This window comes from Flavobacterium sp. KACC 22763 (genome assembly GCF_028736155.1).
In the GTDB taxonomy this organism is placed as follows: Bacteria; Bacteroidota; Bacteroidia; order Flavobacteriales; family Flavobacteriaceae; genus Flavobacterium.
Genome location: NZ_CP117879.1, coordinates 4,440,707 through 4,498,377, shown reverse-complemented (window position 1 = coordinate 4,498,377; position 57,671 = coordinate 4,440,707). Strand labels below are relative to the sequence as shown.

Sequence of the window (57,671 nt, the reverse complement as noted above, 5' to 3'; positions counted from 1 at the left end):
AAAATGAAAAATTGGCTAACGAGAAATTCAATGCCAGCTTTAAAGAAGAATCAATTGAGAATGTGATGAGCTATTTTAATGATGTTCATGGCATTAATTACACGATAAAAAACAATCAAATACTAATTAAATAACCACTAAAACCAATACAATATATGATGAGATAACATTACGGGAATAAAAAAATCGGAAAGAGCTGCGAACAATTTCCGATTTACTAAGTGATTGAATATAACGAATTAACTACAATCAATTAACAAAATTATGAAAAAAAAATCTAAGAATAATGGGTTTCTATACTCATTGTTCCAAAATGACCTAAAATTGAAATTAACTACTCTACTTATTTTGGTCGCCATGTTTAATATCAAAGCAAGTACTTATGCTCAAAAAACTAAAGTTACTCTTGAATTGAACAATTCAACAATCGAAAAGGTTATTGAGACCATTGAACAAAAAACAGATTTCAGATTTATTTACAAAATGAATGATGTCGACTTAGATCGAACGGTTTCTATTTCTGTAAAAGAACAATCGATATATGTAGTTTTGGACAGAATTTTTAAAGGAACTCCAACAGAATTTAAAATTCGCGACACACAAATTATCCTTAAAAAGCCAGAATTAAAAACACAAAATATTGAGGACGAAAAGGAAACTATTTCTGGAATTGTTACTGACGAAAATGGTGCTCCGCTTCCTGGAGCTTCTATCATCGAAGAAGGCACAAAAAATAGTGTTGTAACCGATTTTGACGGTAAATTTAAACTTACTGTTGAAAGCAGTTCTTCTATTATTGCGGTAAGTTTTGTGGGTTATAAAACTAAAAAAGTTCCTGCTGGAAATGGCATTTTAAATATTCAATTGGAACCAGATGCTACTAACCTGCAAGAGGTAGTTTTAGTTGGTTATGGATCGGTTACTAAAAAAGATGTAACGGGTGCAGTTTCTACTATTAATGCTAAAGAGATGAATCAAGGTGCAATTGTAAATCCGTTGCAATTAATTTCTGGAAAAGCGGCGGGTGTCAATATTAACCAAATTGGTAGCGAACCTGGTTCTGGTCCAAGTGTACGTATTCGTGGAGTAAGTTCTTTAATTGGCGGAAGCGATCCTTTGGTTGTGGTAGATGGAATTCAGGGAAATTTAGATTTATTAAATTCGATTCCTCCAACAGAAATTGAATCGATCGATATTTTGAAAGATGCCTCGGCTACAGCCGTTTATGGATCTAGAGGAGCTGCTGGAGTAATTATCGTAAGAACTAAAACGAATAAAACAGGAAAAACAACTTTTGAATATGTAGGTTCTTCTTCTATCGATTTTATTCCAAAAAAATTAGATTTTCTAAATGCTGATCAATGGTGGACTGCAGCACAAAGTGTTGGAGTTCCTGCTTCTGCAAATCATGGCGCAAATACAGATTGGTACGGAATTTTAACACAAACAGGATTTACGCAAACGCATACACTTTCGTTTGGTGGAGGCAGTGAAAAATTTAGCAACCACGGATCTGTAAGTGCTATTTTGCAAGATGGTGTTGTGATTAACTCTAACAATAAAAAATACATTGCAAGATTACAAGCCACTCAAAAAGCGTTGGATGACAAATTAACTTTGACTTATAGTTTAACTAACGGAATTAGTAATACGGCCAGCAGTGTACAAAGTATTGGTAGAGTTAATCAGGTTTCAAACTTAATTTCTCAGGCTTATCAAATGCGTCCTACTGATCCTGTGTTTGAATCAGACGGAACAACTTATTATACAGATCCTAACCTATTTCAATATTTGAATCCTTATGCGGCTCAACAAGAAATTACTAATGAGGGAAAATATGATAATTTATTCGGAAGTCTTAAAGCTGATTTGGATATAGTTGATGGTTTACAAGCTGGCTGGTTTGGAAGCTGGAGAAAAGCAAATAATTCAATCGGTTTTTATAATCCAGCAAAATCTACTGATGCAAACGCAATTAACCAAAAAGGTTTTGGAAATATCAATAATACTCGTCAAGAAGAAAAATTAATGGATATTAGTTTGAATTACAAAAAAACATTTGGAGTTCACTCTATTAATGCTTTGGCCTTATACGAATGGCAGTACCAAAGCAAGCAAGAAAATTACTCTCAAGTAAGAGGTTTTATTAATGATTTAGCAACTTATAATAACCTTCAATTAGGTGACATTAGTAAAGCTCTTCCTGGTGATATTAAATCTTCTAAAGAAGATAGAACTCTAGCTTCTTTTTTGGCAAGAGTAAATTACTCTTTACTAGACCGTTATTTGGTTACAGCAAGTATCAGACGTGATGGATCTTCTGTCTTTGGAGAAAATAATAAATGGGGTAATTTTCCATCTGCTTCGGTCGCTTGGCAAATTGCAAAAGAATCATTTATGGCTAATCAATCTGTTGTTAATGATTTGAAACTACGTGTAGGTTATGGCGTTACCGGAAATCAGCAAGGGTTGAAACCTCTAAGTTCTCTTTCTTTGGTTGGTGCCTCTGGAACAACTTATTTTGGAGGTTCTCAAATTCCAAATTACAACATCACTCAAAATGGCAATCCAGATCTGAAATGGGAAACCAAAAAACAAACTAATATTGGTCTTGATTTTAGTTTAATTGACAGCCGATTGAGAGGTACAATTGATGTGTATACTGCAACAACAGATAATTTATTATTTGACTATACAGTACCTCAGCCTCCTTACCCACATGACAAAATTAAAGCCAACGTTGGTAGTATAAGAAACAAAGGTCTTGAGGTTGCTCTGGCGTATGATGTAATTCGTAATGAAAATACAACTTTTACTTTGGCAGGAAATGTTTCCTTTATGAGTAATGAGGTTCTTAACCTAAGCGGAAGTATCAATGGAGTAGCATTAAATACAGATTATGTAAGTTGGGGTGCACCGAATTCTTATTTGATAAAAGGACAACCAATTGGTACATTTAATATTTTACAACACCAAGGTAAAGATGCTGCTAACGCTGAAACGGTAGTAGACCAAAATGGTGATGGCGTTATTGACCAAGGCAGTATGAGTCTGGATCGTGTAATGCAAGGTTCTGCTTTACCAACTTATACTTTTGCTTTCAATCCAACTTTGAGATATAAAAAGTTTGACGCTTCTATATTACTAAGAGGATCAGGAGGGAATAAAGTTTATAACACTGTAAATCAACGTTCAAGTTATATGGAAAACATCGGAAAAAGCAATGTTTTACAAAGTGCTGTTGATTTAGGCATTTACACCTCGCAATATTCTTCAAATTTATGGTTGGAAGATGGTTCTTTTGTTCGTTTAGAAAACGTTACTGCAGGATACAATTTTAGCTTTAAAGATCGATTTATAGAGTCAATTAGACTTTCTCTTACTGGAAACAACCTATTCCTTATCACCAACTATTCGGGTATTGATCCTGAAATCAACTTAAGTGGTAGTGGTGACGTTAATGATTATTTTGGAGGAGACAGAGGAATTTATCCTCGTACCAGAAGCATTTCGTTTGGTGTAAACGTTAAATTTAAATAGTAAAAGAAATGAAAATAAAAAATATATTTTTAGCAGGAAGCATTTGTTTCTTTGCTCTGACAGGTTGCACCAATGTTGAAGAAAACGTGTACGATCAATACCCTGCGAAAGATTTTTATGGATCTCCTCAAGGAGCTGACATAGCCTTAGCAAGTGTATATGCACAAATTCCTGGTAATTGGAATGGCGTTGGTTATGCTGGTGCCGATATGGGTTGGTATGACTTAAATTCCATGTGTGCTGATGATCAAGTTATTCCTCACAGAAATACAGGTGACTGGTCAACTGAATTTGCAATTTTGTTCAAACACCAATGGTTGCCAACAGACGAAGTAGTTAAAAATACATGGAACTGGCTTTACAAATCAATTTTCAATGCCAACCTTGCAATACAACAATTGGAAGACTCTAAAGCGGATGCATCAAAAATTGCTGAAGCTAAAGTTTTAAGAGCTTTTTTCTATTATTTATTAATTGATGATTTTGGAAGTGTTCCTTTTTACACAGATAACAATATTACTGTTGACAAAATTCCACAAGCAAGTCGTCAGGTCGTATTTGATTTTGTAGTATCAGAATTAAAAGCCAATGTTGATTTACTGCCAGGTACTAAAGGTGGTGAATTTTACGGAAGATTCAACAAATGGGCTGGATACACTTTGCTTGCTAAAGTATACTTGAATGCAGGTGTTTTAACTGGAACTCCAAAATGGGAAGAATGTCTAGCAGCTTGTAATGTTGTAAATGGCGGAGGATTTTCATTGCACCCTGCACTTTCAGATGCTTCAAGTCCGCTAGGAAATAAATACTACGAATTGTTTGGAGATACAAGTCCTCAAGATGAAACGATTTTATCTATTTATACTACTGTAGATGTTGTAGGTCGTAATATTTTTACAGTACGCAGTTTGATTGGACCACATGCTAATGCTCTATTTGGTTACAGTGGCTGGAACGGATCTGTTGTTCCAAAAGATTTTTACCTAAAGTATGACGATAAAGATATTCGTAAAAAACAATTCCTGTTAGGGCCACAACCAGGTAACATAAATTATACATTAGACATCACTTCATTAGATAATCCTGGAGCGGGCGCTCAAGAAGGTGTTAGAAATGTTAAATTTTATCCTGCAGGTTCAATGAATGGTGGCGGAGCTTCAAATGATTTTCCAATTTATAGATATGCTGATGTTATATTAATGACAGCCGAATGTAATGTTCGTCTAGGCAATTCTGGAGCCGCTAAACCTTTGGTTGATGCTATTAGAACTCGTGCTGGTCTTGGTGCTTTAGCTTCAAACCCTACTCTTGATGATATTTTTGATGAAAGAGGACGTGAGTTAAACTGGGAAGGACATCGTAGAGAAGATATGATTCGTTTTGATAAGTTTTTGTTGCCAAATGAATTCAAAGGCACTTCAGAAGAATATAGAAAAATATTCCCTATTCCAACTTCAGCTTTAAATGCAAATCCAGGACTAAAACAAAATCCAGGTTACTAAAACAGCTCAATACTATGAAAAAATATATAAATAAATTAGCAGCATTACTGGCATTAGTAATCGTAGCTACTTCTTGTGAATCTGATGCGGAATTAACCGTTTTAAAATCGGTTAGTTTTCCCTCTGCAATTACATCCTCTGCAAGTAAAATTGTGCTTACAGAAGATACAGCCGACGATACTGCAACAACTATTTCTTGGCCAGCTGTTGTTTTCCCGATTGAAGCACCTGTTTTATACACAGTTCAATTTGATCTTCCAGCAAATACTTCTGGTAGTAAGGCTTGGTTAACTGCTAAAACATTTGAAGCAGGAAACGATGTTTTGAGTAAATCTTTTACAGTTCGTGATTTGAATAAAATTGCAACAGATCTAGGATTACAACCAAATGTAGACGGAAAACTAGCAGTAAGAGTCGTGGCTGCCATGGATAGAAATATTTATTCAGATCCAATTGAGATAACGGTCACTCCTTACGAAAAAGCAGTTGCTTTTGGCGAAATTTTTATGCCTGGTGATTATCAAGGTTGGGCAGTCGAAACTGCTGCGGCTTTAACAGCAATAGAAAAAGGAATCTATCAAGGATATATGACTGCTGAAGGTACTGCATTAGCATTCAAATTAAATACTGCCAGAACATGGGCTGAATTTTATGGTGCAGGTGCTACTAATGAAGATTTAGTTAGAATGGATGATGATAATTTATTTCTTCCAAGTGCAGGTTCATACCAAATTAAAGTAAATTTGAACACGCTAAAATGGTCTGCTACTCCTTATGCATGGGGAATTGTTGGAACTGCTCAATCTGGAGGATGGGACAATAGCACGCCAATGAGTTATGATCATCAAACTAAAACATGGAAAGTAACAGCAGACTTAGTTCCTGGAGCATTGAAATTCAGATTGAACAACAAATGGGACGTTAATTACGGACCTAAAGATGCTACAACAAATACCATCAATCGTGACGATCAAGGCTCTTATACCATTACTGAAGCTGGAACTTATGAAGTTACGTTCACTATTGAAGAAACAGATCCAAACACAAATGGCTATCCTGCAACAGCAACTTGCAGCATAGTTAAAAAATAATCTAACATCATTCATACTTGTTAGATTAGTTTTGAGTGAAACCTGCCTTTCTGAGCAAAAGGCAGGTTATCTAAAAAAAATAAAACTGCCCGCTCAAAATCTATCAATTTTAATTTTAAAATCATGAAGTCTAACACCAATATTTTTCTTGCTTTACTGCTTTCAATAGCTTTTGTATCGTGCAGTTCTTCTGAAGAAAATCCGAAACCAGAGCCAAAGCCTGAAAACGAATATCAGCAGTATGGATCAACATTTGATAAAGTTGCAGCCAACGAAGATGCCGTAATTTATCAGGTGAATGTGCGCTCTTTCAGTCCAGAAGGAAACTTAAAAGGCGTTCAGAAACGACTTGCAGATATACAGAAACTAGGTGCAAATGTCATTTATCTGATGCCGATTTATCCTGTTGGAAAAGTAAAAATGGCTGGAAAACTAGGTTCACCGTATTCTATTAAAGACTACAAAGCCGTTAATACCGATTATGGAACATTAGAAGATCTTCGAGCTTTGGTTACAGAAGCACATAGCAAAAATATGGCGGTGATTTTAGACTGGGTAGCCAATCATACTTCTTGGGATAATCAATGGATAACAGCCCATCCAGACTGGTACCAGAAAGACGCTAGCGGAAACATTACCATTCCGCCGGGAACAAACTGGCAAGATGTGGCGCAGTTAAATTATACCAATGCTGAAATGAAAAAAGCCATGATCGATGCCATGTCCTATTGGGTTTACAATGCCAATATTGATGGTTTTAGATGTGATGCTGCCGATTTTGTTCCGATGAATTTCTGGTCAGAAGCGATTACTGCAATCCGTAAAATAAAGAACCAAAGGATGATTTTGATGGCAGAAGGCACTAGAGTTAATCATTTTGATGCAGGATTTGATTATACTTTTGGTTTTGCCTATTTCGGCGCTTTAGAAAAAGTGTTTTCAGAAGCTCAGCCTGCAAGCTATCTTCAAACAGAAAGCTCTAAAGAATATGGGCAGTTAGATGCTTCAAAAAGAATTGTGCGTTACACCACAAATCACGACGTGAATCTTTCTGACGGAACTCCACTTGAACTTTTTGGAGGAAAAAAAGGATCGTTAGCCGCTTTTGTAATTGCGTCGAGTATGAAATCTGTTCCTATGATTTACAATGGTCAGGAAATTGGCTATAACAAACGCATTGATTATTTTGACAATGTGCCAATAGATTGGTCTACGGCAGATAACGATATGCTTTTGGAATATCAAAAAATAATTGCCTTTAGAAATTCTAGTGAAGCGCTTCGAAAAGGAAAACTAACTGGTTACAGCAGTAATGATGTGAGTGTTTTTACCATGGAAACCACAACCGATAAGGTTTTAATTGTTGCTAATATCAAAAATAAAAATGTAAAATATACTGCTCCAACTGCTTTGGCCAACACCAATTGGACAGATGCATTAACTGGAAATCAAATAGCAATTGGCACAGAAATCAATTTAGAAGCTTACCAATATTTAATCCTTAAAAAAACAATAACGCTTCTGATACAAATAGATTTGTAAAAACTAAAAAACATGAATTTTCAATCCCAAAAAATACTGTTCCAAATTCGTTTGGGCAGGAAAACTGCGCTTTTATTTTTCGTTTGCTTCTGCACTTTAGCGGTTAAAGCACAAGAAATAACTTCGCCAGACAAAAATCTTTCCTTAAAATTTGAATTGAAAGAAGACGGAATTCCGTCTTATCAATTATCATACAAACAAAAACCGGTTATTAAACCTAGTTCTTTAGGTTTAGAACTTCAAAATATGCCTTCGTTTTTGGATGGTTTTACCGTTACAAATACAGCACAATCTTCTGTTGATGAAAGTTGGAATCCGGTTTTAGGTGAAGAAAAAACAATTCGAAATCATTACAACGAATTGGTTGTCACTTTAGCGCAAGCGAAAAACAATAACAGATTTATTAGAATTCGTTTCCGTCTATTCAATGATGGATTAGGATTTAGATACGAATTTCCAAAACAAAATGACCTGAGCTATTTTGTAATTAAAGAAGAACGCTCGCAATTTAACTTAGCTGGAAATCATAAAATTTTCTGGATTCCGGGAGATTATGATACCAATGAATATGCGTATACCACTTCAAAAATTTCAGAGATTCCTTCACTGATGAAAAAAGCCACTATCGAAATCAATTCACAATGGCCAATCGCAGCATTATCAATACAAACGCCATCAATGATGAAATCTGATGATGGTTTATACATCAACATTCACGAAGCAGGATTAATCAATTATCCGGCCATGTATCTTGAAGTTGATCCTGTAAACAATAAAATGGTCAGTCATTTGGCTCCCGATGCCGTTGGTGCAAAAGGTTACATGCAAACCGATGCACAATCTCCTTGGAGAACTATTGTGGTAAGCGATAAAGCGACAGATATTCTAGCTTCCAAATTGATTTTAAACCTTAACGAGCCTACAAGCTATAAAGATGTTTCTTGGATAAAACCAGTAAAATACATCGGAATCTGGTGGGAATATTTCGTTGCAGGAAGAAGTACTTGGGCTTTTGGACAAGAAACAAACGTAAAATTAACTGATGATTTTACCAAACTTACACCAAACGGAAAACACGGAGCCACAACAGAACGCGCAAAAGAATATATTGATTTTGCCGCTAAAAATGGTTTTGATGCGATTCTTATTGAAGGTTGGAATATTGGTTGGGAAGACTGGATTAATAACTGGAAAGAAGAAGTTTTTGATTTTGTAACCGCTTATCCTGATTTTGATGTAAAAGCAGTTCATAAATATGCCGCTTCAAAAGGCGTAAAAATTATCATGCATCACGAAACTTCAGGATCGGCAACCAATTACGAACGCCGTTTGGATCGTGCTTTTCAATTTATGAATGATAATGGTTATGATGCTGTAAAAACAGGATATGTTGGAAAAATTATTCCGCGTGGAGAGCATCACGACGGACAATGGATGGTGAATCATTACATTAACGTTGTGAAACGTGCTGCCGATTATAAAATCATGATCAACAGCCATGAAGCCGTTCGTCCAACGGGATTAAACAGAACTTATCCAAACTGGATTGCTCAGGAATCAGCGCGCGGTACTGAGTTTGAATCTATGGGAGGATTAGCTCCAGATCACACCACCATTTTACCATTCACCCGTTTAATGGGTGGTCCAATGGATTATACGCCGGGAATTTTCCAAACCGATCTTTCGTATTACGGAACTGGAAGTTCACAACGAGTAAACACCACTTTAGTAAAACAATTGGCTTATTATGTGACCATGTACAGTCCGCTGCAAATGGCTGCTGATATTCCTGGAAATTATGAGCGTTTTCCAGATGCTTTTCAGTTCATTAAAGATGTAGCTGTAGATTGGGATAACAGCTATATTCTAGAAGCTGAACCAGGAGATTATATTACAATTGCAAGAAAAGCAAAAGGCAAAAATGAATGGTTTATTGGCGGAATTACAGATGAAAATGCAAGAACAGCCAACATTTCATTTGATTATTTACCTGCAGGAAAAAATTTCGTTGCCACTATTTATGCCGATGCTAAAGACGCTAATTGGAATAAAAATCCCCAAAAATATACGGTTACTAAAGTTATCGTAAACTCAAAAAGTAAACTGAAGCAATATTTAGCTCCAGGTGGTGGTGTTGCCATCAGCATCAAAGAAGGAACTGCTTCAGATTTAAAAGGATTGAAAAAATTATAATTTAGGTGCTATCCCAATAGCTATCGGAACTGAAACACTCAGTTTCTAAGTTTTTTGCCACGAATTACGCGAATTCCACAAATTAAAAAACCGCAAATGAAAATTTGTGCTAATTCGTGTAATTCGTGGCAAGAAACCTATGCTTATTTTTGAGCAAAATTAAAACTTACTATTTTGAAAACTATTAACCACAAAATGTTTGTCGAATTTAAAAACAATGCGAGTGAGAATGAATTTTAGTTATAAATGCCGACAAGCATGCAAAAAACTATTATTATGAAAATCAAAATTACCACTAGATTATTTCATATTACCAAAGCAATATTTTGCTTTCTATTATTGTTTGCAGGTTCAGTTTATGCACAAGATCCTGCTCAATACGGGACACCATTTGCTGGTGTTCCTGATACGAGAGATATCAATATGTATCAAGTGCATATTCGTCCGTTTAGTGCCAACGGAGATTTAGCCGGAGTAACCGCTAGATTAGACAATATAAAAGCACTTGGAACAAATGTTATTTATTTAATGCCTATTTTTCCCCACGGCACCGATTCCCGAAGTTCGGCTTCGCCCTATTGTATCAAAGATTTTAAAGCCGTTGGTTCTGAATATGGTTCTTTGGCTGATTTAAGAACTTTGGTTGATGGTGCACACAGCCGCGGAATGGCTGTGATTTTGGATATTGCCATCAATGGAACTTCTTGGGACAATGTCTGGACCGTTTCGCATCCTGAATATTATAAACGAACTGGAACTACAATTCAGCAATTAGGAAACTTCTCTGATATTGCTGCGCTTGATCTTAATAGTTCTGCTACACGAGCAGCCATAAAAGATGCCATGCGCTACTGGATTTTCGCTGCAAACGTTGACGGTTATCGTTGCGATTATGCAAACAATCCTCCTTTAGATTTCTGGTCAGAAGTTAATTCTAACCTTAGAGGAATTACATCTCATAAATTATTAATGTTAGCCGAAGGAGACAGACAAGAAAACTTTGAAGTTGGTTTTGACATGAATTATGGAGACCGATGGTTTCACGCTGGTTTATATGATATTGCTAGTGGAGGACCTGTTTCTCAAAGAATTCAAGATCAGACGACATATGAATATGCTAAAGCAACTGGAAATCAGCAAATCGTTAGATATACTGGAAATCACGATACTTACACCAATGATGATGGTGTGAGAAGACCATTTGTTGTATTTAAAAATCATAACGGAATAGTTGCCAATTTCTTAGTTTCAGCTTACATGAGAGGCGTTCCTTTTTTAATGAGCGGACAGGAAATAGATTACGAACCAAAAACCGATTGGCCTTGGACAAACTTCAAATTCAACTGGTCACAAAACCCTACCGCTGCAGCCGATTTTGCTAAGATTCTAAATTTTAGAACACAAAGTGCAGCTATACGTCGCGGTGATTTGACTACTTACGCAAATGATGACATCAGCATTTTCACTAAAACTTTAGGAACAGAAAAAGTAATCGTAATGTCGAATTTGAGAAATGCGGCTAAATCGTATGTTATTCCAGCAGCCTTAGCAGGAACTTATGTAAATCCGTATAACAATAATGCTTCGGTAACTTTAACTGCAGGTTCTACACGTAATTTTGCTGCGTATGAATATTTGGTTTTAACTAATACAAATGCTCCTGTTGTAGCGGTTACTGGCGTTTCTGTTAGTCCAACTACGGTAACTGTTGGTTTAGGATCAACACAGCAATTAAACCCTACAATTGCACCTGCAAATGCTACAAATCAGAATGTGAGCTGGTCTTCTAGCAATACGGCTGTAGCAACAGTAAACGCATCTGGGTTAGTTACGGCAGTTTCTGCTGGAACAACAACTATTACGGTTACAACTGCTGACGGAAACAAAACAGCAACTTCAGCTATAACTGTTTCTACGATTCCTGTTTCTTCGGTAGCGGTTTCACCAACTTCTGCAAGTTTATATGCAGGAAACACACAACAGCTTACAGCAACGATTTCGCCAACAAATGCAACAAACAAAAATGTAACTTGGTCATCAAACAATACAGCAGTTGCAACGGTAAATTCAAGCGGGCTTGTTACAGCTGTCGCAGCGGGAACTGCAACAATCATAGCAACAACACAAGACGGAAACAAAACGGCTTCGGCAACTATTACGGTTAATCCGAATACCAATTTTACTGTTTATTTCTATAAACCATCAAATTGGGGAACTGGAATTAAAATCTACTATTGGAATGCTTTACCAACAGGAGTTTTAGCAACTGTAAACTGGCCAGGAGTAAACATGACCGATGCTGGAAATGGATGGTACAGCTATACTTTTACCAATGTAACTTCGACCAATTTAATTTTCAATGATGGAACAAACCAAACAGCCGATTTAAGCAGAGATAAAAACGGATGGTACATGAACAGCACTTGGTACGATTCTAATCCAGGAACTGGTGTTGCTGTTACAAGTGTAAGTTTAAGTCCAACGACAGCTTCATTAAATGTTGGCGGAACACAGCAATTGACCCCAACAATTCTTCCTGCAAATGCAACTAACAAATCGGTAACATATAGCTCAAACAATACGGCTGTGGCGACCGTAAATTCTTCTGGTTTAATTACCGCTGTCGCGAATGGAACAGCGACAATTACCGTTACAACTGTTGACGGAAACAAAACTAGTACATGTTTAGTATCGGTTACAACAGCTTCTGGAGGAGGAAATTATTACACGATCAAAAACAGATGGACTGGCGCTTATTTATCTGATGCTGGAACAAACACAGGTTACGGAACAACCGTTTCTGGCAACAATTATAAATGGCAAAAAATCGCTATTGACGCCACATATTTTGTTCTTAAAAATGCAGCAACTGGTGAATTGATGAATATTGAAGGCCAAACAGGAACAGTTCAATGTAATATTACTGATACCACTTTCTGGAGCGCGCAATGGTCAAGCGATTACATTGACGGAACTTGGGTTCGTTTAAGAAACAGATGGCAGACAGGAAATATTATTCATATCGAAAACCAGACAGGTTCGGCACAATACGGAAATTCGCAAGACGGCTGGTACAGCGCGCAATGGCAATTGGAACCAACAACAGTTGGAACATCAAAAATGGCTTTAAATGCTGAAGAAGTTTCTGCAACGGAACCAGTAATCGGTATTTACCCAAATCCAGCGACAAACAATGTATTTAATATTTTAATGCCAGAATTAGCAATTGGAGATGCTGCAAAAATTTTCGTTTCTGATTTGAACGGAAGAACTCTTTTGACAGAAAGACTTTCTGCATCAGGACAAGTTAATCATCATTTATCTACAGGAGTTTATATAGTAAATATTATTTCTAAAGATTTTAATGTGACTAAAAAACTGATAGTTAAATAAGTTGATTTTTAGAATAAAATTAAAAGGCGTATAATTTCTTTATACGCCTTTTTCTAATAAAATTGTTTCACAGTTTCTATTTCACCTGTTGATTCGTTTACAAACAAATAAACCATTCCATCATCATGAAAAATATCACAATTTTTAATTTCAAATTGCCCTAAAAAGAAAAGTGGCTTTTCTTCTTTTATAATCCAATTTGGGTTTTGAATCCATTTTGGCGGTTTCGTTTGATATTTAAATAGGGTTGAAAATCGATCTTTCATCTCTTTTTTCAACTCTAATTTTGATTTATTTACTTCTGATGGCAAAATATACTTTTCAATAAAATCAAGATCTGCATCAATATATTTTGGTTGTGAGTCTAATATAAGACCGTAATCATCACTATATTTTTCATATTTTTTAAAACTAATTCCCTTCTTGGTCAAAAACAATTCTACAGCCCCTTGTGCATTCAATCGACCTCCTATACTTTGCATTTTTTGTTCAACTAAATATAAAAATATTGTTGAATTTCCTATATATGTATTTTGTAGCTTTAAAGTATCATCTAAAAGCAGTTCCTGTAATTTTGTGTTTTCAAACAATACTTTTTCAAAATCTTTAGAAGTTATAATTCCTTCTACAAAATCTTTTAATGTTTTTATCTCGTTTTCCATGTTACTATTAATCATTTACAATGCTGCAAATGTACATTTCTCTAAAAGTAAAAACTTCATTTAAAAGTCTTTAAAACAATAAATAAAGCCAATATCTTAAAAAGAAAAAAGCTTCCGATTTTTAAATCAAAAGCCTTTAAATAATAGTTACATGTTATCTTTTACTCCTCAAACAATTCCATTAACTCCAGCGCACATTTTATATATTTCACATTTTCGAAAGTCAATAGAAAACGGGCACAGATTACAAATCGAGACTATTGGACATTTTTTACTCATAATATTTATAAGTTTTGTTACTTGTAGATGAAGGAGTGGATGAACTCCCTTGATAAATAGAATGAATGATATTAATTGGAAAATTATCTTCATTATATGTCATCTGCCTTATAACAGAACTCGTAGGACTTTTTATTGAAATAATATTGTTAGGCGACATAGCAATTATTGAATTGGTATTGCTAAACATCCAATAGTAAAGACTTTCATTATAATATTTATAACTTAAATATTCAGGACTCTTTTTGTTATCATATTCATAATCAACAATTAAGCCCGGTGCTTGATTTGTATTTTCACGATTGATAACCTGTACAACGTTACCATTACTATCATATTTAAACTCCTTAATTAAATATTCATCAAAATTAGAAGGAGGAATTTGAATCGTTTTAATTATTCTTCCATTATTATCAATGTATACTTCAGAAATTAAATCTTTAGGTTTATTTAAAGCTGTTTCAATATGATTTTTTACAATAATTTTATCCGAAAAATATTCTAATACTGAATAATCAGCCGTACCTTCTTTAACTACTTTAATTAATCTATTCTGAGTATCATAGGAGTAAGAACTTTTAAGTTTTTCATTTGCTATTAAAGTTATTGAAGCTATAAGCTTTCCTTTATTATTATACTCATACCGATATTCCGTTATCATTATTCCAGGCGTATTAGGAATTACTTTCGTTAAATATCCGTTTTCATATTCAAATTCTTCTTTACCATCCTTTCCAGAATCTACAGATTTTAATAATCCCTTGTTTAAATTTGGATTATTTTCGGTAGAATTATCAGAACTACAGCTACAAACAATAACTAAAATCAAAAAATAAAATATTCTAATTTTTTTACTCATATATGGTAAGACTAATTTAACACAAAACAATTAACTCAAACTTTACTCTTCAAACAACTCCATCAATTCCAGCGCACGTTTTATAGACTTCACATTTTCAAATGTCAATAATAAACGTAAGCCGTTTACGGTTTGTTTTTCTTTCATTTTGCAGAGTGAAGCATGCTTTTGAACGAAGTTTAAAACGTTTCTGAACTTCACAGATTGATAATAATCAGACTGCTGATCTGAAACGAAATAACCAATCATTTTGCCTTGTTTCAAAACCAATTTCTCTATTCCAACTTTCGTGGCAATCCATTTTATTCTGATGCTATTTAGAAGTGCAATCGCAGGTTTTGGCAATGGTCCGAAACGGTCAATTAGTTTTTTCTCAAATTCCTGTAAACCAGCTTCGTCTTTTATGGCACCCAATTCGTTATATAAAACCAAACGTTCCGAAACGTTGTTGATATATTCATCTGGGAATAAAAGTTCAAAATCAGCATCAATTTGAATGTCTTTTACATACTCTTTGGTATCGATATCATTTTCTTCCGGGTATAAATCTTTGAATTCGTTTTCCTTCAATTCTTCAATCGCTTCATTCATGATTTTTTGATAAGTATCAAAACCAATTTCGTTGATGAAACCGCTTTGTTCTCCACCTAATAAATCTCCTGCTCCACGAATTTCAAGGTCTTTCATTGCAATATTGAAACCGCTTCCTAATTCGCTAAATTGCTCCAATGCCTGAATACGTTTTCTCGCATCTTCGGTCATTGATGAATACGGCGGACAGATGAAATAACAGAATGCTTTTTTATTGCTTCGCCCTACTCGACCGCGCATTTGATGCAAATCTGATAATCCGAAATTATTGGCGTTATTGATGAAAATCGTGTTGGCATTTGGGACGTCTAAACCACTTTCGATTATTGTCGTTGCTACCAAAACATCAAAATCTCCGTTCATGAAACCTAACATCAGTTCTTCGAGTTTGGCACCATCCATTTGTCCGTGACCAATTCCGACTCTTGCATTTGGAACCAAACGCTGAATCATTCCTGCCACTTCTTTTATATTTTCAATTCTATTATTGATAAAGAAAACTTGTCCGTTTCTCTGAATTTCATACGAAATAGCATCACGGATAATTTCTTCATTAAAACCAACCACATTAGTTTCAATAGGATATCGATTTGGCGGAGGCGTTGTAATTACCGATAAATCTCGTGCCGCCATTAACGAAAACTGTAAAGTTCTCGGAATTGGCGTTGCTGTCAAAGTCAGCGTATCAACATTCGCAGCAATAGTTTTCAGTTTATCTTTTACGTTTACGCCAAACTTTTGTTCCTCATCGACAATCAATAAACCAAGATCTTTAAAAACTACATTTTTGTTTACTAACTGATGTGTTCCAATTACGATGTCTAGTTTTCCTTCAGCTAAATCTTTTAAGGTTTGTGTTTTTTGTTTCGCCGTTCTGAATCGGTTCAAATAACCAATTGAAACCGGCATATCTTTCAAACGTTCAGAGAAAGTTCTATAATGCTGATACGCCAAAATGGTTGTCGGAACTAAAACCGCTACTTGTTTGCTATTATCAACGGCTTTAAAAGCAGCACGAATCGCTACTTCCGTTTTTCCAAAACCAACATCACCACAAACCAAACGATCCATTGGACGATCGCTTTCCATATCGGCTTTTACTTCTGCCGTCGATTTCATTTGGTCTGGTGTATCTTCGTAGATAAACGAACTTTCTAATTCGTTTTGTAAATAACTGTCTGGCGCAAACTGAAAACCTTTTTCTAAACGGCGTTTTGCATAAAGCTGAATCAAGTTGAATGCAATGTGTTTGACACGCGCTTTGGTTTTTTGTTTTAAAACCTTCCAAGCGTTCGATCCAAGTTTATAGATTTTCGGAGGCGTTCCGTCTTTTCCGTTGTATTTCGAGATTTTATGAAGCGAGTGAATACTCACATACACAATATCATTATCAGCATAAACCAATTTTATGGCTTCTTGCGTTTTGCCTTCAACCTGAATTTTCTGCAGTCCGCCAAACTTCCCGATTCCATGATCAATGTGCGTTACATAATCACCTACAGAAAGTGCGGTTAATTCTTTTAAAGTGATATTCTGCTTTTTAGAATATCCGTTTTTAATGTTGAATTTATGATAACGCTCAAAAATCTGATGATCGGTATAAGCTGTAATCTGATTTTCTTCATCAATAAAACCTTGATACAACGGCAATACAATCGTGTGATAATGTTTCCTGATATTTTCAGAATTCGCTTCGTCTAAGCTTTCAAAAATATCATGAAAACGTTTTGCTTGTGTATCATTCGAACAAAACAGATAATTGACATATCCGTTAAAATGATTGTCGCTCAGATTATTCAACAATAAATCAAATTGTTTATTGAAAGATGGCTGTGGCTGAATATGAAATTCGAATTTCTTAGTTGTTTTATAAACTGGTCTTGAAGCCAATTCTACAACTGAAAAATCTAAAGATCTTTTGATAAATGACGCCTGATTTAAAAATAATTGTTCTGGCGTAGCATGTTTTATTTCTTTCGAAAGTTTCTCAAAAGCTTCCTCTGCTCTTGCAAACTGTTTGTCCAACTGAGAAAAAAGTCCTTCAGTATTTTGAATAAAAAGAACTGTTTTTTCGGAAATATAATCTAAGAAACTCTCACGGTTTTCCTGAAAAAGTTTGTTCTCCACATTCGGGATAATCGTGATTTTTTTATGCGTTTCTACCGATAATTGCGTTTCAACATCAAAAGTTCTGATGCTATCTACTTCGTTTCCAAAAAACTCAATTCTGTACGGATGATCGTTTGAGAAAGAAAAGACATCGACAATTCCTCCACGAACTGAAAATTCTCCAGGTTCTGTAATAAAATCTACTCTTTTGAATTCGTATTCAAACAAAACTTCGTTGATAAAATCAATCGAAATTTTATCGTTCAAAGCTACTTTTAAAGTGTTTTTATCAAGTTCTCTTCTCGTAACTACTTTCTCAAAAAGTGCTTCTGGATACGTAACAATTACGGCTGGCTTTTTTCTAGAATTGATTCTATTTAAAACCTCTGCACGAAGCAAAACATTGGCATTATCGGTTTCATCAATTTGGTACGGACGGCGAAATGATGCGGGATAAAACAATACATCTTGTTCTCCAATCATCTGTTCGAGATCGTTTAGATAATACGCCGCTTCTTCTTTATTGTATAAAACAATCAGAAAAGGCAGTTCGGTTTTCTTGAAAACGGAACGGATAATAAATGAAACAGCAGATCCTAACAATCCGCTGATGTTCATTTTTACCTGATTTCCTTCTAGTAAATTTTTAGCAATCTGCTCTGCTTTTGGCAGATTGTCGTATGTAGTATATAAGGCGTTTTTACTCAACTCTTGGTATATTTGGATCTACTGGCGGTGCCGAATTTGGAATCGCGCGTGTTGTGTCTAACATTCTAAGGAAATCTTCTTCTCCTTGTTCTTTAGGAATTTTGGCTTTCTCGACAATTTTATCCATTTGTCTCTCCAGTGAAATCAGTTCTTTATTGATTTCCTGTATTAAAAAAACCACTTTATCATCTGGAATTTTACTTAAATGAATAAATAAATCCAGCATTTTAATTTTTGTTATTAAAATAGAAATACGGCTTTTGATTTGAGGCTGGTTAAACTGAGCTGGAATATTATTGTTTAAAGCCATTGCTTTTTTAGAAATAGCCGCCGATTTTTTCTGAAACGCGCCAATGGTCTTTCGAGGCTTTTCTCCAATTTCTTTCATGAATTCACGCCATTCTGTCCAAGAATTCAATTGTGATTCTGAGATCTCGTTAATGGGTTCGTCTAGAAAAGTCCAGCCCTTATTTATATTATTAAAAATAACTTCTTTCTTCTTCGCTTCTTTTGCATTTTCTGCAAGGCGCTTTTCATTTTCATTTTGGCAAGAAAATAATAGAGTTGTTAAAAGCAAAAAAAGAGATATTTGATATTTCATTGATAAAAATAGTTTGACCGCAAAGTTACGAAGTAAATTTACAATTATGAATTCTGTTTTTTGCTAAAGATTCTATAAATCAAGGTTATTTTTTTGTCTTTTTATGGCTATCGGCATTATAATTTGAAATGTGATTTTTCCAATAAAACAGGGCATTTTTAACTGATTTTAAAAAAGGCACAAAGACACACTTTTAAAAGAGAATAATATAACAAACAAACTTTTTAATTATTGAATTTATAATTTATTCTCCAAAAAAGTGCGCGTAATTGCGAAAACGTTATATTTGTATCTCTAAAAAATTATCAAAAAATGAATCCTAAAATATTGATCATTGGCGCCTGCGGTCAGATTGGAACAGAGCTGACGCAAAAACTGCGTAAATTATACGGAACCGAGAATGTTATCGCTTCTGATATTAGAAAATTAAATACTGATGTTGTGAATTCAGGCCCTTTTGAAGTGGTCAATGCTTTAGATTTTAATCAGATCGAACATTTGGTCGAAGTGCATAAGATTACAGATATCTATCTGATGGCGGCACTTTTATCTGCAACTGCTGAAAAAAATCCAGCTTTTGCTTGGGATTTGAATATGAATTCTCTTTTTCATGTTTTGAATTTAGCGAAAGCTAAAAAGATTCAGAAGATTTTCTGGCCTTCAAGTATCGCTGTTTTTGGACCAACAACTCCAAAAGAAAATACGCCGCAGTATACTGTAATGGAACCTTCAACAGTTTACGGAATCAGTAAACAAGCAGGCGAAAGATGGTGCGAATACTATCATAATATTTATGGTGTTGATGTTCGCAGTATTCGTTATCCTGGCTTAATCAGCTGGTCTACTCCTCCAGGCGGCGGAACTACAGATTATGCAGTTGATATTTTCTACAAAGCTATTGCAGATAAAAAATACGAGTGCTTCTTATCATCTGAAACCAAAATGCCAATGATGTATATGGATGATGCAATTGATGCGACTATTAACATCATGAAAGCTCCGGCTGAAGAAATCAAAATTCATTCTTCATACAATTTGGCTGCGATGAGTTTTACTCCAACAGAAATTGCTACAGAAATCAAAAAACATATTCCTGAATTTGAAATTACTTATAATCCAGATTTCCGCCAAAAAATTGCAGACAGCTGGCCAGCAAGTATTGACGACAGTTCTGCAAGAGAAGACTGGGGATGGAATCATAAATTTGATTTGGAAACTATGACAAAAGATATGATTGAACATTTGAGTTAAATTCTTTTTCAGCACAATTTGTTTACTATCATTATAAAGCAAATAATCAATTGCCTCCAGCTAAAGCTGGAGGTTTTTTGTTATAAAAATGAAAGGCTTTAGCCAAACCATCAAAATTTGGCTAAAGCCTTTCTTATTCTCATTTTTGTTCCTCCAGCTAAAGCTGGAGGCTATTCAAAAAAATGTTATGCCTTAAAAAAAAAGTCCCTTTTATCAATTTATATAGTGCTTTTTCTTTTCTATTTACTTCAAAAAAACATCCTTTCATTTATGGTATAATTCTTTGCTGACGCAATTGATCAAAAAGACTAAAAAACATTTCTTCTGTATCTATAAACTCGTAAAACCCTAAACGTCTAGCTTTTGTTCCATCAGCAAAAAAATCATAGTCCCAAGAAAAGACAAAATCTCCGAAGTTCCAACTGGCTAATTTTTCATAATCGTGTTTTTCTAAATTGTGTTTTTCCTGAATATTTTCCCATAAAATCTTTTTGTCAGCCATTACTGTTTTTAATTCCATTTGAAGTGGCGGCGCAACAGGAATATCAAAATAAGAAGCAATTTTAGGCCAAAGTTCTGTCCATCGAAACAGATCACCATTATTAATATTAAAAGCCTGATTTGCACATTCTGGATTTGTAGCTGCCCAAACTGTAGCTTTGGCTAAAAGACCCGCATCTGTCATTTCCATAAGTTTATCATACGCCCCTGCTTTTCCTGGAAATCGAAGCGGAACATTTAATTCTTTAGAAATTGAAGCATAAACAGCAATCAAAAGTGCCAGATTCATTGGGTTTCCTATTGCTGTACCACCAACAACCGATGGACGGATTGCACTCCAATTCCACTTTTTTCCTTCTTTCTTTTTTTCTAAATATTGCTGTTGGTCAATGTTAAATTCTGGAGGCATGTGTCCTGCATCTGTTTCTTTGGCTGGAGTTTTAAACGGTCCTAAATGAGCTCCATACACTTTATATCCTTGCATCAGACTAATATGCTGTAAGTCTTTAGCTATTGGCTCAATTACCTCCACTACATTTTTGAGCATGTTCAGATTAGGCTCAACAAGCTCAGCCCATGATGGACGATCTTGATAAGCGGCATAAAATATATGAGTAATATTTGTGAGCTCCGATAACTGATTTTTACTGTTTTCAGTATCCAGTAAATCAACTGAAATGTATTTCAGATTAGGTGCATTTGTGCCTCCTTTTCGAGACAATCCAATAACATCCCAGTTGCTCGTTGATAAAAGATATTCTATAAGATTTGCACCGATAACACCATTTGCGCCAACAACCAGTGCTGTGTTTTTATTTGCTGTCATTTTCTTTGTATTTAAAATTGTTTTACAAAGTTCAGACAAGCTAAAGTGCTATAAAATGAAGTGGATTATGAAATAAGGTTGAACTAGTTCAAGTTTATTTTTTCAGTTTATTATTTTTTATTTTCGAAAGAAATTCTGTTGTCATTCCTAAATAAGACGCCAATGCATATTGAGGTACTCGATTTGCGATTAAAGGAAATTGGTTTATAAATTTGTCATAACGCTCTTCTGCCGAAGATGTGAGATTTGTAATAATTCTTCGTTGAAAAAATGCGGCAGTACGTTCTGCTGTAATTCGAAAAAAAGTTTCAAATTTCGGATTCGCCATTTTCAATTTCGCTTCTGTTTCGAAATCTATTTGAAGCAAAACAGCATCTTCTAAAGCCATAACAAACATTGTGGCCGGCTGCTGATAAATGTAGCTATTATAGTCAGAAATCCACCAATCTTCAATAGCAAAGGCAATCGTGTGTTCCTGACCTTCATCATTTACAACATATGCTCTTAAAGCGCCTTCTACCACATAATTTCTATACTTAGCCACAAAATCTGGCTGCACTATAAATTGTCGTTTCTTGATCTTTTTTATTTTAAAATTAGAAACAAATAGATTGGCTTCTTCCTCAGAAAGTTCTACTCGATCTTGTATATGTTTTATTAAAGTTTCATAATGTTCCATTCTTTTGGGTTTTAAAATTTCAATTTACAAGACTTCTATTCTTTCAAAATTACAACTCTTTTAAATTTATCAGGCAAAAAAAAATCCAAAGCCAGAAACCTGCTTTGGATTTTTTTATGTTTGAGATTGAGAATCTTTATTTCACTTCAAAAACATTATTTGCTTGTTTTACGTCAGCCATTAATCCGCTTGGATCGATCGTGATTTTTTTGATTGACGTTTTGTTTTTGTCAATTGTAAAACTATAGTTTTGCTGTGCCCAAGCCCAGTCTTCTAAAACTGTTCTCTTTTCGTTTGGATTTGGGTTTGGTTTGATGAAATTCATCATTCTTAACGGAATGTAGAATGTTTCAGATGTTCCGTCTGTATAATCTACTTTCAAATCGATTGGCATTGGCATTCTTCCAATTCTTTCTAAAGAAACAGTTGTTTTTCCTGCATTGTCAGCTACATCCTTAATTCCGTAATCGATCGTATTTAAGGTTTGTGTCCAATCTATTAAATACCAATCTAACTCCGCTCCAGAAACTCTTTCAGCTGTTCTTTTGATATCGTTTGGAGTTGGGTGTTTGAATTTGAAATCGTTGAAATATCTTTTTAAAGTCGCATCAACGTTCTCTTTTCCGATTACATATTCTAATTGAGAAAGGAAAAGACTTCCTTTTACATAAGAAGAAATACTGTACGGACGGTTCTCATCATAACGATCTCCATGAGTTGTTTGTGGCTGTTCTTTACCAGAATTTACTAAACTATAGTAAGCTTTGTAATTTCCTATAAAAGGATTTACTTCTTTTTTGTCTCCTTTTAATTCGTTCAAAGCACTGTCTTCGATATACGTTGTAAAACCTTCGTCCATCCAAGGGTGTTTTGATTCGTTTGAAGCTAAAATATGTTGGAACCAAGAATGTCCTAATTCGTGAGTAGCTGTTCCCAAAATTCCTTCAAGAGTTCCGTTTCCTAGCATTAAAGTACACATTGCATACTCCATTCCACCGTCTCCACCTTGAATAAATGAATATTGTTTGTATGGATAAGCTCCTACTCTTTGGTTGTAATAATCCATTACTTTAACCATTAAAGGCTCTAACTGTTTCCAGTTTGCAGTCGTTTTTTCGTTGTTTTTGTAGAAGAAATGCAAATCAACATCGTTTGGTCCTTTTACAATATCATGCGTATATTCTTTATCAGCAGCCCATGTAAAATCGTGAACATTTGGCGCAATAAAATGCCATGTCAACGTTTTTGCTTTTTTAGGATAGGTAACCGTTACGCCTGCATCTTGGTAACCGTGACCGATAGAATTTTTGTCTTGCAAATATCCAGAACCACCAATAGTGTAATCTTTATCGATAGTAATTTTTACATCAAAATTACCCCAAACACCGTGAAATTCTCTTGCGATGTAAGGATCTGCATGCCATCCTTCAAAATCAAATTCGGCTAATTTTGGATACCATTGTGACATAGAAAGTTCTACTCCTTCAGAATTGTTTCTTCCTGAACGACGAATTTGAACTGGAACTTGTCCGTCAAAATCTAAAGTAAAAGTTGTTTTAGAATTTGGAAGGATTGGTTTTGCCAAAGTCACCTCTAAGATTGTTCCTGAAACTCTTGTTTGAGCAGTAACTCCATCTTGTTTGAAATTTGCAATTTTTAAATATCCAATTTCGTTAGGTTTTAAAGTTTCAATACGGCTTTGTTTTACTTCTTTTCCGTCAGCTTGTTTTACTTTGTTTACCATTCTTCCGTCTGGATCTTTAATAAAATGAAGACGTGCATCCATTTCGCTTCCTGGTTGAAATGCGTTTGGAAACAAATGATAGAATACTTTTTTTAGAGTATCAGAAGAGTTGTTGGTATAAACCAATTCTTGTTTTCCTTTGTACTGATAGTTTTTTACATCCATCGAAACCTCCATTTTATAGTCAGCGTGCTGCTGCCAATATGGGGCGCTTTGTGCAAACGCCGAATTAAAACCTAAGCTTAGGAAAGAAAGTAAAATAATTTTTCGCATGTTAATATGTAATAGAAAATGGAAGAGCGCGAACTCTTCCATTGGATTAATAGTGTATTATTGTTTATTTTTTAGACATCTTTTCAGCCATCAATAAAGCGTTGTAAGCATTTACCATCTTAGCAGTTTTTGATGATTCTACAGAAGAAACCGCTTTTGGTTTTTCGTCTGGATTTTCACTTTCACCCAAAACAACCATTGAAGGAAGCGCCACTCCAGAGTCCATTAAAATCTTTTTAACCTGAGCTGCTTTTAATTTTGGATAGTAAGAACGAATCAAAGCGGCAACACCTGCCGCATTTGGAGATGCCATTGATGTTCCTTGCAGGTATTTGTATTTATTATTTGGCACTGTTGCATAGATTTCTTCTCCTGGAGCAAAAACGTCTACGTTTATTTTCCCGAAGTTAGAGAATGGCGCCACTACAGTTTCTCCGTAAGATTTATTAATAGCCCCAATTGTAATTAAATTATCCGCAAATTCTTTTACGTTGTCTTCAGAGTCGTTTGGATAATTAATGTTTTTAGCTTCATCAATATTATAACCATCGTTACCCGCTGCGTGAACAATTAAAACGTCTTTTTTAGCCGCATATTTAATAGCATCATAAACCCATTGTTTGTGAGGAGAAAAACTTTTTCCAAAACTTCCGTTGATTACTTTTGCTCCATTGTCTACTGCATAACGAATTCCCAAAGCAATGTCTTTATCATATTCGTCTCCATCTGGAACGGCTCTAACAGTTAAAATTTCAACGTTTTCCGCTACTCCGTCTCCGCCTAAATTATTCCCACGAACTTGAGCAATAATTCCAGCAACGTGAGTTCCGTGAAGTGCTTTTTCCTTATCTGGACCAAAAACAACATTGTTACCATAATGATTGTTTTTAATGTCTTCTGGATTGTCGCCTACAATTTTTCTTCCGTCATAATCTTTATTCAAATTGTAATCCAACTGATCGTAAACTTGTTCTTTATATTCTCCAAAATCTGCTTCTGGATCAAAAGTTGAACCTGCGTTTGTAAAAATCTGAGTCATAATCATTTTACTTCTTGCCACTTTTGGGTCTGTTGAAGTAATAGCGCTTAAGTCTTCGATTTTATATGTTGTTTTATTAAGCTCTTTTTTAATGGTATTGTGAACATCAAGTAAAAAATCTACTTGCTGTTTGTCCTTTAACGCTTTTTCATATTTCTCTGTGTATTGTGCCAAAGCAGCTTTATATTGAGCAGAACCATCGTCACCTTTTTTAACGATACGGGTCATTTCTAGGTTTTCATGAACCGAATTTCCTAAGAAATTCCATCCATGAACATCATCTATAAATCCGTTTTTATCATCGTCGATTCCATTTCCTGGAATTTCTTTAGGATTTGTCCAGATCATTCCTTGCAGATCTTCATGCTCTATATCAACACCAGAATCTACAATTCCTACAATTACTTTCTGCCCTTTTTTACCTTGCAGTAATTCAGCATAAGCTCTGTCAACGCTCATTCCTGGAATAGAATCTTTGATTAAATCCAGATGACTCCATCTTTTTAATTCATTCTCGCTAAGAGGCGCTTTTTTTACAACTGCAGCTGGTGCTGTAATAAATGCTTTTGAAGTTGAAACCTGCGCTTGAACTGTAGCGCTGCAACCTGCTAAAACAAGTAATGCAAAAGCAGATAATTTAAGAGGTTTTATATGACTCATGTATCTATAAATATTTAAGTAAAGTTAAAAGATGGGTCTAAATTATGCTTTTTTGTTACAAAAAACTAACTGTTAACAATGTGTTATGAAATTTTGACGAAAGATACTGAAAACCACAGCATTCACAAACCTTTATCTACCAAATAATTACACGATAATTCTATCAAACTAAAAATATACCCACTAGCAATTATTTGCTTTCTAATTGTAAAAAAATAAACAAATAATACAGTCTTTACGGCTTCACGTAAGGTTTGTCCGTTTAAATCTTCTATACTTGCGCGACCTAATCCTAAATTTATTCTATGAAGACAAAACTACTCTTATTGCTGTTACTGGCAAGTTTTTCTATTAATGCACAAACCAATCTAGTTCCAAATGGAAACTTTGAAACTTGGACTTCATCATCACAGCCAGATAATTGGTACCGTTATTTTAGCGGATTTGTTTCTCAAAGTTCAATTGTACAAAATGGCACTTCCAGTACCAATATGATGGTTGCCAGCGGAACATTCAATTACATTAACAGTGAATACTTTCCGGTTGTAGCAGGCAAAACTTACCGAGTAACTTTATACCACAAATTGGCTAAAGGAACTTTTTCTTCTATAGATTTTAGTTTGCAACATAAACCAGGTACTTTTAAGGAAGAAATAATTAAAAAATCGGATGTTACTTTTTCTACTACAGAGTGGAGAAAAATAGAATTTGAATATACTCCAACTGTATCTGAAAATATCGAAGTTGATATCTGGACTACTGGTTCTCTTAATTCTGAAATTTTAGTCGACAATGTTTCTATGGTTGATATTAACGAAGAGCAATATACTAAGATCCCTGATGCAGAGTTTGAAAAATTTTTAAGTTATATAGGAGTTGACAAAGATGGGATAAATGGAAAAGTAGTTACAAGCAAAATCTCATCAATAAAAACTTTGGATGTTTCATACGAAGCACTGAACATCAAAGATTTAACTGGAATTGAAGATTTTGCCGCTCTTGAAAGTTTAGTTTTTAGAGGAAACACGGGTAAAATTTCTACTTTGAATGTTTCTAAAAACACTAAGCTAAAAAACTTAGATGTTAGTTCAAATTCATTAACAGCTTTAGACCTTTCTAATAATCTTGAACTGGAAAATCTAAATTTTGGAACCAATAAATTAACCACAATAGATGTTTCTAAAAACACTAAACTAAAAACGCTCAAATTTGAGTCTAATCAATTAACTTCTATTACTATTTCAAACAACAAAGAGCTTGTTGATTTTAATTGTTATAACAACAAAATTACTAGTCTAGATGTAACTCAAAATCCGCTTCTTACAGATTTAAACTTTGCATATAGTGCAATTACATCAATAGATTTATCTAAAAATACACTTTTAAAGAATTTAAACTGTCAGGGGTCTAAACTGACAGAATTAAATATCTCTAAAAATACTTCATTAGAACTTGTTAGAGCATACACTAATAGTATAACGACTTTAGACGTTACTAATCAGCCAAATTTAAAGACGCTTGAATGTAGTGAAAACAAATTAACCTTTTTAGATTTATCAAAAAATACTTTACTAACTGGGCTAGCCTGTTCTAGAAATGAGCTAAAAGAGCTAAATCTTTCTAATAACAAGGAACTTGTTGCTTTAGATTGTCTTTCAAATAGAATTACAACTATAGATGTAGCTCAAAACACAAAATTAACCAGATTGGCTGTTCATTATAATTATTTAACCAAACTGGATGTAACTAAAAATTTATTGCTTGAACAGTTAACGATTGATAATAATCAAATAACAGAAATTGATCTTAGCAATAACCCAAAGCTTCAGTTATTAGTTTCTAGAAATGTTCCATTAAGAAATCTTGATCTTTCTAAAAACACGGCCTTAACTTCTCTATATTTTGGAGAAAGTAAGATTGAAAGCTTAGACTTGTCTAAAAACACAAAACTGACATACGCAAGCATTACATCTAACAAACTGCTTTATGATCTTAATCTTAAAAATGGTAACAATGCTGCTTTGGATGTCTCTTTGCTAAAAAATTTAAGTCTAACTTGTATTTCTGTTGACAATAAAGCTAATGCAGATCAAAAATGGAGCACTAAAAAAGATGAATGGGCCAATTTTTCTGAAGATTGCAGACCATATACACTTATTCCTGATTCAAAATTTGAAGATCAATTAATTGCTTTAAAAATTGATATTGACGGTAAAAATGGTCAAGTATTAACCGCAAGCATTGCTCAGATAAAAGCTCTTGATGTTTCTGGAGTTGGCATTTCTGACTTAACTGGAATTCAAGACTTTACTAGTTTAGAAACATTAAACTGTAAAGACAATCAACTATTATTTCTAGACTTATCTAAAAATGCTTCTCTAACTTCTTTGAATGCTTCAAACAATAAGCTTGTTAGTTTAGATTTGAAAAATGGCAAAAACACTTTGCTTAACAAAACGACTTCTTCATTTCTAAACAATACTGCGTTAAAATGTATTCAAGTAGATGATGAAAGCTATGCCAACACAAATTGGTCAGCTTTAAAAGATGCTACAGTAAACTACAATACACTTTGCAACTCTTTTGTCGCAATTCCTGATTCTAATTTCGAAAATAAGTTAATTGCTTTAGGTATTGATATTGATGGAAAAAATGGAAAAGTATTAGCTTCTAGTGTTTCATCAATTACAGCTTTAGATGTATCTGCAAGTTCTATCTCAAATCTTGCTGGAATCGAAGGATTCGTTGCTTTAAAACAGCTGAACACTTCTTCTAACAACCTAAAAACGATTGATTTGACAAAAAATGTTTCAATCACAACATTAAACGTTAAATCGAATCAATTATTAAATTTAGATCTTTCAAAAAATATTGCATTAACAGAAGTAGATTGTTCTTCAAATAAATTATTCAGCTTAAATCTGAAAAACGGAAACAATTCAAAAATGCAAAACATTACTGCAGGAAACTTTAAAAGCAATCCAAATTTAACTTGTATCCAAGTTGACGACAAAGCTTTTTCTGATACTAATTGGGCAAATGCAAAAGAAACTACCGCTTCTTACTCGACAGTTTGTGATGCAAATAATTTCACAATGTTACCTGATGCTAATTTTGAAACTAAATTAATTGCACTTGGCATTGATAAAGATGGTGTTAACGGAGGTGTTTTAACATCTAGTATTTCTTCTATAAAAGAACTAAATCTTACTGGGTCTTCAAATGTACAAAACACTCCAATAAAAGATTTAACAGGAATACAAGATTTTAAAGCACTAGAAAAACTATATGTTGGATATAATTATTTAACTGTATTAGATCTTTCAAAAAACACCGCTTTGACAGATGTAAATTGTGCAGGGAATAGTCTTCGTACAATTGATATTTCTAAAAATGCTTTATTAACAAAATTCGATTGTGGATACAATGATGTATTGGCTCAAGTTGATTTTTCTAAAAATCCCGAGCTTACAACTGTCAACTGTCAAGGTAATAGATTGACCTCTTTAGATTTTTCTAAAAATCCAAAATTTAATTATTTATATGCTGACAGCAATAAACTTACCAGTGTAAATCTAACGGCAAACCCAAATTTAAATTATCTAAATTGCGTCAACAATTCATTGGAAAGCATAGATTTGTCAAACAACAAGTATATTAATTATCTTTTCCTTGCTAATAACCGATTAAAGACTTTAGATATTTCTAAAGTGACTTCTGTAACACAGTTTGGATGCGACAACAATCTATTGACAACTCTAAATGTGTCTGCAAACACAAACTTATCACAGTTTACATGTAGTGAAAATCAACTAACTGCTTTAGATTTATCTAATAACACCAATTTATGGACATTATATTGTCCTAAGAATAAATTGACGTCTTTAAATCTTTCAAAAAACAAAAAACTTGCAGCAGTAAATTGTAGTTCAAATAATTTAATTTCCTTAAATATTAAGAATGGTAATAATGCGGCTTTCAGCCAATACTATGAAAGTGATTTTTACCTAAACTTTACGAACAATCCAAATTTAACTTGTATTCAGGTTGACGATGCAACTGTTGCTAATACAAAAATGGCAAACAAAAAAGATGCAACAGCTTCTTATAATACTAATTGTGGGACTGCTCTTGTATTACCAAGTGACAACTTTACCGTTGAAACAAAAGGAGAATCTTGCCAAGGTGAAAATAATGGAGAAATTAGCATTAATGCAAAAGGATCTTATGCCTATGTAGCAACTATAGGTGGAAAAACATATCCATTCACCAACAACAGCGTGAAAATAGCAAATTTAGCTCCTGGCACTTATACCGTCTCTATTACCATTTCTGAAGAAAACTTTGAACAAAATTTCAATTTTACAATTCAAAAAGCTGCAACTACGACAGGAAGATCTGATGTAAGCGCTAAAACAGTAAATGTTGAAATTACCGAAGGAACGGCTCCTTTTACAATATTTGTTAATGGTGAAGAACAATTCCAGACAACAGACAACAATTTTACAGTTTCTCTAGATAAAGCTGGTTTAGTTGAAGTTGCAACTGCTAAAGCTTGTGAAGGTATTTTTGCTAAAAAAGTTACTTCTTATGAATTAGGAACGATGCTTTCGGCTTATCCAAACCCTACTTCTAGCAGTATCGAAATCGAAATTCCTAGCTCAAAAACTGAAGTTGTTATTGATTTATACAATTTTAGCGGTCAGTTAGTTTCTCACGGAACTTATAATATTGAAAGCGGAAGAGCGCTTTTAAATCTTGAAAAATTACCTTCAGGAATTTATGCCGCTAAAATCAATTTAGAAACTCCGGAATACATTAAAATTATAAAAAATTAAAAAATGAAGAATTCTATATATTTATCAATAATCGGTTTAGTAGTTGCAGCCTGCGGAAGCGGGGGCGGAGACGATCCTGTTAATCCACCAGCAGAAAATACAGCTCCGTCAGCACCTGTATTGACAACTCCAGCTGACAATAAATTATGCCAAGATAATAATGTTTCTTTTCAGTGGAGCGCTTCAACTGACGAGCAAAAAGATGTTATCGTATATCAGATTCAAATTGCAAAAGATAACGGATTTACTCAAATCGTTAATACCCTTGACAATTCATCTCTTTCTACAAGTGCATTAGCACTAGAGAAAAACACAGCTTACTACTGGAGAGTAAAAGCGACTGACAGCAAAGGTTTATCTAGCTCATATTCTTCAACCTTTAAATTTTATACTGCTGGTACAGCAGTTGTAAATCATTTGCCATTTGCGCCAGAATTGATTGCTCCTGCAATAAATGCAGCCTTGAGCACTTCAACTGCAAATCTAACTTGGAATGCTTCTGATGTTGACACTGCAGATATTTTGACTTATGATGTCTATTTTGGAACTGCAAATCCGCCAACGGCAAAAGTGAGTGAGAATACAAGTTCAAAATCATTTGAGGTTACACTTCAGCCAACAACACAGTATTACTGGAGAATTGTGGTTAAAGACAATAAAGGTGGTGAAACCGTAGGACAGGTTTGGAAATTTAAAACCAACTAAGCCTTAAAAATTACAATTAGTTAAATCAAAAAATCCCATTTTCAATAATTAGAAAATGGGATTTTTTTATATCTAATTTATTATGTTTAAAGAATCTCTTCGCAAGTAAAAACCTCTTTCAATCGAACACCTTTTTCGGTATGTTCAACTGTTATAATCTGATTATGTGCATCGTGTTCTAAAAACAAATAATGATTCTGATCTGCTGCCAAATTCAAAAATTTCGATTTCTCAGGCATTGTTAACAAAGGTCTTGTGTCATAACCCATTACATAAGGAAGCGGAATATGTCCCGCTGTTGCCAATAAATCGGCGCAAAAAACAATCGTTTTATCTTGGTATTTTATATACGGAATCATCTGTTTTTCGGTATGCCCATCAACATAGTAAATTTCAAAACCAAGTGCTGCCGAAAAGCCAAAATCAGTTTCTGGTCTTTCAATAAAATTCAATTGTCCGCTTTCTTGCATTGGCAAAATATTTTCAGACAAGAAAGAAGCTTTTTCTCGAGCATTAGGTTTTGTTGCCCATTCCCAATGATTTTGGTTTGTCCAAAATTTGGCATTTTTAAAAGCTGGCTCGTACCCTGTTTTATCAGCATTCCATTGCACACTTCCTCCGCAATGATCAAAATGAAGATGTGTCATAAAAACATCTGTAATATCATCTCGATTAAAACCATATTTTGCTAAAGATTTGTCTAAAGAATGTGATCCCCAAAGCGAGTAATATCCAAAAAACTTTTCTGATTGTTTGTCGCCCATTCCAGTATCAATCAAAATAAGACGATTTCCGTCTTCAATCAATAAACAGCGTGCAGCAATATCGATAAGATTATTGGCATCGGCAGGATTGGTTTTATTCCAAATGGTTTTAGGAACAACGCCAAACATAGCGCCTCCATCTAACTTAAAATTTCCAGATTCTATAGGGTAAAGTTTCATGAGAGTGATTTTCTAAAACAACAAAGCTAGAAAATTCAAACTCCTTTTGCTAAATTTTAAAGTCAAAAAAACTTTTATTCTAATGTTACCGAAGTACTTCCCATTATTTCCTGCTTATCAAAGTAATTCACAAAATAAGTTCCTTTCTTAAACTGGTCAGCATTTAAAATTCCGTAAGCATTTACCGATTTACCCTGAAAATCTGTGCTTACTATAAAACTGTAAACAAGCGCTTTATCATTGCCAAATTCAATCAGTTTATTATCGCCTAAAACGGTGTTTTTCTGATCTAAAACCTGAACATAAAAAACTTTTCTTCCTGTCTTTGCAACAGCATTTCCGTTAACAGTAAAGCTAATTTTAAGTTTTTTTGTATTCTTTGCTTTTGTCGTTTCCAATTCAGCTCCAGAATTTTTTTCACGAAGTGCAATGGCTTTAAAGTTGCTTAAATACAATTTTGAAGCATCCTTTAAAGTCGATTCTAACTTTTTTTGTTTAGAAAGCAAAGTGTCATTTTCTACTTTTTGATTGTACATGACAACATTCTGGCTTTCTATTTCTGTCAATAAATTTTTATTCTGAGATTTCAGTTTTTTAATTTCCTGAACTCTGTTTTCTAATGATGTATTCAAATCTGAAAGCTGATTTCGATAAACTCTAATCTGCTCCGCCGATGGATTATTAGAAGCTTTAATAATAGCTACTAAATTTTCAACATTTTTACGCTCTAATTCTAATTCTTTAGACAAAGCTGTTTTTTCTAAAATAGCCTGATCATATGCTTTTTTTAATGCATTTAAAGAATCCAAAATATTCTTCTGCTCACTTGTTTCTTTACTTTCAAATGAGATTATATTGGCAATACTTTCCTCTTTAGCTTCACTATTATTCTTATCAGGTTCACTGCTAAAAACCAAGACTACAGCACCTACTCCTAAAACAAAAATTATAGCAAACAAGGGTTTAAACCACTTTATTTCATTTTGTTTTTTCATAATTACTCCTAATTTTCTGCAAAATTATTGAATAAAAAATGGTTGTAATCAGTAGAAATACTTGTTTTTTAACATTTAGGAGCGATATTTGCAGCTTAATTCTAAAAAGGAGTTCCTTTTGAAATTTTAGAACTATTTCAAAGTCGATTTTATCAAAATAAGTATTATCTATTTTCACATTTGTTATAATAATGTGAACCGCTATGGAAAAAGGTTTTTAAGTCGTATCTTTGCCGATAATTTCTATTTAACATTGAAAATTAGCGTTTTAAATCTGTACTAAATTCATTACAGATCAAAAATGTTCATTAAAAACAAACATCTAAGAACAATGATAAAAGTTTCTGATACTGCCAAAAAGAAAATCATCGATTTGATGACTGATGATGGTTTTGACGCCGCACACGACTACGTAAGAGTAGGTGTAAAGAGCGGTGGATGCTCTGGTTTGTCTTACGATTTAAAATTTGACAAAACCAAAGGAGAAGACGACAAAATATTCGTTGACAACGACATACAAATTGCTGTTGAAAAAAAATCATTCCTTTATTTAGCTGGAACAATTTTAGAATTTTCTGGCGGATTAAACGGAAAAGGTTTCGTTTTCAATAATCCAAATGCAAGCAGAACTTGCGGTTGCGGAGAATCATTCTCTCTTTAGTCAAAAGCTGAAAGTTGTAAAGTCATAAAGACTTCAATTGACTTTCGAACTTTAGACTCCAAAACTTTAGACAATAACAAAAATAATGAGCAAATACACCGAAGACGATTTAAAGATCGAACTGGAAACTAAAGAATATGAGTACGGATTTTATACCAATATAGAATCTGAGACTTTCCCTATTGGCTTAAACGAAGAAATTGTAAGAGCTATTTCTCTTAAAAAAGAAGAACCTGAATGGATGACCGAATGGCGTATCGAAGCTTTCCGTGCATGGAAAGAAATGATCGAGCCGGAATGGGCAAACGTACGTTATGAAAAACCAGATTTTCAGGCAATTTCATATTATTCAGCTCCAAAACAAGTAGATCCTAATAAAACTCTAGACGATGTTGATCCAGAATTATTAGAGATGTACAAAAAACTTGGAATTTCTATCGACGAACAAAAAAAGATGAACAATGTCGCTATGGATATTGTTGTCGACTCTGTTTCGGTAGCTACGACTTTCAAGAAAACTTTGGCAGAAAAAGGAATTATTTTCTGTCCGATTTCTGAAGCAATTAAAGAACACCCTGAATTAGTAAAAAAATATTTAGGGACTGTTGTACCTCAAAAAGACAACTTCTATGCAGCATTAAACTCAGCTGTTTTCTCTGACGGAAGTTTCTGTTATATTCCAAAAGGTGTAAAATGCCCAATGGAACTTTCAACATACTTTAGAATCAATCAAGCAGGAACTGGGCAATTCGAAAGAACTCTAGTTATTGCTGATGAAGGAAGTTACGTTTCTTACCTTGAAGGATGTACTGCTCCAAGCCGTGACGAAAACCAATTACACGCTGCTGTAGTTGAGTTAATCGCTTTGGACGATGCTGAAATTAAATATTCTACAGTTCAAAACTGGTTCCCTGGAAACAAAGAAGGAAAAGGTGGAGTTTACAACTTCGTTACAAAAAGAGGTTTATGCGAAACAAACGCTAAAATTTCTTGGACACAAGTTGAAACAGGTTCTGCTGTAACTTGGAAATATCCTTCTTGCGTACTTAAAGGAGATAATTCAGTAGGAGAATTTTATTCTATTGCTGTAACAAATAATTTCCAACAAGCTGATACTGGAACAAAAATGATCCATTTAGGAAAAAATACTAAATCGACTATTATTTCTAAAGGTATCTCGGCTGGAAAATCACAAAATAGCTACCGTGGTTTAGTGCAAATCTCTCCAAGAGCAGAGAATGCCAGAAACTTTTCTCAATGTGACTCATTGTTAATGGGTAACAATTGCGGTGCGCATACTTTCCCATACATCGAAAGTAAAAATCCATCTGCAAAAATTGAGCACGAAGCAACTACAAGTAAAATTGGAGAAGATCAAGTTTTCTATTGCAACCAAAGAGGTATTCCGACTGAAAAAGCGATTGCCTTAATTGTAAATGGTTTTAGTAAAGACGTCTTGAACAAACTTCCGATGGAATTTGCTGTTGAAGCTCAAAAATTATTAGAGATTTCTTTAGAAGGATCTGTAGGTTAATTTGAAGATGCAAAATAAAAAAGTCATCATTTTAGGTTCTTCTAGAAAAAACGGAAATACAACAAAAATTGTAGATGCGCTTTCAAAAGAACATAATATTGATGTAGTTAATTTAAGTGATTATAATATTTCGTATTATGATTACGAAAGCAAAAATATAGGCGATGATTTTTTGCCTCTGATAAGAGGAATTATCGAAAAGTATGATACTTTAATTTTTGCAACGCCCATTTATTGGTATAATATGAGCGGAATTATGAAGGTCTTTTTTGACAGGATTTCAGATTTAATCCGAATTGAAAAAGAGACCGGAAGAAAACTAAGAGGAAAAAAAATCGGAGTGATATCAAATTCTCACGACGATGAGACTGACGAAAGTTTTTACATTCCGTTTCAAAAATCTGCCGATTATTTAGGCATGGAATATTTAGGACACGCGCATTTTAATGCTAATGTTCTAAACCAAACAACAAAAATAAAATTGACATTTATATAAAATAAAGAACAATGTTATCAATAAAAAACCTTCACGCCGCGATTGGTGATAAAGAAATCCTTAAGGGAATTAATATAGAAGTTAAAGCTGGAGAAGTTCACGCGATAATGGGACCAAACGGTTCTGGAAAAAGTACTCTTTCTGCTGTTATTGCAGGAAACGAAAATTATGAAGTTACAGATGGAGAGGTTATTCTTGACGGAGAAGATCTTGCTGATTTGGCTCCAGAAGAGAGAGCACATAAAGGTGTTTTCCTTTCTTTTCAATATCCGGTAGAAATTCCTGGAGTTAGCGTTACTAACTTCATGAAAACGGCGATCAACGAAACTCGTAAAGCAAACGGACAAGAGGAAATGCCAGCAAACGAAATGCTGAAAGTAATTCGTGAGAAATCTGAATTGTTAGAAATCGACCGTAAATTTCTTTCTCGTTCTCTTAATGAAGGTTTTTCTGGAGGAGAGAAAAAAAGAAACGAAATTTTCCAAATGGCAATGTTAGAGCCAAAATTAGCTATCCTTGACGAAACCGATTCTGGTCTTGATATCGACGCATTAAGAATTGTTGCAAATGGTGTAAACAAATTAAAAAGCGACAAAAACGCAATTATCGTCATTACACACTACCAACGTTTGCTAGATTATATCGTTCCTGATTTCGTTCACGTTCTTTACAACGGAAGAATCGTAAAATCTGGTGGAAAAGAATTGGCTTACGAACTTGAGGAAAAAGGATACGACTGGATCAAAGCAGAAAACTAGTTTACAGTTACAGTTTACAGTTTGCAAAAACTCATAACTCATAACTCATAACTTACAACTAAGAAAATGGATTTAAAAGAAAAATTAGTATCGTCTTTTATGGCTTTTGAAGAGCGTGTCGATGTACATTCAGATTTACATGACATACGCACAAATGCTTTAAAAAACTTCGAAAATAAAGGTTTCCCAACCAAAAAAGAAGAAGCTTGGAAATATACATCGCTAAATGCCATCTTAAAAAATGACTTTACGGTTTTTCCAAAGGAAGAAAATGCAATCGAATTTAACCAAGTAAAAAAATACTTTTTGCACGAAATTGATACGTACAAATTAGTATTTATCGATGGCGTTTTCAGTTCGCATTTATCTTCTACAACGCATGATGGAATAGATGTTTGCTTGATGTCATCGGCATTAACCAAACCAAAATATAAAATGATTATTGATACCTACTTTAATCAAATTGCAAGTAAAGATGATAGTTTGACTTCATTGAATACTGCTTTTGCAATTGAAGGTGCTTTTATCAATATTCCGAAGAAAAAAGTAGCAGATAAACCAATTGAGATTATGTATTTCTCAACAGGAAATGAAGCCGCTTTAATGGTTCAGCCAAGAAATTTGGTTATTGTGGGCGAAAATTCACATGTACAAATTATTGAGCGTCACCAAAGTTTAAACGAAAATCCAGTTTTAACAAACTCTGTTACTGAGATTTTTGCTCAAAAACGTGCGATTGTTGATTATTACAAAATCCAAAACGATAATAGTGAAGCCAATTTAATTGACAACACTTATGTTTCTCAACAACAGGAAAGTCATGCTTATGTGCACACTTTCTCTTTTGGTGGAAATTTAACTCGTAACAACTTAAACTTTTACCATTTCGGAGAAAGATTAACAAGTACATTAAACGGAATTTCGATTTTAAACGACAAACAACACGTTGACCATTATACTTTGGTAAACCATGCACAGCCAAACTGCGAAAGTTTCCAAGATTATAAAGGAATTTTTTCTGATCGCTCAACAGGAGTTTTCAACGGAAAAGTTTTGGTAGAAAAAGAAGCTCAAAAAACAAATGCTTTCCAAAAAAGCAACAATATTTTATTGAGTGATAAAGCGACTATCAACGCAAAACCACAATTAGAGATTTTTGCAGATGACGTAAAATGTTCTCACGGTTGTACAGTTGGACAACTTGATGAAACAGCAATGTTCTACATGCAGTCTCGTGGAATCCCGAAAAAAGAAGCAAAAGCTTTATTGATGTACGCATTCTCAAATGCCGTTATCGAAAGCATTAAAATACCAGAATTAAAACAAAGAATTACTAAAATCATTGCCATGAAATTAGGCGTGAATTTAGGATTTGATTTGTAAAAAATTCTTTTTACTAAAAATGAAAAACCGATAAGCTTTTAAAGTTTATCGGTTTTTTTGTGCTATCCTGCAAGGTTTCCAAAACCTTGTAGGTATTATATTTACGTTTCTATACCTACAAGGTTTTAGAAACCTTGCAGGAAGAAAACATCTCTATTTCTTCACACTCTCAATAATCCCCTTCAAAAACCCATTAAAATCAAATCCAGGCTCTTCTTCCCTTACTCCCATTCTCACAATCACCATGTCTTTTGATGGAATAATTGCGACCATTTGGCCTTGATATCCACTGCAATAAAACATATCACGAGGAACATCAGGGAATTTTCCTCCGGCGTTTAGCCAAAATTGCGCTCCATATTTTCCTTCCGAAGTATTGGTTGGTGTTGCTGTATATTTTACCCAGCTTTCATCTAGAATTTGTTCGCCGTTCCAGTTTCCTTTTCTTAGATATAGTAATCCAAATTTTGACCAATCACGAGGTGTTGCCCATCCGTAAGAAGAACCTACGAAAGTTCCGCTCATATCTTGCTCGACAATCATCGAGTTCATTCCGATTTTGTCGATTACGGCGCTGTACCAAAAATCAAGATATTCTTGTTGGGTTTTAAATTGGCTTCTTAAAATTCTCGATAATAAATTGGTCGTTCCAGAAGAATAATACCAATGCGTGTTTGGTTTGTACTTCGCTGGTTTGTCCATTTGAACTTTTCCCATATCTTCAGATTGGAAAAGCATTTGTGTCGCATCGCAAATCGTGCTATAATTCTCTTCCCATTCCAAACCAGAATTCATGTGAAGCAAATCATTTATGGTAATATTTTTACGCTCATCATTTTGCCATTCTGCAACTAGAGCAGGTTTATAAATATCAATCTTTCCTTGTTTTGCCAAAACTCCAAAAGCAGAACTTGTGATACTTTTTGTCATTGACCAACCCAAAATTTTACTGTCTTTATTAAAACCTGTATCGTATTTTTCGCCGATTAATTTGTCTTTATATAAAACTACAACAGCGCGCGTACGTTTTGCTTTTCCCCCATTTTTATCGAATGAATCATCAATTGCTTTTTTCAATTTTGCGTAATCCACATTCGCGAAAGCGGTATCTTTTGGTTCATTATTTCCGTATGGAAAAGGAAGATTGTTGGCTAATTTTGTTCTTTTTGGAAGCAAATATGGTTTCGAAACATCATAATCATCATTAATTAATAAAGCGCCTAAACCGTCTCTGTATATCGCTTTCCTTTCTTTCAAACCATAAACTGCTGATGTTGCAAATTTTCCTGCATCATTAATTGTGTTTGTTGCAAGATCTAATAAATGAATATCATTATCGGTTTTTTGAATTAAATCCAATGGACGATTATCTATAAAATGTCCCGATGCAACACTTTTGGCTGAGAAACCAGAAATCAAATCAAGCTTCGGATAAGTGGTAAATCCGAAATACAAAAAAGCAAGAACTAAAGCGAGTACAAGTACTTTTAGAAATTTTTTCATAGCGATGTTAGATATTTTTAATGCAATATAAATAATTTATGTTCACGATTTTAGAACTCAAATTACAAATCTGATTCGGATAATGCAGAAAACGGAATGTTTTTTTATGGAATCGGCATTAGCGCCTCGTAGCAATGGCGCCATAAAAGGAAATTATAGAATTAATGTATAAACAAATTTAGTTTTAGTACTTTTGTAAATAGATTTTTTCTAAATAAGACATGCTAGATATTCAAAAAATAAGAGCTGATTTCCCGATACTTTCTCAAACTGTAAACGGAAAGCCATTAGTATATTTCGACAACGGAGCTACTTCGCAAAAACCACAAGTTGTTATTGATGCTGAAGTAAAATATTATAACGAAATCAATGCCAACATTCATCGTGGCGTTCACACTTTAAGCCAGTTAGCAACTGACGCTTATGAGATTTCTCGCGGAAAAGTAAAAGATCACATCAACGCAAAACATGCGCATGAAGTTCTTTTTACTTCAGGAACTACGCACGGAATTAATTTAGTTGCAAACGGTTTTGCTTCGATTTTAAAACCTGGAGACGAAGTGGTTGTTTCTTCATTGGAACATCATAGTAACATCGTGCCTTGGCAAATGTTATGCGAAAAAACTGGTGCTGTTTTAAAAGTTATTCCAATCGATTACAATGGAGAATTAATCATTGCCGAATTTGACAAACTGCTTTCAGATAAAACGAAAATTGTTACCGTAAATCATATTTCAAATGCATTGGGTGTAATTAATCCAATCAAATACATTATTGATAAAGCGCATTCATTTGGCGCTGCAGTTTTGATTGACGGTGCGCAGGCCGTTCCGCATTTAAAACCAAATGTTCAGGAATTAGATTGCGATTTTTATGCTTTTTCAGGACATAAAATGTGCGGTCCAACTGGAACTGGAATTCTTTACGGAAAAGAAGAATGGTTAAATAAACTTCCTCCTTATCAAGGTGGAGGCGAAATGATCAAAGAGGTTACTTTCGAGAAAACTACTTACGCAGATCTTCCTCATAAATTTGAAGCTGGAACTCCAAATATCGCTGGTGGAATTGTTTTAGGAACTGCAATTGATTATCTAAACGAGATCGGTTTTGATAAAATTCATGAATATGAAAATGAATTGTTAGAACACGCTACAAAACGTCTTAACGAAATTGAAGGTATCCGAATTTATGGAAACACCAAAAATAAGGCGTCTGTAATTTCGTTTAATATTGATGGAATTCATCCGTATGATGTTGGTTCTATTATAGATAAACTTGGAATTGCAGTTAGAACAGGACATCATTGTGCACAGCCAATCATGAATTTCTTCTGTATTCCGGGAACAATTCGCGCTTCTTTTTCTTTCTATAATACAAAAGAAGAAATTGATCAAATGGTTGAGGCGGTTAAGAAAGCACAAGCTATGTTAAGCTAAAAAAACTAAATATGCGAATAGTATCATTATTGCTCCTGACACTTTTTATTGCTACGGGATGCTGCAGTCAAAAAAAAGCAGACATGAAATCTACACAAATTGAATATTCTGCACTTTCAAGAGGCTATTATAAAGTAATAACTGTACAAGACAAATCGGTTTCGGTTGTTAAGGAACGTAACGCTGAAGCTGTTAAAAGCAAGATTAATGATGCGAAATGGAACGAGATTGTTTCAGCATATTCAAAAGTTAATTTAGACAATCTTTCTACCTTAAAAGCACCGACAGACAAACGCACTTATGATGGCGCTGCAATAGGAAATTTAAAAATAACTAAAGAAGGAAAAACATACGAAACACCAGGTTTTGACAATGGTTTTCCTCCAAAAGAAATCGAAAAACTAGTAAACTTATTAGTTGATTTTTCTAAAGAATAATTATGACAATAAAAGAGATACAAGACGAAATAATCGATGAATTTTCAATGTTCGATGATTGGATGCAGCGTTATGAATACATTATCGAATTAGGAAAAAGTCTTCCTTTAATTAAAGAAGAATACAAAACCGACGATAATTTAATCAAAGGCTGCCAGTCAAAAGTTTGGCTACAAGGTGAACAAAACGATGATAAAATTGTTTTTACCGCTGATAGCGATGCGATTTTGACAAAGGGAATAATTGCGATTTTAATTCGTGCTTTTTCCAATCAAAAAGCAAAAGATATTCTTGAAGCAGACACCGATTTTATAGACGAAATTGGCTTAAAAGAACATTTATCTGCAACCCGTGCCAACGGTTTGGTTTCGATGATAAAAAACATCAAAATGTACGCTTTGGCTTTTGATGCTAAAAACAAAAATTAAAAAAATTTAAACCATTAAGGCATTAAGATTCATAAAGTACTAAGCTTAATTTTCTAAGTATTAGAAGAGAATTAAGCGTACTGCAAAACTTAATTTTCTTAATATCTTAATGGTAAAAACAAAAAATAAAAATGGAACAAGAAATAGACACAAACGAATTAGGAGAATCAATCGTAAGAGTTTTAAAAGGCATTTACGATCCTGAGATTCCTGTAGATATTTATGAATTAGGATTAATTTACGATGTAATGGTAAATACAGATTACGAAGTAAAAATCCTTATGACACTTACTTCACCAAACTGCCCAGTTGCAGAAAGTCTACCGAGAGAAGTAGAAGAAAAAGTAAAAGCCATTGAAAACATTAAAGATGTTGACGTTGAAATTACTTTTGATCCGCCTTGGAGCAAAGACTTAATGAGCGAAGAAGCTAAATTAGAATTAGGAATGCTTTAATAAAAAGTGTTCAGTATTTAGTTTTTTAGTGTTCAGAAATTACTGAATACTAAAAAACTGAACACTGTTTACTAGAAAAATCATGGAAGAAATCATCAATAAAGTTGCCAATAGTGCTTTAGAAGTTTTTGATCTTGAGGATTATTATCCAAAAGGAATGCGAGTGCAAATTGACATTTCGCAATGGCTTTTGGAAGGATTTTTATTGAAAGAAAAAGACTTTAGAGAACATCTTAAAAATCATGATTGGTCACAATATCAAGATCAATACGTAGCTGTACACTGCAGTACAGATGCTATAATTCCCGCTTGGGCATTAATTTTGGTTGGTGTTCATTTGGCGCCTTTTGCAAAAAAAGTTGTGAACGGAACTATAGAAGACCTTGATGCAAGCCTTTATGAAGAGCTTTTAAGCAAAATAGATTACTCTGTTTACAAAGGTAAACCAGTCATTGTAAAAGGCTGTTCAAGAAAACCAGTTCCAATGCGTGCGTATATTTTGGCTACAAATTATTTACAGCCATTTGCCCGCAGTATTATGTACGGTGAAGCATGTTCTGCAGTGCCTCTATACAAAGAATCTAAGAAATAACCTGCAATAACACTGCTGTAAACCTTAACTTTCCATTGGTTTTTAGTATATTTGATTATACACTCTAAACTAAAAACCATGAGAAAGATAACCTTATTACTTTTCATTTTAGTAAATTTCACATTTTTACAAGCCCAAAACACCGAAAAAGAACTAGCACAAAACACCGAAAAAGCTGTCAAAAAAATCAATGATACAATTGAAAAAGAAGGCTGGAAGGCAAAAGGAACCGTATCCCTTTTATTAAACCAATCCAGTTTCAACAATTGGATTGCTGGAGGTGAAGATAGTTTTTCTGGAACGCTAGGAATCAATTACGACTTCAATTACAAAAAAGACGATTTAACTTGGGATAATAAAGTTCTTGCGTACTATGGTTTACTTCAAACCAAAAATGCCGATTTTGAAAAGAAAACAGACGATAGATTCGAATTCAATTCCATTGTCGGAAAAAGAGCATTCGGAGAATGGTATTACTCTTATTTCTTAAACTTTAGAACACAATTTACAACTGGATATATTTACGGACAGGATCCAAACGGAAAAGAAATCAGAACTGAAAACACCAAATTCATGTCTCCAGGTTATCTAACTACCGGCCCAGGTATTTATTGGTCTAAAGATGAGAATCTTAAAATAAATTTTGCACCGCTAACCTCAAAATTCACATTTGTAGATAAAGCGTATACAACAGCCATTGATCCTGCCACAGGTTTGCCTTATCCTGATGGATATTATTTTGGTGTTGATGCTAACAAAAGCATGCGTTATGAACTCGGATTTTATGCTTCTGTCTATTACAAATTGGCCATTATGACCAATGTAACTGCCGAAAACACTCTAAATCTATATTCAAATTATTTAGAAGACCCACAAAACGTTGATATTAATTATTCCTTAAACATTGTCATGAAAGTAAATAAATTTCTATCGGCAAACTTTTCTTTCCAAACTATCTACGATGACAATGCTTTTCAGGGTTTCCAAACAAGAGAAGTATTTGGTCTAGGAGTTAATTTTGGGTTTTAATCTGAAAATTAAAAACGCTAATATTTTACCGCAAAGGGCGCTAAGATCTTCATAAGTTACGCTTTTATATAAAACAAAAGTTCGCAAAGCTAAATTTAGATTTAGCTTTGCGAACTTTTGTTTTTTGAAAATCCTTTAAATAATCTTAGCGCTCTTTGCGGTTAATTACTATTCCTGATCTTCATCCTTTTCAACTGCATCCTTATAATCAGGATATAAGAAATTGTTGTAAGGAAAACGTGTGATATGAATTTGGCGAACCGCTTCGTATACTGTCTCTCTGAACTCTTCGAAATTCTCTTTATTTCTGGCAGAAATAAACAACGCTTTATCCTGACCTACATTACTCATCCAAGTTTGTTTCCACTCGTCAAGCGTCCAATATTTTCTTGTTCTTTCGGTGATCAAATCATCTTCGTCAATAATAAGATGTTTGTAAGCATCGATTTTATTAAAAACCATAATTGTTGGTTTATCGTTGCTTTTTATTTCTTGCAAAGTCTTATTTACAGATTCAATATGATCTTCAAAATCAGGATGCGAAATATCAACTACATGAAGCAATAAATCGGCTTCACGAACCTCATCTAGAGTACTTTTAAAAGAATCGACCAATTGCGTTGGCAGTTTTCGAATAAATCCAACTGTATCAGAAAGTAAGAAAGGAAGGTTTTTTATCACCACTTTTCTAACTGTTGTATCTAAGGTTGCAAACAATTTATTCTCAACAAAAACATCACTTTTACCAACTGCATTCATCAAAGTCGATTTTCCCACATTGGTATATCCAACCAAAGCTACTCGAACCATTGCACCGCGATTGCTTCGCTGAATGCTCATTTGTTTGTCGATCGTTTTGATTTTATCTTTCAATAACGAAATTCTGTCACGCACAATACGTCTATCGGTTTCAATCTCTGTTTCTCCCGGTCCACGCATACCAATACCTCCTTTTTGACGCTCAAGGTGTGTCCATAAACCAGAAAGTCTCGGAAGCAAATACTGGCATTGTGCCAATTCTACCTGAGTTCTTGCATAAGAAGTTTCAGCTCTCTGCGCAAAAATATCTAGAATTAAGTTGGTTCTATCTAGAATTTTGCAGTCAATAATTCTTGAGATGTTTTTCTGCTGTGAAGGCGTTAATTCATCATCAAAAATTACAGTCGATATTTTGTTTTCTTTTACAAAAAGATTAATGTCATCAATTTTTCCCGTACCCACAAAAGTCTTCGGATTAGGGCGTTCCATTTTTTGCGAAAAGCGTTTAATAACTTCACCTCCTGCGGTAAAAGTCAAAAACTCCAATTCGTCTAAATATTCATTTAGTTTTTCTTCACTTTGATTCTGAGTAACAATACCAACAATTACTGTTCTCTCAAAATTTATAACTTCTTTTTCTAACATAGTCTTGAATAAGGTGCAAATTTAATCATTTGTCGGCTACAATCAATTATACAATTTTGTTTTTACATTTATATTTAGAAGAATACACTCCAAAAAAAAAATGGAACCCGTCAAGATAAACTCAACAAGGTTCCACTTAGTCAATAAATGGTCTAAGTTTAAAACTTTTATTCGTAAATAAAGGTTTTTTCCGTTTTCACAATTCCGTTTTCTTCTATCTGAGAACAAGAAATCGGGTAATTTAATTTATTGTATTTGTATTTTCTGCTCACCGCAACTAAAGCTGTTGATGATGGGCTGAAATTCATTTCGTTATTATAAGAAATCGATTCAAATTCAAATTCTTCTTCATGATATGAAATCATTGGTACAATTACTTTGTAATTATCTCCAAAAAGACTTTGAACGATTAACTGATCAACCGATTTTTTATCATCGTACGTATATGTTTTTGAGATTTTATCTCCAACCAAACCTTTGTGTCTTGACACATTGTCGTTTACATAAACATATTCTAATTTTCCAATAATTGTCTTGTTTCTATCGCGAGAAGTACGTCTTACAATAATTCCGTTTTCAACAAGATATTCAATATCGTCAACTAGATTCTGATGATTGGTGCTCTTTTTTGTTGTTACTTTTACTCTTGCTCCTTCATAAACAAACGAAACAACTTTTGTAATATAATTAGGTCCTTCCTGATATTTTTTTACAAATTTGGTGATGTTGTTATCAGCATCGTACGTATAGTTTATTACTTCTTTCCAGTCGCTTCCTACTTTATCTTTTACAGTCATATCCAGCAATCCATTTTTGTTGTAATAGAAATGCTGCACAACATCTGAAGTAGTTATCGTTTGGAGCTTACCCTCTTTAAAAACCATTGTTTTGTTAACAATTTCGCCGTCTTTAGAGTTTTGGTAATTTGTTTTTACAATGTTAATCTGCTTTAGTTTAACGTTGTCTTGACTGTGCATCAAGAAAGGAAACACCATCATTAAGATGGCAATAAAGTAGGTTTTCATGTGGTATTTGTATTGATTTGGGATGACCAAAGTACAAAATTCAATTAGATTTTAACACTTTGAAGTACAAAAACTACAAACTTTTCAATAATACTCTAAAATTCAGCCTATTAATTTCCTTTTTACAAAATACCGCTTACTTTTCTCCAAATATTTTAATATCATCAACCATAAATGCACCATTTAATGTTTTGTCTTTTCCTGAGCCAATATACTTAAAGGCAATATTTATGTTCCCAGAATAAGAAGAAAGATCAATTCCGCCCGAGCTGATAAACTCACGGGAAGGAGTTGAGAGTGTTGGGACTTTTGCTTCCAATTTTGTCCATTTTGCTTTAGTCACACTTGCACCATCAAAATTAGTTGAAACATATACTTCTAAAGTATTTAATGGAGAATCAATCTTCAAATCGTGTTGCGCGCTTCTAAAAGAAAGTACTGCATTTTTATATTCTGATAAATTTATTTTAGGCGACACAAGCCAAGCCACATTCTCGGCTGCCGTTGTGCTTGTTGTATTAAATTCAGCATAGCCATTTCCAGAATATACCATGCTTTTCCAGAGTTTTGTAGCTTTTTCTACAATATTACTCCAACCTGGAAGCACAAAATTGACGTTATTTTTAACCGACTGGAAATCTTCTGCAAAAAGCGGAGTATTTCTTTTTCCGTTCATCACAATATCGCTTTCATAACGAACCATAAACTGATAGTCTGTACCAAATTTTGTTAGAATTCCTTTGACCGTTCCGCTTCCTTCTGGCACAAAATGATCTGCAAATTTTGCATAACTGCTGGTTCTAAAAATAATCTGATTTCCTGTTTTATCTCTTAAATACCAGTTTGTTGAACCTCCAACATTATTTGATTCTTCAAAATAATGGCGTCCTAATGCTGCTTCGGTAAATTCCACATCGTTTAATTCTATCAACGTATTTAGCTTAGAATCTGAAAGTGCTTTTTCTATAGAAAGTGATTTAACCAATTGATTCTCGTCTATATTTGTACACGAAGCGTTTAATACATTTTTATATTCATTTTGAGAAATTCTTCCAATTGTCGGGTCGCCAGCATTGCTCACATACAAACTCCCTATTCTTAAACCACCATAATACAAATCTGTAAATTGGTTTTTAAGTTTTACAAACACCTTATTTCCCACTCGATAATCGATGTAAGTATTAGTTGCATCAATTGGAACACTAAACCCAATTGCCTGTACTTTTTCAGTTTCTTTAGTCTGCAATGAAATAGTTTTGAAGAAATTACCTCCTTCATCACTCGAAACCACATAAGCCTCTATAATGTCATCGTACAAATATTGTTTTGCTGTTGGACTCGCAAGCTCATACACTTTTTCTACACTTTTATTCACAGAAAGATTGGGCTGAGTGCAGGCTAATTCTGGAGTTTCAACTTCTTTACTGCAGCTGATTAAGGATAATACAAAAATTAAAATTAGTTTTTTCATGAGAAATAGGTTTTCAGTTTTATAAACCGATTGTAAGATTTAGAAAATAAGTTCGGCCATAGCCATAATAATATCTTGGCCCAAAAGATGGTATTCCGCTTGAAACATCTTGATTTAACGCTCTAAAATTGGCATTCCTCGCCTGTTCGAAACCGCCCGTTTTATACATTAAATCCAAAACATTATTTACACTGGCAAAAAGCCCCACGTATTTTTTATGAATACGCCAAGATTTGCCTCCGCTCAAATTCAATAATGTGACAGGATTAAATTTTTCTTGTTTTAGCAATTCATTCCCTCTTTCGGAAGTTGCTTCAGGAAAAGGAAAACCATTGGCCGGATTGATGTAAAATTGAGATGTTCTCGAGATTGGCGAAACATCAATATAACTTTCTGTCAAATAATTGATGTTTCCGCCAATCCACCAAAACTTTGGGTCACGATATTCTAAACCAAATGAATAAGCCTGTTGTGGAGTTCCAGACTGTTTGTAATTCTTCAAATAGGCTTGTCCAAAATCAAAAGTCGTTTGCGCTCCTTCTTTTGCCCTATTAGCATCGTTTACAATCATTACATTCGGATTGCTGCTGTAGATGTAATTTCCAAATGCTGCGGATAAAGTTGTTTTTAATGTTGGCCAAATCTGATATTCAAAACTTAATTCTGCTCCTGTATTTTTCTTATCCAAATTGGTCAAAGTTTGGCTGACAAAGGCATTTGCTGCATCATAACCCGAACCATTATCAAAAATTCCTTCGGCATAGAAATAAGAAGTTTTCGAGGTATTTTTGATCATAGTATAATAGGCCGTTAATCGCAATTTGAATTTTGATGAACGATATACATAATTAGCCTCAGCACTAGTGATATTTTCACTTTCGATTCCGTCTACAACAGTATTATTTAAACGTGAATTTGAAAAAGTATTTCGCAGTGAAGGCGCTCTGGTAAAATGTGCGGCATTAAAAAACAACAGCTGTTTTCCCGAAATTTTATAGGTAAAACCGCCTTTAAAACCGAAATTCTCAAAATTTACTTTCTCGCTTTTGCCTAAAGAATTTGTTGCATACAATCCGTTTTGATATAGCCCCTCTCTTTGATAATCTGACATAGAATAGGATTGTGCCAAGAAGAATTCTGTTTTGTTATAACTAAATTTAAACTGCGCAAAAACATCTAAAGTATTAGCCAATAAATTGTAATTGTATCCGTAGATATCTCCTTTTACGACTTGACGATCTGGATGCAACAAATCTGATTGCGATAGATTTCCTTTGTAAAACGGATCTATATCTTCAAAATAGGCTCCGCCAAGAAGATCAAGTAAATATTGAAAATTATGTGATTTTAATTTCTTAAAAGTAAATCCGCCATCAAAAGAAATATTGGGTGTTATCTGTGTATTCAGATTTGAGTTTACTGCCAAAGTCCTATCATCTGTTCTGTCTTCATAAAGCACATAATGGCTCTGCGCAGGCACATAACCATTTTGCCCTATTTTTTGATTAGCAAAATACATCTCGTTCCAATTGATCTGCGGATCTGCTAAAAATGCTATTTTACTTTTTTCTGCATTTTCATAATCCGGAGTAAATTCACCTGAAAATTCTCCCTGATCTTTAGCATAAAGCGAACTAAAATAGCTTGGCATTTTTTTATAATAAACTGGATCAGGACTATCTGCATTTTGGTAATCGATATTGCTGTTTCCAACTTTCCCAAATTGATACATAATTGCAGAATTCAGATTGGTTTTATCATCAATTTTAAAATAATGATTGAGCATAAATAAAGGCTCTTCTACATTTTTCACTCTTGCATTTCGCTTTTCACCATTCTGAAACCCCCAATATGAATTGTATTTTTCTCCCATTAAATCGCTAACCTCAGTGGTATTAGAAGAATTCTTTCCACGAGAATTAGGCGTATAAAATCCTGTAAAATTGAGAGAATGTTTGTTGTTTAGTTTCTTTTCCACACTAAGAAAAAAAGAATCGGCATCGAAATTTGTGCCTTCAAAATACCCTTCGTCTGCCCAACGTTTTCCAGCCGAAACGGCAAAAGCCCAGCCCGAAGCATTCATTCCTGAAGCATAAGTGCCGATTGCACGCCATAAATAAGTAGTATTGCTTCCAGAAAACGTTAGTGATGTTCCTTTTCTATACAAAGAAGCACGTGTAAAAATCTGCTGAGTACCTAAAACCCCACCAAAAGTATAATTGGAAGCTGCCGTTCCGACTGAGAATTCTTGATTTCGAAGTACATTGTTCAAACCGCCCCAATTGCTCCATTGTGGTCTGCCATCGTAGATTTTATTCATTGGCATTCCGTTAAGCATTGTGATAGCATTTTCGCTGTCTAAACCACGCATCCTAAATCTAGCTTGTCCCCAATTGAAAGCCGCTGCCTGCATAAAAGCATCTCTTGACGATTGCAAAAGTCCCGATGTCATTTCAGATGAACTGTTATCATCTGAAAAGTCATTATCTGATAGCGTAATTAATGCCGCTGGAACCTCATCTGAATAAGTATCTTCTAATTGTAATATTCCGAGATTAATATTCTGTCCAGCATTGGACTTTACTTTCAAAAGAAAATCTTTGTATCCTTGGCTTCTGAGTAAAAGCAATTGCTCTTTTTGAGGAAAAATATGAAGTTCAAATTTCCCTGTTTTTGACGTAAGCTGCATCACAGCCGTATTCTGTATCGTGACCACTACATTTTCCAGCGGATTCTGTGTTCGGGCATCAATAATAATTCCTGTTACTGTTATTTCTTGTTGTGCAAAAGCAAAATTAAAGAACCAAAAAATAAAGAAGAATGCGTATTTTTTTACCATTAAAACCTATTATTAACTTTGAAATTTCTTGGATAACAACCCTAATTCAAAAGATAAAATTGATTTTTGGAAAAAAAGCATTTTAAAAACTCAAGCTATTGCTTAAATTCAAATGTAGGCAAAATATTTAAAAAACAAATAAAATCTTACAAAATTAATCGCTTTTAATAAATATTAATCAAAGATAGAGTTATGCTTACGTTCTAATTTTAGAAACCATAAAAGCAATCAGAACTCCAAAAATTCCGATAAAAGCAAAAGAAAACTGCAGTCCGAAACTTTGAGCAATATGCCCAATTACAGGCGGTCCCATTAAGAAACCTAAGAAACTTACACTAGAAACAATCGTTAAGGCTTCGCCCGCGGGTACAGTCGGGTTTTTACCAGCAATACTGTAAACCGTAGGAACAATTGTTGCAACGCCCAAACCTACAAACATAAAGGCAATCGTGCACGGAATTATATAAGGAAGAAAAACAGCTGTAAAAAGTCCAGCCGAAATCATAACACCGCTAATCTGCATAACGCGTTCGCGTCCAAATTTATTGATCAATCCGTCGCCGAGGAATCTTCCGCTGGCCATCATAATCATAAAAGAAGTGTAGCCCAAAACCACCAATGGCCCAGGTGCTTTTACAATATCTTTAAAGTAAACACCGCTCCAATCAAACATAACGCCTTCACTGGCCATACTGCAGAACCCTATAACGCCAAGCCAAAGCAAAGCCGTATCTGGTTTTACAAATAGTTTTTTACCCTCTACTTTGGGTTTCTTTTTTTCTTTGGCTCTAACCAAAAATTTAAAATTAAAAGCGACCATCAATAAAACAATTCCGGCTACAATTATAAAGTGATGCAGCGGACTTAATTTTAAAGCCAGCATTCCTAAACCTACCAGCGCACCAGTAAATCCGGCAAAACTCCACATACCATGAAAAGAAGACATGATCGTTTTTTTGAACAAAACCTCAGTGTAAACTCCTTGTGTGTTTACAGCAATATTGGCAAGATTTCCGAACACACCAAATAAAAATAATCCTAATGATAATTGTAATGATGTTGTTGCCAAACCTAAATTAATAAGGCACAAAACATACATTATTAAAGAGAAAATTAGAACACGGTGGCTACCAAATTTGGTTACCATTTTTCCCGAAAAAGGCATAACAATTAGCTGTCCAACGGGAAGTGCAAAAAGTATAGAACCCAAATCGCCTTCTGTTAAATGCAAAGCAGATTTGATATCTGGAATTCTACTGGCCCATGTGGCAAAACTCAAACCCATTCCGAAATAAAACATCCCAACAGCAAAACGAATGCGATTTAAATACGAAGCTTTGGCTTCTCTAAATACTTTCTTGATTTTGGCTTTGGTCTGAAAAAGCGATAATGGATTAATATTTATCAGCATATTGAATTTTTATTGGAATGTTGCAAAAATACTAAAAACGCTCGTCAAAGCGCACAAAGCCTAAGGTTATACACAATATACAACGTTATTGTTTATAAATTCAAAGGTTTTTATTTGAATTTGGCTTATTAAAATTACAATTTTTCGGGCTTAAGAGAATTATAATTTGTTTGATTTTTTTAAGAAAATAAAAAGGGATTATCTCAATTCTTGAGATAATCCCTTTTTATTTATATTTCATTGTTCCGTAGGAACGTTTGAAACATTAGATTATTAAAAAATTGCCCGAAATCAAACGTTTCTACAGAACGTAAATGCGGATGAATATTATTACTTTCTACCAATGAAACATTCCTAAGGAATGACTACGATATACCTATTACTTTTTGCTGGGCATTACTCGCAATTGCGGCTTCTATCACCTGCATTACTTTTACGCCTTCGTCTGCAGTAACAGGCTCTTTTTTATCGTTTGCAATTGATTCGTAAACACCATCGAAGAAACTAAAGTAATTGCCTTGAAGCGTTGGGATTTTTTCTCTCACAATTTTACCGTCAATTTCGGTGTGCAAAAGTCCTTGAAGACTTTCATCTTCTGTTCCCCAAGAATCTAGATTTGGTTTTTTGCCAATTTTCAATTCGTCTTCCTGAACATCTCCACGAGGCTTTAAGAAAGAGCCTTTTTTTCCGTGAATAGTATACGCTGGATTGGCTTCTCTCACAAAAAATCCTGCTTTTAAACGGACTCTGAAATTAGAATAAAACAACGTCAAATCGATCCAGTCGTCTACAACAGAATTTTCTCTGGTTACGCGAATGTCTCCAAATACAGCTTTCGGACAACCAAACAGACTTATCGCCTGATCTATAATATGAGGACCTAAATCTTTTAGAACTCCCGCTCCATCATTGGCTGTTTCTTTATGCGCTTTTGGACTCAATAACGGATTATATCTGTCAAAATGAAATTCGGCTTCGACCAAATCTCCCAAAAGGTTCTCATCGATTACTTTTTTTACGGTTTTAAAATCACTATCCCATCTTCTGTTCTGAAAAACAGCCAATTTTAAACCTTTTTCTTTGGCAATTTTTGCCAATTCTTTTGCTTCTGCAGCTGTTGTTGTAAATGCTTTTTCTACAACGGCATGTTTTCCTGCCAAAAGCACTTTTTTGGCATACTCGTAATGCGTACCGACTGGCGTATTTACAATTACCAAATCGACATCATCACTTAATAATTCGTCTATCGAAGCATAGCTTTTTACGTATGGATAATCTTCCTGAATTAATTTTTTACTTCTTTCCCAAGAACCTAAAAGTTCAAATCCTTCGTGAATATCTAAAAACGGAGCGTGAAAAACTTTCCCCGACATTCCGTATGATAATAATGCTGTTTTAATTTTCTGCATGTTGTTATATTTTTTTTTGCCACAGATGAATGTGATTAAAAAAGATTTTTTGTTTGCCACGAATTTCACGAATCTACACGAATTATTTTAAGCTTTTGAACGCAACGATTTGTGAAAATTTGTGTAATTCGTGGCGAAAAAAAAATAAAAAAATCATTTTAATCTGTGTAATCTGTGGCTATAAAATTTTAAAGTTTAGCTCTCTCGTATTGTTTTGGCCATTGAATATCGTCGTTTAATGCTTTAGCAAAATCCAAAGGGAGATTTGGGCTTCTTAAAGATTCTCTAGCGAATAAAATCAAATCGGCTTGATCCATATCTAAAATTTCTTCGGCTTGTTTGGCTTCTGTGATTAAACCAACTGCGCCTGTTGCAATGCCAGCTTCTGCTTTCACTTTTTCTGCAAAAGGAACCTGATAGCCTGGACCTAATGTTATTTTTTGATGCGAAACCAATCCGCCTGACGAAACATCAATTAAATCTACTCCTTTTTCTTTTAATATTTTAGAAAGCTGTACAGATTCTTCTGGATTCCATCCGTTTTCTGCCCAATCGGTTGCTGAAATTCTAACAAATAAAGGCAAATCTGAAGGCCATTCTGACTGAACTGCTTCTACAACTTCTAATGTAAAACGGATTCTGTTCTCAAAACTTCCTCCATATTCGTCTGTTCTCACATTTGTTAAAGGCGATAAAAATTGGTGCAATAAATATCCATGAGCCGCATGGATTTCTACAACCTGATATCCTGCTTCTACTACTCTTTTTGTTGCGGTTTTAAAATCGGAGATTACTTTCTGAATTCCATTTTTATCTAAAGCTTCTGGAAGAAATGGTTCGCCTTCATGATACGGAATCGCACTTGGTGCAACGGTTTGCCATCCGCCTTGAGCGAAATCTAATTTTTTGTTTCCCAACCACGGAGCTGAAACGCTAGCTTTTCTTCCTGCATGCGCTAACTGGATTCCTGGAATCGAATTCTGAGAAACTATAAAAGCATTAATCTGCTTTAGTTTTTCGATATGTTCATCTTTCCAGATTCCTAAATCGGCAGGAGAGATTCTAGCTTCTGGAGAAACTGCCGTCGCTTCCTGAATAATAAGTCCGGCACCCCCACTGGCACGGCTTCCTAAATGAACTAGATGCCAATCGTTTGCAAATCCGTCAATTGCAGAATACTGGCACATTGGTGAAATTGCAATTCTATTTTTTAAAGTGATCTTTTTTATAGTAAGAGGAGAAAATAATTTCGTTGCCATATACTGTAACTTTTAATGATTTTATACTACCAATTGAGTACGGCAGTGTTCAAAAAGTAAAGTTACAGTATCTTGTTAAAACGAGAAATCGAAATGTTTATTAATTAACAAACATTTAAAATCTTAAACACTATCTTGCACACTTATATTAAAATAGAAAACGCTACTTTTGTGCGTTAAATACGAATTAAAAACAAAAAATGGATATAGTTATCAAACTCTCTCAATTTCTATTGAGTTTATCTTTACTTATTATTCTTCATGAATTAGGGCATTTTATCCCTGCAAAATTGTTTAAAACTAGAGTCGAAAAATTTTATTTATTTTTTGATGTTAAATATTCACTATTCAAAAAGAAAATCGGAGAAACAGAATATGGTATCGGATGGCTTCCGTTGGGTGGTTATGTGAAAATTTCTGGAATGATTGACGAAAGTATGGACAAAGAGCAGATGGCACTTCCGCCTCAGCCTTGGGAATTTCGTACTAAACCAGCGTGGCAGCGTTTAATTATCATGCTTGGCGGTGTTACGGTAAACTTTATTCTGGCTTTTATTATCTATATCGGGATGGCGTTTGCTTACGGAGATACTTATATTGCTAATGCTGACTTAAAAGATGGTGTTGCTATTGAAAATCCTGCTATGCTTAAGGCTGGTTTTAAAACTGGTGATAAAATTATTTCTATTGACGGTAAAGCTGTAGAAAATTTTGACAGTGACATGAACATGAATGTGATCATGGCAAAACACGTTTTGATTGAAAGAAACGGACAACAGCAAACAATTACAATGCCAACTGATTTTGTTGATCAGCTTTCTAAAACAGAAAAAGGAATGCTTATCGATATTCGTAGACCTTTTGCAATTGGAAAAGTTACAGAAGAATCTGCTAATCAGAATTTAAAACCAAAAGATTTGATTCTTTCTCTTAACGGACAAAAAGTTAAATATTTTGATGAGGCAAAAGCTGTTTTATTAGCTAATAAAGGAAAAGAAATTCCTGCGATTGTTTTACGTGATTTGAAAGAAACACCTCTTACTTTGAAAGTTTCTACAAAGGGAACTTTAGATGTTCTTGCTGGAGGTTTAGATATGAAATCATTAGAAAAACTAGGATACTATAAAATAAGTACAAAAGAATATGGTTTCTTCGAATCTATTCCGGTTGGTCTTCAAAAAGGAAAAGATCAGTTAGTAGGTTACGGAAAACAATTGAAAATGATTTTTAACCCAGAAACTAAAGCTTACAAACAAGTGGGTGGTTTTGCGGCTATTTATAATATTTTCCCTAGTTCTTGGAGCTGGGAAGTTTTCTGGTCAATCACGGCTTTATTGTCAATTATGCTTGGAGTTATGAATTTATTGCCAATTCCGGCTCTTGATGGTGGTCATGTTATGTTTTTATTGTATGAAATTGTAAGTGGCAAAAAACCGAGCGATAAATTCCTAGAGAATGCGCAAATGGTTGGTTTTGTTTTACTTATTTCACTACTACTATTTGCTAATGGTAACGACATTTACAAGGCGATTGTAGGCAAGTAAAAAAAAGTCAAAAAAAGAGTGAAAATGTTTTTGAGAAACTAAAAATAGTTTTATATTTGCACTCGCTAAAAAGAGCAACACTTTCCTCCTTAGCTCAGTTGGTTAGAGCATCTGACTGTTAATCAGAGGGTCCTTGGTTCGAGCCCAAGAGGGGGAGCAACTTTTTTTAGCAAACATATTAACCTTTTAAGGTGATTCCTCCTTAGCTCAGTTGGTTAGAGCATCTGACTGTTAATCAGAGGGTCCTTGGTTCGAGCCCAAGAGGGGGAGCTTATTAAATACCACTTACAAATTGTAAGTGGTATTTTTTTTATCCCTATACCATGAATCATATTGTATATATTCTACACTCCCTAAAGCTTAATCGATATTATATTGGCTATACAACTAATTTTGACTTAAGATTAGAATTTCACAAAAATTCACCTTCCAACAAATTTACTGCAAATGCAAATGACTGGACTTTGTTTCTTAGTTTTGACTGTACCAACAAAACACAAGCACTTTCAATAGAAAAGCATATCAAAAACATGAAGAGCAAAACTTATATTGAAAACTTAATCAAGTATCCCGATATTATTTTAAAATTGAAAGAAAAATACAAATAACTTATTAATCAGAGCCCCGATAGCTATCGGGGTTGGTTCGAGCCCAAGAGGGGGAGCTTAAAAAAAAGACGATCAAATTTGATCGTCTTTTTTTTTTAATATTAATAGGCCCTAAAGTCATTCTCTTATACTATCAGGGCAATATCTGTATCATTTGCACAAAATTAATAAGTCGTAGAATTAAAGACTACTTACCTACAAGACTAATACTTTTTTACTTTTTGAATTAATATTGATACTAAAATCTGAAACCATAAATTAATTTGCTTCTAAATTTGTTAATTTTTTTACTTTGCCAAAGTTGTATGATACTCCTATAAAGAAACCTGAACAAAACTTATTTACTGTAGGCACATTACCTGCTGTCCCTAAATCGTATGCCTGACTTCCATCATCTTTGTATCGATTGGTATCTATTTGATTTGTAGAGCCAAACGAAAAACCTCCATGCAAAATTATTCTTT

The 57,671-nt window shown here is 34.1% G+C and carries 42 protein-coding genes and 2 tRNA genes (2 of these 44 running past the window's edge); 25 read left to right on the top strand and 19 right to left on the bottom strand.

The window, feature by feature from the left end:
* The 7 genes from PQ463_RS18900 to PQ463_RS18870 all read left to right on the top strand — a co-directional run.
* A protein-coding gene (locus PQ463_RS18900; RefSeq protein ID WP_274255006.1) for a FecR family protein crosses the window boundary here: on the top strand, nt 1–134 show its end. The gene continues 1,045 nt to the left of window position 1, outside the view; the window shows 134 of its 1,179 coding nt (coding positions 1,046–1,179); the start codon falls outside the window, past its left edge; its stop codon occupies nt 132–134.
* A gap of 190 nt (nt 135–324) precedes the next feature.
* The gene (locus PQ463_RS18895) at nt 325–3,540 is read left to right on the top strand and encodes a TonB-dependent receptor (protein WP_274255005.1); all 3,216 of its coding nucleotides are present in this window, start codon (nt 325–327) and stop codon (nt 3,538–3,540) included.
* A gap of 8 nt (nt 3,541–3,548) precedes the next feature.
* On the top strand, nt 3,549–5,042 hold the full coding sequence (locus tag PQ463_RS18890; RefSeq protein WP_274255004.1) for a RagB/SusD family nutrient uptake outer membrane protein: 1,494 nt from the start codon (nt 3,549–3,551) through the stop codon (nt 5,040–5,042).
* A gap of 14 nt (nt 5,043–5,056) precedes the next feature.
* Nucleotides 5,057–6,133 carry a SusE domain-containing protein gene (locus tag PQ463_RS18885; protein WP_274255003.1) on the top strand — a complete coding sequence of 359 codons (1,077 nt, stop codon included), beginning with the start codon at nt 5,057–5,059 and terminating at the stop codon, nt 6,131–6,133.
* Between the two features lie 123 nt (nt 6,134–6,256).
* On the top strand, nt 6,257–7,675 hold the full coding sequence (locus PQ463_RS18880; RefSeq protein ID WP_274255002.1) for an alpha-amylase family glycosyl hydrolase: 1,419 nt from the start codon (nt 6,257–6,259) through the stop codon (nt 7,673–7,675).
* Between the two features lie 12 nt (nt 7,676–7,687).
* On the top strand, nt 7,688–9,868 hold the full coding sequence (locus PQ463_RS18875; protein WP_274255001.1) for a glycoside hydrolase family 97 protein: 2,181 nt from the start codon (nt 7,688–7,690) through the stop codon (nt 9,866–9,868).
* 276 nt (nt 9,869–10,144) lie between these two features.
* Complete coding sequence (locus PQ463_RS18870; protein ID WP_274255000.1) at nt 10,145–13,261, top strand: Ig-like domain-containing protein; 3,117 nt, start codon at nt 10,145–10,147, stop codon at nt 13,259–13,261.
* Between the two features lie 53 nt (nt 13,262–13,314).
* Here the strand turns inward: PQ463_RS18870 and PQ463_RS18865 are convergent, their stop codons facing one another.
* The 4 genes from PQ463_RS18865 to PQ463_RS18850 form a co-directional block, all read right to left on the bottom strand.
* The gene (locus PQ463_RS18865) at nt 13,315–13,923 is read right to left on the bottom strand and encodes a hypothetical protein (RefSeq protein WP_274254999.1); all 609 of its coding nucleotides are present in this window, start codon (nt 13,921–13,923) and stop codon (nt 13,315–13,317) included.
* A 271-nt stretch (nt 13,924–14,194) separates the two neighbouring features.
* Nucleotides 14,195–15,061, bottom strand: coding sequence for a hypothetical protein (locus PQ463_RS18860; protein ID WP_274254998.1), 867 nt, complete (start codon nt 15,059–15,061; stop codon nt 14,195–14,197).
* 42 nt (nt 15,062–15,103) lie between these two features.
* A complete protein-coding gene (gene mfd / locus PQ463_RS18855) occupies nt 15,104–18,469 on the bottom strand; it encodes a transcription-repair coupling factor (protein WP_274254997.1) in 3,366 nt (1,121 codons plus the stop codon).
* Entirely contained in the window at nt 18,462–19,070 is a 609-nt protein-coding gene (locus tag PQ463_RS18850; RefSeq protein WP_274254996.1) for a hypothetical protein, read from the bottom strand. The genes mfd and PQ463_RS18850 overlap by 8 nt, the downstream gene beginning before the upstream one ends.
* Nucleotides 19,071–19,382: 312 nt before the next feature.
* Here PQ463_RS18850 and PQ463_RS18845 point away from each other — a divergent pair, with 312 nt between their 5' ends.
* Nucleotides 19,383–20,321: an L-threonine 3-dehydrogenase gene (locus PQ463_RS18845; protein ID WP_274254995.1), complete on the top strand. Its 939-nt coding sequence runs from the start codon at nt 19,383–19,385 to the stop codon at nt 20,319–20,321.
* A 268-nt stretch (nt 20,322–20,589) separates the two neighbouring features.
* On the opposite strand, the gene PQ463_RS18840 is transcribed toward PQ463_RS18845, so the two are convergent.
* The 4 genes from PQ463_RS18840 to PQ463_RS18825 form a co-directional block, all read right to left on the bottom strand.
* Nucleotides 20,590–21,648: an SDR family oxidoreductase gene (locus PQ463_RS18840; protein ID WP_274254994.1), complete on the bottom strand. Its 1,059-nt coding sequence runs from the start codon at nt 21,646–21,648 to the stop codon at nt 20,590–20,592.
* 94 nt (nt 21,649–21,742) lie between these two features.
* Nucleotides 21,743–22,327 carry a Crp/Fnr family transcriptional regulator gene (locus PQ463_RS18835; RefSeq protein WP_274254993.1) on the bottom strand — a complete coding sequence of 195 codons (585 nt, stop codon included), beginning with the start codon at nt 22,325–22,327 and terminating at the stop codon, nt 21,743–21,745.
* Nucleotides 22,328–22,463: 136 nt separating this feature from the next.
* Complete coding sequence (locus PQ463_RS18830) at nt 22,464–24,344, bottom strand: M1 family metallopeptidase (protein ID WP_274254992.1); 1,881 nt, start codon at nt 24,342–24,344, stop codon at nt 22,464–22,466.
* 64 nt (nt 24,345–24,408) lie between these two features.
* A complete protein-coding gene (locus PQ463_RS18825; RefSeq protein WP_274254990.1) occupies nt 24,409–26,043 on the bottom strand; it encodes a S8 family peptidase in 1,635 nt (544 codons plus the stop codon).
* Between the two features lie 305 nt (nt 26,044–26,348).
* Between PQ463_RS18825 and PQ463_RS18820 the strand changes: the two genes are divergently transcribed.
* Both PQ463_RS18820 and PQ463_RS18815 read left to right on the top strand, forming a co-directional pair.
* Complete coding sequence (locus PQ463_RS18820; RefSeq protein WP_274254989.1) at nt 26,349–30,881, top strand: T9SS type A sorting domain-containing protein; 4,533 nt, start codon at nt 26,349–26,351, stop codon at nt 30,879–30,881.
* Between the two features lie 3 nt (nt 30,882–30,884).
* Nucleotides 30,885–31,586, top strand: a complete 702-nt coding sequence (locus PQ463_RS18815; protein WP_274254988.1) for a fibronectin type III domain-containing protein — start codon at nt 30,885–30,887, stop codon at nt 31,584–31,586.
* A gap of 86 nt (nt 31,587–31,672) precedes the next feature.
* Here the strand turns inward: PQ463_RS18815 and PQ463_RS18810 are convergent, their stop codons facing one another.
* Nucleotides 31,673–32,530 (bottom strand): MBL fold metallo-hydrolase, encoded by an 858-nt coding sequence (locus PQ463_RS18810; protein ID WP_274254987.1) that lies wholly within the window; start codon nt 32,528–32,530, stop codon nt 31,673–31,675.
* Nucleotides 32,531–32,604: 74 nt separating this feature from the next.
* A complete protein-coding gene (locus PQ463_RS18805; RefSeq protein ID WP_274254986.1) occupies nt 32,605–33,525 on the bottom strand; it encodes a DUF8428 domain-containing protein in 921 nt (306 codons plus the stop codon).
* A 331-nt stretch (nt 33,526–33,856) separates the two neighbouring features.
* Here PQ463_RS18805 and PQ463_RS18800 point away from each other — a divergent pair, with 331 nt between their 5' ends.
* The 5 genes from PQ463_RS18800 to sufD all read left to right on the top strand — a co-directional run bounded on the left by PQ463_RS18800 (nt 33,857) and on the right by sufD (nt 38,357).
* Nucleotides 33,857–34,186, top strand: a complete 330-nt coding sequence (locus PQ463_RS18800; protein ID WP_111286450.1) for a HesB/IscA family protein — start codon at nt 33,857–33,859, stop codon at nt 34,184–34,186.
* Nucleotides 34,187–34,271: 85 nt separating this feature from the next.
* A complete protein-coding gene (sufB, locus tag PQ463_RS18795; RefSeq protein WP_111378880.1) occupies nt 34,272–35,720 on the top strand; it encodes a Fe-S cluster assembly protein SufB in 1,449 nt (482 codons plus the stop codon).
* A gap of 7 nt (nt 35,721–35,727) precedes the next feature.
* Entirely contained in the window at nt 35,728–36,216 is a 489-nt protein-coding gene (locus PQ463_RS18790) for a flavodoxin family protein (RefSeq protein ID WP_274254985.1), read from the top strand.
* 11 nt (nt 36,217–36,227) lie between these two features.
* Entirely contained in the window at nt 36,228–36,974 is a 747-nt protein-coding gene (gene sufC / locus PQ463_RS18785; RefSeq protein ID WP_008466070.1) for a Fe-S cluster assembly ATPase SufC, read from the top strand.
* A 66-nt stretch (nt 36,975–37,040) separates the two neighbouring features.
* Nucleotides 37,041–38,357 (top strand): Fe-S cluster assembly protein SufD, encoded by a 1,317-nt coding sequence (sufD, locus tag PQ463_RS18780; protein ID WP_274254984.1) that lies wholly within the window; start codon nt 37,041–37,043, stop codon nt 38,355–38,357.
* A gap of 153 nt (nt 38,358–38,510) precedes the next feature.
* Here sufD and PQ463_RS18775 read toward each other — a convergent pair whose 3' ends face one another.
* Nucleotides 38,511–39,860, bottom strand: a complete 1,350-nt coding sequence (locus tag PQ463_RS18775) for a serine hydrolase domain-containing protein (protein WP_274254983.1) — start codon at nt 39,858–39,860, stop codon at nt 38,511–38,513.
* A 221-nt stretch (nt 39,861–40,081) separates the two neighbouring features.
* Between PQ463_RS18775 and PQ463_RS18770 the strand changes: the two genes are divergently transcribed.
* The 6 genes from PQ463_RS18770 to PQ463_RS18745 all read left to right on the top strand — a co-directional run bounded on the left by PQ463_RS18770 (nt 40,082) and on the right by PQ463_RS18745 (nt 44,237).
* A complete protein-coding gene (locus PQ463_RS18770) occupies nt 40,082–41,296 on the top strand; it encodes an aminotransferase class V-fold PLP-dependent enzyme (RefSeq protein ID WP_274254982.1) in 1,215 nt (404 codons plus the stop codon).
* Between the two features lie 11 nt (nt 41,297–41,307).
* A complete protein-coding gene (locus PQ463_RS18765; RefSeq protein WP_274254981.1) occupies nt 41,308–41,733 on the top strand; it encodes a hypothetical protein in 426 nt (141 codons plus the stop codon).
* 2 nt (nt 41,734–41,735) lie between these two features.
* On the top strand, nt 41,736–42,161 hold the full coding sequence (locus tag PQ463_RS18760; protein WP_012023259.1) for a SufE family protein: 426 nt from the start codon (nt 41,736–41,738) through the stop codon (nt 42,159–42,161).
* A 131-nt stretch (nt 42,162–42,292) separates the two neighbouring features.
* On the top strand, nt 42,293–42,616 hold the full coding sequence (locus PQ463_RS18755; RefSeq protein WP_008466058.1) for an SUF system Fe-S cluster assembly protein: 324 nt from the start codon (nt 42,293–42,295) through the stop codon (nt 42,614–42,616).
* Between the two features lie 82 nt (nt 42,617–42,698).
* Nucleotides 42,699–43,208: a DUF2480 family protein gene (locus PQ463_RS18750; RefSeq protein ID WP_274254980.1), complete on the top strand. Its 510-nt coding sequence runs from the start codon at nt 42,699–42,701 to the stop codon at nt 43,206–43,208.
* 78 nt (nt 43,209–43,286) lie between these two features.
* Nucleotides 43,287–44,237, top strand: coding sequence for a DUF3078 domain-containing protein (locus PQ463_RS18745; RefSeq protein ID WP_274254979.1), 951 nt, complete (start codon nt 43,287–43,289; stop codon nt 44,235–44,237).
* A 168-nt stretch (nt 44,238–44,405) separates the two neighbouring features.
* Here PQ463_RS18745 and hflX read toward each other — a convergent pair whose 3' ends face one another.
* The 7 genes from hflX to PQ463_RS18710 form a co-directional block, all read right to left on the bottom strand.
* A complete protein-coding gene (gene hflX, locus PQ463_RS18740; protein ID WP_274254978.1) occupies nt 44,406–45,641 on the bottom strand; it encodes a GTPase HflX in 1,236 nt (411 codons plus the stop codon).
* Nucleotides 45,642–45,808: 167 nt separating this feature from the next.
* The gene (locus PQ463_RS18735) at nt 45,809–46,666 is read right to left on the bottom strand and encodes a hypothetical protein (protein WP_274254977.1); all 858 of its coding nucleotides are present in this window, start codon (nt 46,664–46,666) and stop codon (nt 45,809–45,811) included.
* 136 nt (nt 46,667–46,802) lie between these two features.
* Nucleotides 46,803–48,137 carry a DUF5689 domain-containing protein gene (locus PQ463_RS18730; RefSeq protein ID WP_274254976.1) on the bottom strand — a complete coding sequence of 445 codons (1,335 nt, stop codon included), beginning with the start codon at nt 48,135–48,137 and terminating at the stop codon, nt 46,803–46,805.
* Nucleotides 48,138–48,156: 19 nt separating this feature from the next.
* A complete protein-coding gene (locus tag PQ463_RS18725) occupies nt 48,157–50,976 on the bottom strand; it encodes a carboxypeptidase-like regulatory domain-containing protein (protein ID WP_274254975.1) in 2,820 nt (939 codons plus the stop codon).
* A 196-nt stretch (nt 50,977–51,172) separates the two neighbouring features.
* Entirely contained in the window at nt 51,173–52,387 is a 1,215-nt protein-coding gene (locus PQ463_RS18720; protein WP_274254974.1) for an MFS transporter, read from the bottom strand.
* Between the two features lie 365 nt (nt 52,388–52,752).
* Nucleotides 52,753–53,796, bottom strand: a complete 1,044-nt coding sequence (locus tag PQ463_RS18715; RefSeq protein WP_274254973.1) for a Gfo/Idh/MocA family oxidoreductase — start codon at nt 53,794–53,796, stop codon at nt 52,753–52,755.
* A 188-nt stretch (nt 53,797–53,984) separates the two neighbouring features.
* A complete protein-coding gene (locus tag PQ463_RS18710) occupies nt 53,985–55,055 on the bottom strand; it encodes an NADH:flavin oxidoreductase/NADH oxidase (RefSeq protein WP_274254972.1) in 1,071 nt (356 codons plus the stop codon).
* Between the two features lie 200 nt (nt 55,056–55,255).
* Between PQ463_RS18710 and rseP the strand changes: the two genes are divergently transcribed.
* From rseP to PQ463_RS18690, 4 genes are all read left to right on the top strand, one after another.
* On the top strand, nt 55,256–56,599 hold the full coding sequence (gene rseP, locus PQ463_RS18705) for an RIP metalloprotease RseP (protein ID WP_274254971.1): 1,344 nt from the start codon (nt 55,256–55,258) through the stop codon (nt 56,597–56,599).
* An 83-nt stretch (nt 56,600–56,682) separates the two neighbouring features.
* Nucleotides 56,683–56,756 (top strand) — tRNA-Asn (locus PQ463_RS18700).
* 39 nt (nt 56,757–56,795) lie between these two features.
* A tRNA-Asn gene (locus PQ463_RS18695) sits at nt 56,796–56,869 on the top strand.
* A gap of 53 nt (nt 56,870–56,922) precedes the next feature.
* Complete coding sequence (locus tag PQ463_RS18690) at nt 56,923–57,207, top strand: GIY-YIG nuclease family protein (RefSeq protein ID WP_111378864.1); 285 nt, start codon at nt 56,923–56,925, stop codon at nt 57,205–57,207.
* Between the two features lie 258 nt (nt 57,208–57,465).
* Here PQ463_RS18690 and PQ463_RS18685 read toward each other — a convergent pair whose 3' ends face one another.
* A protein-coding gene (locus PQ463_RS18685; RefSeq protein WP_274254970.1) for a hypothetical protein crosses the window boundary here: on the bottom strand, nt 57,466–57,671 show its 3' end. The gene runs 1,273 nt beyond the window's last position; only the last 206 of its 1,479 coding nucleotides appear in the window; its start codon lies off the right edge, out of view — the gene reads right to left on this strand; the stop codon is at nt 57,466–57,468.

Excerpts from the sequence above, each read along its gene's own strand:
- PQ463_RS18870 (WP_274255000.1), top strand. The coding sequence starts at position 10,145 with ATGAAAATCAAAATTACCACTAGATTATTTCATATTACCAAAGCAATA.
- PQ463_RS18765 (WP_274254981.1), top strand. The coding sequence starts at position 41,308 with ATGCGAATAGTATCATTATTGCTCCTGACACTTTTTATTGCTACGGGA.
- PQ463_RS18820 (WP_274254989.1), top strand. The coding sequence starts at position 26,349 with ATGAAGACAAAACTACTCTTATTGCTGTTACTGGCAAGTTTTTCTATT.
- PQ463_RS18825 (WP_274254990.1), bottom strand. The coding sequence starts at position 26,043 with ATGAGTCATATAAAACCTCTTAAATTATCTGCTTTTGCATTACTTGTT.
- hflX (WP_274254978.1), bottom strand. The coding sequence starts at position 45,641 with ATGTTAGAAAAAGAAGTTATAAATTTTGAGAGAACAGTAATTGTTGGT.
- sufB (WP_111378880.1), top strand. The coding sequence starts at position 34,272 with ATGAGCAAATACACCGAAGACGATTTAAAGATCGAACTGGAAACTAAA.
- PQ463_RS18865 (WP_274254999.1), bottom strand. The coding sequence starts at position 13,923 with ATGGAAAACGAGATAAAAACATTAAAAGATTTTGTAGAAGGAATTATA.
- PQ463_RS18840 (WP_274254994.1), bottom strand. The coding sequence starts at position 21,648 with ATGACAGCAAATAAAAACACAGCACTGGTTGTTGGCGCAAATGGTGTT.
- PQ463_RS18860 (WP_274254998.1), bottom strand. The coding sequence starts at position 15,061 with ATGAGTAAAAAAATTAGAATATTTTATTTTTTGATTTTAGTTATTGTT.
- PQ463_RS18805 (WP_274254986.1), bottom strand. The coding sequence starts at position 33,525 with ATGAAAAAACAAAATGAAATAAAGTGGTTTAAACCCTTGTTTGCTATA.
- PQ463_RS18720 (WP_274254974.1), bottom strand. The coding sequence starts at position 52,387 with ATGCTGATAAATATTAATCCATTATCGCTTTTTCAGACCAAAGCCAAA.
- PQ463_RS18890 (WP_274255004.1), top strand. The coding sequence starts at position 3,549 with ATGAAAATAAAAAATATATTTTTAGCAGGAAGCATTTGTTTCTTTGCT.
- rseP (WP_274254971.1), top strand. The coding sequence starts at position 55,256 with ATGGATATAGTTATCAAACTCTCTCAATTTCTATTGAGTTTATCTTTA.
- PQ463_RS18715 (WP_274254973.1), bottom strand. The coding sequence starts at position 53,796 with ATGCAGAAAATTAAAACAGCATTATTATCATACGGAATGTCGGGGAAA.
- PQ463_RS18750 (WP_274254980.1), top strand. The coding sequence starts at position 42,699 with ATGGAAGAAATCATCAATAAAGTTGCCAATAGTGCTTTAGAAGTTTTT.
- PQ463_RS18725 (WP_274254975.1), bottom strand. The coding sequence starts at position 50,976 with ATGGTAAAAAAATACGCATTCTTCTTTATTTTTTGGTTCTTTAATTTT.
- PQ463_RS18815 (WP_274254988.1), top strand. The coding sequence starts at position 30,885 with ATGAAGAATTCTATATATTTATCAATAATCGGTTTAGTAGTTGCAGCC.
- PQ463_RS18835 (WP_274254993.1), bottom strand. The coding sequence starts at position 22,327 with ATGGAACATTATGAAACTTTAATAAAACATATACAAGATCGAGTAGAA.
- PQ463_RS18885 (WP_274255003.1), top strand. The coding sequence starts at position 5,057 with ATGAAAAAATATATAAATAAATTAGCAGCATTACTGGCATTAGTAATC.
- PQ463_RS18770 (WP_274254982.1), top strand. The coding sequence starts at position 40,082 with ATGCTAGATATTCAAAAAATAAGAGCTGATTTCCCGATACTTTCTCAA.
- PQ463_RS18800 (WP_111286450.1), top strand. The coding sequence starts at position 33,857 with ATGATAAAAGTTTCTGATACTGCCAAAAAGAAAATCATCGATTTGATG.
- PQ463_RS18690 (WP_111378864.1), top strand. The coding sequence starts at position 56,923 with ATGAATCATATTGTATATATTCTACACTCCCTAAAGCTTAATCGATAT.
- PQ463_RS18850 (WP_274254996.1), bottom strand. The coding sequence starts at position 19,070 with ATGAAATATCAAATATCTCTTTTTTTGCTTTTAACAACTCTATTATTT.
- PQ463_RS18875 (WP_274255001.1), top strand. The coding sequence starts at position 7,688 with ATGAATTTTCAATCCCAAAAAATACTGTTCCAAATTCGTTTGGGCAGG.
- PQ463_RS18735 (WP_274254977.1), bottom strand. The coding sequence starts at position 46,666 with ATGAAAACCTACTTTATTGCCATCTTAATGATGGTGTTTCCTTTCTTG.
- PQ463_RS18710 (WP_274254972.1), bottom strand. The coding sequence starts at position 55,055 with ATGGCAACGAAATTATTTTCTCCTCTTACTATAAAAAAGATCACTTTA.
- sufD (WP_274254984.1), top strand. The coding sequence starts at position 37,041 with ATGGATTTAAAAGAAAAATTAGTATCGTCTTTTATGGCTTTTGAAGAG.
- PQ463_RS18845 (WP_274254995.1), top strand. The coding sequence starts at position 19,383 with ATGAATCCTAAAATATTGATCATTGGCGCCTGCGGTCAGATTGGAACA.
- PQ463_RS18775 (WP_274254983.1), bottom strand. The coding sequence starts at position 39,860 with ATGAAAAAATTTCTAAAAGTACTTGTACTCGCTTTAGTTCTTGCTTTT.
- PQ463_RS18790 (WP_274254985.1), top strand. The coding sequence starts at position 35,728 with ATGCAAAATAAAAAAGTCATCATTTTAGGTTCTTCTAGAAAAAACGGA.
- PQ463_RS18745 (WP_274254979.1), top strand. The coding sequence starts at position 43,287 with ATGAGAAAGATAACCTTATTACTTTTCATTTTAGTAAATTTCACATTT.
- PQ463_RS18810 (WP_274254987.1), bottom strand. The coding sequence starts at position 32,530 with ATGAAACTTTACCCTATAGAATCTGGAAATTTTAAGTTAGATGGAGGC.
- sufC (WP_008466070.1), top strand. The coding sequence starts at position 36,228 with ATGTTATCAATAAAAAACCTTCACGCCGCGATTGGTGATAAAGAAATC.
- PQ463_RS18830 (WP_274254992.1), bottom strand. The coding sequence starts at position 24,344 with ATGCGAAAAATTATTTTACTTTCTTTCCTAAGCTTAGGTTTTAATTCG.
- PQ463_RS18760 (WP_012023259.1), top strand. The coding sequence starts at position 41,736 with ATGACAATAAAAGAGATACAAGACGAAATAATCGATGAATTTTCAATG.
- PQ463_RS18755 (WP_008466058.1), top strand. The coding sequence starts at position 42,293 with ATGGAACAAGAAATAGACACAAACGAATTAGGAGAATCAATCGTAAGA.
- PQ463_RS18880 (WP_274255002.1), top strand. The coding sequence starts at position 6,257 with ATGAAGTCTAACACCAATATTTTTCTTGCTTTACTGCTTTCAATAGCT.
- PQ463_RS18730 (WP_274254976.1), bottom strand. The coding sequence starts at position 48,137 with ATGAAAAAACTAATTTTAATTTTTGTATTATCCTTAATCAGCTGCAGT.